The sequence below is a fragment of the Thermopirellula anaerolimosa genome, from assembly GCF_054657335.1.
In genome coordinates, this window is sequence record NZ_BAAHYX010000004.1 from 1,266,017 (window position 1) to 1,323,687 (window position 57,671).

A 57,671-nucleotide genomic window follows, 5' to 3' on the forward strand; every position below is an offset into this window, starting at 1 on the left:
GCGTTGATGCCGCGCTTTTCGTCTTCGGTCAGATTGCGGAAGATGTCGGGGATCTGGTCGTCGTCCTCGGGTCCGACCTCGGGCACGGTGAATTCCTCGGGGCGATGACGACCGCGATATTCCACGGGGAAATGAAACGGCGAGTGGGGTTCGTAGAAGCTGACCATGAGGAAGAAGGGCTGTTCACGCTTTTGGGCCAGGAATTCCGCCCCTTTTTGCGCGAAGAACGTCCCCGCCATGTCGCTGTCCCCGGCCGCGAAGGGGACGCACATGCTGTTCAACCAGACTCGGGCGGGGTCCTGAAAAGGTTTCCAGGGCGGCAAGACCTCCACGCCTTCGGGAAGGGGACGCCGGGGTTGCCGGCGTCGCCATTGCTGCCAATCCGGCATGTCCAATCGCTCGTCGAAACCGTGCTTCAAGGTGCTGTTGAAGTGCATCTTGCCGTAAGAGGCGGTGATATAACCGGCCTCTTTCAGCATCTCGGCCAGGGTTACCTCGCTTTGCGGCAGGGGACTCTTCAAAACGGTCACTCCAACCGTGCGGGGATAGCGCCCCGTGATGAACGATTGCCGCGACGCGGTGCAAATGGGGGCGTTGCAGAACGCTCGGGCGAATCGCACGCCTTCCGCCGCCAAACGGTCGATGTTGGGCGTACGGACGATCGTGTTGCCGTAGCACCCCGTCACGTAGGCCGCATGATCGTCCGAACAAATCCATAGCACGTTGGGCCGATCGGCGCCTTGAACGGGATTCCGAAACGAGCTTGCTGAAACGAACGCCGCCGCAAGCGCGAAACCGAGAATGAAGCCACGCACGCGATTGCCTCCCTTGTTGAGACGGAAACGATGGGGGAACGAAAATCGGCCGACCGAACGCCGCGAAAACGCTGAGCACCGGCCGCGACGGATTCGGCGAACCGCCCCGGAGTTTTACCGATCTGCCGCATAGTGTAACGGCGGCAGACGCAAGGTTCCACAATTGGCGGCCTCGGTCGTTTTCGCAACGTCACGCCCGGAGGTAGAGAGATCGCGATTGCGTCAGGCCGTCGGCCCCGAGTTACCGGGTGTTTTCCGTTCGCACCGTCCGCACGCCGAAGACGCCGCCCGCCCATTTGCCGGGATGGGCTTGAAAGCGGACCGTGACCTTGGATTTTCCTCGCGTCAAGGTTTGGGGAATGGGATAGACCGCGTCAAAAAACCGGTTGGGTGCATTGTTTTCCAGCTTCTGAGATGCGATCCGTACGCCGTCCACGAGAATGTCGAACTCGCGGTAACCGCCGCCGTCGCTTCCCCAGTAGGTGCACAAAAGTTCCACGGGATGCTCCGAATCCACACCCATGTCGAAGGAGAACCAACCGCCGTCCGTGGCGTGCCGCCACTTTCGGCCGAAGGCCTCCCCGGCGCCGGTTCGCTCGCCTTGCAGGTTGTGGTCGCGTTCGGGCTGCATTTCGCCGATCCGCAGTACGTCTACGGTTCGGGCGGCCAGCTCGGCCTCGCGCTTTTCCGCGGCGCGAATCTCGGCTTCCCTCTTCGCCCACTCATCCTCCGTGAACACGTCGAGATACACGGTGTAGCGACGATCGTGGAGGCTGAAGAACGGCGTCAAGGCGACGTCACACGGTCGGCCCACGCCTTCCGTGCGAAAAGTCAGTTCGGAGGACGAGACGGGTTTGACCCATTCGTCGATCGGTCGCCGATTCGTCACCAAGATGGGGACGAAACCGGGCTTGTCGGCATCCGGATTGTTGATCGGACCGAGATCGGCCGCCAGCAGCGTGGGGCCGTAGAAAATGCCGACGCGGTTGGGATTGTCGGGCATCGACTCGGTGCGGAGCGACATGGGAAACCGGATTTCCACGCGGTCGCCCGACCGCCAAAGTCGGGTGATTTCCAAGTAGCCGGGGGCGGCGTCGCCGTCTTGCTCGTACGTTTCGGCCGCTTCCGCGGCGTCGGCCGAGCGGACTCGCGCAGAGATCCCCTGTTGCGCCCAGTGCGGGTGGCGCAAACGCAACGTGAATTCCCGCGGTTCCGAACAGTCCATCGTCACAACGGCGCTGTCGCCGTACGGCCAATCGGTCTCCAATCGCACATCGACGCCGAGGTCGCGCCAATGCAGTTCGGAGGGGATGTACAGGTTCACCCACAGTCCCGCTTCGTCATGAAAGTAGATGAAATCGCCGTAACGGACGTGATTCTCCATGCCCGTCCCCATGCAGCACGTCCAGGCATCATGCAGCGGTTGGTACTCTTTGTAATGGCCGGGCTTGAGCGACAGATTGTAGATGACTCGCCCGTCGGGGTGTTGCGTCGATCGTATGTGGTTCAAGAGCGCGCGTTCGTAGAAATCGGCCGTCTTGGCGTCGGGATTCCAGCCGAACACGTAACGCGTGAGCTTGAGCATGTTGTAGACGTTGCAGGTCTCGGTGGTATTCGTGGTGAGACGATCGTTCAGGCGATCCGGCGGGCCGAAGTGCTCATGATCGCAGTGTCCGCCCGTGATGTAGCTGTGATGGTTGACGACGCGGTCCCAGAAGAAGTCGGCGCCCGACCGATCCTTGGGGTCGCCCGCCAGTTCATAGCGAGCGGCCAGACCGATCAGTTTGGGGATTTGCGTGTTGGCGTGTTTGCCGGGCAGGATGTCCACGCCCTCCGCCAGCGGTTCCAAGATCGCGCGGTGATGAAAGCTTCGCGACAACCGCAAATAGCGCTCATCGCCCGTGTCGGCGTAGAGATCAGCGAAGGTTTCGTTGATGCCGCCGTGTTCGCAGGCCAACACCTTCTGCATTTGCTCGTCGGATAGGTTCGCGAATATCCGTTCATACCAGTCGGCCAGTTTCCGCGCAACTTCCAGGGCCTGGGTATTGCCGGCCAAGCGGTAGGCATCGCGCAGTCCGGCGAAGAGCTTGTGCATCGTGTAGTTGGGAACCCACAAACCGTTAAGATCGAAACCGGAAGAGCGGATGTTTCCCGCCGCGATCTCCGCGAAGACCCGGCGTCCGTTGGGGAAGGCTGCGAGATAGCCGTCGCCGCCGGCCTTTTGGCATTCGGCCAACTCCGCCACCATGTAGTCCGCTCGCCGACGGAACTCCGGATTTCCCGTCGCCGCCCATGCGAGGGAACAGGCGCTCAGGTAATGCCCGGCGGAGTGACCGGATATCGTTTGGCTCTCCCAACCGCCGTAATGCGAGGCTCGCGGCGGCAGGCCTGCTTCCTTGCGAAAATTCGCCAGGAAGCGGTCCGGTTCTAAACTGAGCAACCAAGCGACGGCGATGTCTTGGCCCTGCTTGAACGGCCCGCCGATGATTCGAACGTCGTGCAAGGAAAAGGGTTTGGCTCGCAAGGGCGCGGCCGGTTGGACCTTCACGGGCATACGGCTTGCATCGGTCGGATCCGCGAGTGCGGCAACCACCCCGCTCAAGGCAAGCCCGAACGCCAACACCGTCGCTATTGCTCTCATGCTTCTCACCTTTGCGTCAAATCTTATCGGAATTGCATGCCGCGGCGCGAAGCGGCGTCCTCGGATGCCGGGCCGACCTCCCTTCGTGTACGCGGCAGCGCAGATCGGACATCTCGGCGGCGACCGCCTAGGACGTCGCAGTCGGATCTTGCGATCCGGGCCATCCGGAACACGGCACACACATCGGTCCTTCCGCCGACGGCAATGTCGGCGTCAGCCTCGAATAGGCGTCACAACGCCGAAATCGGCGACGATTCACGCGAACGGACGGTTCGCAAATACCGCTCGATTCAAGACGATCCCTGAGCTGACGACTCGGAGGATTCCGCCGGAGCGGGTTTTTCCTCGGTCGAATCGGCGGGCGGCGGAGTCTCGGCGGGAGGTTCCATGCTCGCCTCGCCCGATTGCTTCGCAGCGGGCGGCGTGGGGCTTTCGGTCGCCGACTCCGCGGGTTGCTCCGTCGCCTCTTCTTCACCGGCGGGGGCGGTCGCTTCGGGAGCGGCCTGCTCGGTCTTTTCTTCCGTGGCAGCGGCAGGTGCTTCTCCGGAGGACGGCGCCTCGTTCTGCGCTTCGCCTGCCTCCTCGTCGCCGTGCTCAGCGGCACCTTGGGATGCCGGTTCGGCCGTCTCGGCCAGTTTCGCACGGATCCCAAACTCGTGCACGAGGCGACCGCCCAAGTGTGCGGTGCCGGCAAGGTACAAGGCCCCTGCCGCGGAAAGGGCGACGAAAATCAATCCCAGCGGAATGCGGATCGCGGCCTTCGAGATGGGACTCCAAACCAACGTCAGAAAGACGAAGATCACGTAGGCCGCCGTAAGACCGGTGTAGACGTTGCGGGTCAATTCTCCCAACTCTTCGTGATGTTCCAATACATCCAGAGCATCGTCGGAAGCCTCCTCGATGACGTCTCGGGCGGTCTCTCCGGTGGAAACGGCCACCCAAGTCCCGGCCGTACCCAGGATCATGAGCAGAGCGGCGACTACGGCAAAGCCTTGCCATCTCGCAGCAACCAGGGCGCCCAGCAGAATGAAAAGCGGCGCCACCAGCAGCAAAGCGATGGGAAAGTGGATCAATAGAACGTGATAGCCCTCGGGCGGCGGGGGCGTCGGGGGAGCGGGGGGCAACCATCCGGCGACTGCGAACATGAGAAGACCTCCCTTTGCGAAAAACGGACTTCAAACTCGGGGCGAAGAAAACCACGAACCGTCTTGCTCGGCGGCATACGAGAGGCTGCCACACCGGTTGCGATCCTCGCCCCTCGTCAAACCGCCGGACGCGACGGGTTGCGCGCCGGACGGATACCAAGGCCTATTGGCTCGCCAACGGCGTCCGACTGGTAATCCACAGAAACGCTCGGCCGGCTTCGTCCAGCCGAATTTCGCCCCTTAGTTTGGCCTGAAAAAGCGTCTGTTTCAATAGACGATAATGCGTCGTCTTGGTTTGGGGTACATTCACCAGCGATTCTTCGGGGTGAAGCCCGAACCGCGCCAAGGCCACGTCATCCCACAGGTACGGCAAATCGATCCGCTGCGAGACCGCCTGAACCACTTCGGTGATGGGACTGTTCGAGATATTGACGGTCAGAAACTCCAAGAGCTTGGGATGCGATTCGGCCTCGGATCCCTCGGGCGGCCAGCCCACCGGCCAGACGCCCATGCCTTTGCGGGCCGGTGTCACGACCAGGGTCGTTGCCGCGGCATCGGCGCGGGGAACCAGCGCCAAACCTTTGGAACGCAAAATGTAAGCCGCGGCAGTGCCCAGGGCGAATCCTTGCAATTCCGCCGTCACGGGATCGTCCCCGATCTTGTTTCTGACGACCGGGTCGGCGATGACCGCGAATTTCGTCATCTTCGCCAAGGCCGAAAAGACGTCGCCGCGAGGCCGATTCAAGGTCGAAAAGTCCACCGGTCGAGCCAAGTCCTGGTGAACGGCCTGAAAGCGGATGATGTCGATGCCGAGCGGAGTCTGCTGCGGGCGCGAGTCCGGCGGGCCCTTTTCCAATAGCTCGTCGAGCCAAGTCTTGAGTTGCTCGGTTTCGGTGGCGCGGAATTTGGCGCCGGGGACCAGCAGTTCGTTCGTGGAATTGATAACGGCGCGAACCGCATAATCAGGGGGATCGCCGCCCAGAGCGCGGATCTCGGGTCGGTCGTCGGGCAAGCCCGTCCGAAGCCGTATCTTGTCGATCCCCGCCGCCGCCAAACGCCGCAGCCATTCCTGCTGCGTGGTGGGGGGTAATCGCGGGTCGACGGCCACCTCTAACTGAACCGTCGGCTGACGTTGGGCCATGACCGCGCGGACGCCGCAAACGGGGAACTCGCTCCCGCCGTAAAGAATCCAGGCGGCCAGCACCGCCGCCGCCCCGCGACGGATGCCACTCATCCGAAGTCCGCGTTTCGCTTCAGTCAACCATGCCATGGCAAGCCTCCTTTACGCTTGCGGAGACGGGGCATCTCCCGCCGATAGGTCACCGTTTGCCGCGGCCTTGCGGCTTCCGCGGAGTTTCTCCCGAATGACGCGAAGCCTGCCAGACAATTCCTGCTCGAAGCCTCGGTCGGTGGGGCGGTAATATTCCTTTTCCACGCCCAGGTAGTCTTGCGCGGCGACGCCGTCCGGGGCGTCGTGGGCGTACTGATACCCCTTGCCATACCCCAAGCGTCGGGCCCCCGCGTAATGCGCGTCGCGGAGGTGGACGGGCACCGGCGCGGTGCGGTCCTCCCGTACATCGGCGATGGCGGCGTCGACGGCGGCAATCACCGCGTTGGACTTGGGTGCGCAGGCCAAATAGATGACGGTTTGGGCCAGGTTGAGTCGGCACTCGGGCATGCCCACATATTCACAGGCCTGAGCGGTCGCCACGGCCAAGGGCAAGGCCGCGGGGTCGGCGTTGCCCACGTCCTCACTGGCCAGGATCACCAGTCGCCGCGCGATAAAGCGGATATCCTCGCCAGCCTCCAGCATCTTGGCCAGCCAATAGACTGCCGCATCGGGGTCGCTACCTCGAATGCTCTTGATCAAAGCACTGATCGTATCGTAATGGGCGTCGCCGGTCCGATCGTACACGGCTGCCTTCCGTTGCAGGGATTCCTCGGCCAATTCGCGTGTGAACTTCAAGGGGAAATGCTCGGCGGACAGCACGCCAACCTCTAGGGCGGACAGCGCACGGCGTGCGTCGCCGTCGCTGGCTCGTGCCAGGAAGTCGAGCGCCTCTTCGGAAATCTCCACCGGATACTTGCCCAACCCTCGTTCCTTGTCGGCCAAGGCCCGCAACAGAAGTGCACGAATATGGCTCGGCGCAAGCGGTTGGAATTGGAAAACTCGACTGCGACTGACCAGGGCGCTGGTCACGGTAAAGAAGGGGTTCTCGGTCGTAGCCCCAACCAGCACAATGACGCCCTCCTCCACGTGCGGCAGGAGGACCTCCTGCTGGGCCCGATTGAAGCGGTGGATTTCGTCGATGAACAGAAGCGTGCGCCGACCCTCCGTTTCGAGGCGGCGTTGCGCTTCGTCGATGACCTCTCGCAGTTCCTTAACCCCTCCGACGACGGCGCTGACTTGACGGAAAGCGCTTCGGGTCTCACCGGCCAAGATGCGAGCCAACGTGGTCTTGCCCGTACCCGGCGGACCGTAGAAGATCACCGACCCCAATCGGTCCGCTCGCAGTAACCGCCGGAGCGGCTTTCCTTCGCCCAAGAAGTGCTCTTGCCCCACGAATTCGGCCAAATTGCGAGGCCGCATGCGGGCGGCCAAGGGTTGCGCCGCTTGGCGATGAGCCTCCTCTTCCGCCTGGAATAGGGACATGGCAGGATTTCTTTTCTCGTCCTTCCGCGATCAGGTCACGCCCAATCCGCCGGGTCCGCGGGCCCGCCCTCCGGCAACAGGCCCTCCAGCGGGCAGCCTTGGCATTTCGGTCGGCGCTTGTTGCAATAATCCTTGCCCGCGCGGACCAGAAGGGCATGATATTCATTGTAGAGCGCCGCGTCGGATTCCAAACCGTCTTCGAACAGGCTTTTCAGTTCATGATAATCGGCGTCGGGTTCCACCCAGCGATGCCGGGCGAAGATGCGCAAGGTGTAGGCGTCCACCACGAAGGTCGGCAAGTTGCCCGCGTAAAGCAGAATCGAATCCGCCGTTTCCGGGCCGATGCCGTTGATCTCCAACAATTCCCGCCGTAGTTGATCGCGGGGCGTTTGAAACATGGCGTCGAGGGATCCGCCATGCCGCCGCAAGACGTAGGACAAGAGGTTCTTGAGGCGACGTCCCTTAATGCGGTAGTAGCCCACCGGACGAATCAACTCGTGGAGTTCCTCCTCGGCCAGGCGGTCCAACGCTGCGACGTCGCGGATGCCCTCCTCGCGGAGAATCGCCATTACCTTTTCCACGTTGCTCCAGGCCGTGTTTTGCACCAGGACCGCGCCGACGAGCACCTCGAAGGGCGTTTCGGCGGGCCACCAGTGCTGCGGTCCGAAATGTTCGAATAGCCGCCGATAAACCTCCATCAAGGGTGCGCTCATGGCCTTCCCGCTATTACACAATTACTCACGATGAGAAAATTCGAACCGGATCGCCCGCGGGCGCAGATCGGAGTCCGGGCGTCGGGCATCATCGCGCGACAAACCGCACCGCGATTCAACGCACGGCATCCACAAGTCGTCGCACCTCCGCCACGATGCGATCCTCGATATCCGATTGCCAACGCACGGCGGGCAATCCGTACACGGGGAACGCTCCCGCTTCGTATCCGCCTTCCTCCCTGACACGTCGCGAGGGGATGTAGGCCATCACGTCGTTGGTGTAGCCCGCGACCCAAATGTGGGGCGAGATTTCTTGCTCCAAACGATTGGCGTAATCGACGACGACCTCTCCACCCAAGGCGACCCAAATTTGATCGGCCCCCAATCGCCAGACCTGAATCGGATAGGGGTAGGCATCCGGCCAAGAGACGCCGGCGTCCCGCTCGGCCAAGAGGCGCTGCGCCCAGCGGGCCGTGTAGCCCGTCCCTTCGGCTGTTTGACGCAAGCTCGCCTCGTCCGGAAGTTCGTATTTCAGCTCCAGGGTAGAGAATGCCGTCTTCAAAACCGGATCCAATGTCCGCGTCGGCCCGGACATTGCTTCCATGACCGCTGCGGCCAAACGCTTGCCGTAACTTTGGCACAATTCCACGGACCGCCGAGGGATCGGGTTCTGATCGGCGCCGCAACCGGCGAAGAACATGGCGGTCAAGCCGGGATTCGCCGCCTCCAGTTCCAATTGAGCGAAGCCCGGGTAATCACCCGACCATTCATACCCGTCCAACACCGTGGCGTGGCAAGCGTAGCCGAAGACCGCCGCGATCGCCTTGCCCTGGGAATCGCGGACGATCATGCCCGGCACACGATGATTGACCGGACCGTGGAGCGGTTTTCCGCTGGCCCGCAAGGCCGGCACTTCCGCCTCGGAATTGTTGCGGCGGTTCACCGCGAAATCGGTCGAGCCTTCGAAGGCGGCGAGCGAACCGGGTTGAAGGGCTCGCAGCGCGCCGCCGACCGTCTCCGTCGCGATCGACTCCAACCGCCGCGTGTAGCGCGAAATCGCCGCCTTAAGCGTATCGTCCAACGGATAGATGTCGTACAGGGCGCCTTCCAGCACCGGGCCGCTGTGGGTATGACTGGCCGTTAGCATGATCTGATCTCGCCGCAGGCCATACTTCTTCTCAAGTTCCCCGCATATGCGGTCGGCCGAGGCGTGCGGAAACCCCAGGACATCGGCGGTGATCAAGACGGCTCGTTGGCCGTCGGCCGCTTCCAGGGCAAGAGCCTTGAGCCACAGATCGTGCATTTTTCCTTCGGCGGGGCGTTGCCGCGCTGCGTAGCCCGCCTGCCACAAGGTCTCATCCGGAGTGATGACCGCACGAGCGACGCCGACTTTCCAAGCGGGCGTCTGGGCCGATGCGCCGGGCGTCAGGATGCCGCCTGCCGTGCCTAGTGCAATCAGCCAAGCAAGGAAGCGAATGCGAGTCATGGGAAATCCTCCCTCACGAAATGTCGTCCACAGGTGTCGGCAGCGCTTCGCAGCCATCCCTTCCGCGGCGTCACTTCATCTCCCAAGCAACCACAGGAGCAATCCTCCCAGGATGATGACGGCCAAGCCGATAAGGACGCCGATTCCTACCACGTTCCCCCATTGCGACGGCATTTTGCCGACGATCTTGCCCGTCTGACCGTTCATGAGCAAGCGATACGGTTTCCCGCCGTATTGCAGGCGAATGAAATAGACGGGAACCAGAATCAAATCGGAGGTTTCATCGCGAAAGCGGGTCTGCACTTCCAGATTGCGGTGAACGTCCCCCGGCATGAACGCCCCGACGTCACGAAATTGGCGGGCGGCGAACTGCCGTTTGCACGACTCGAGAGCGGCGCCGGCGTCCACGGTGTATTCTTCGCACTCCCAACCCGCCAAATAGGTCGGCGAGTACCGCCGCACGGCGACCGTGTGGAAAGGTTGCAATTCGTCCAGCAAGTTTTGCGGAACACCGCGACTTCCGGATACGAGGTAGCCGCTCAAGTATTGGTGAAAGCGTCCCGCGAGCGGCCACCATTCGGTTTCTCGGACTTGCCGGGTCCGCGTCACGCTCTTGCCGTTTTCGATGGTGGTATACGTCTCGGTACGGTACCAATACTCGCCGATTACCGCGGACCATGCACTCTCGGCGAATACCGAAAAGGACCAGGCCGGCACGTAAACGCCCCGGATGTCGGCCGCTTGGATCGCCGTGCGAAGTTCATGCGGGCGAGATCTCGCTCGCTTGCGCAAACTCGCCGTCAGGAGACTCCGCGCTTGATCCGGCGCGACGGCGAAGGGAATGACGAACTCCGGTTCTTGGCGGCGCGATTGCTCGGGAGAGAATTCGACCACGTAAGTGGAGTCGCAGAACGGGCAAACGTAGCTGCGTTTGCCCGCCTCCACGCGAATTTCTGCGCCGCAACCGTCGCAGCGAAAACTCTGCGCGACCGGCGCGCGAGTAGGTTCCGCCTCGGGACGCCGCACGCCGCACGCCGGGCAGAAACGATCCGCGGCGTCCAGAGGCGTGCCGCAAGACGGGCACGGCGTGCCGACCGGGGGCATTGCGACCCGATCGAGAGTCGCGGCGGCTTGCCAAGCGGCGGACCCGCCGTCGGATCGGCTGCGGTCAGGCCGTTTTCTGCTTTTGGTAGATGGCATGAATCAAGGACTCGAAGTCGGGGTAGGACTTCTTCTCCGCCAAAGCCGTGTTGAGCAGTCGCCGTGCCTCGGCCTCGGAATGCCCGATTTTGACCAAGAAAGCGAACGTCTCTTCCACCACGTCGGGCGTCACCTCGGCGACCACTTCTTCCCGCGTCACCATCAGGGCGAATTTGGGCATCTTCCGCCGCAGCTTGGCGATGATCCGCTCGGCGGTCGCAGGCCCGATCCCCGGGAGGGCGGCGACCGATTTCACGTCTTGTTGTTCGATGGCCGCGGCGATTTCGTTGACGGGCCGACCCATGGCGCGGAGGGCTTTCTTGATGCCCATTCCGTCCACCGAACACAACAGCTCGAAGAACTCCCGCTCCACTTCGCTGGAAAAGCCGACCAATCGCGGCGTCAGGCGGCCTTGATTGGCCTGTCCCTCGAAAAACTGGATCGTGAACAATCGGATGGGTCGATCCAAATGGTGTTGAAGTTGCCTTCGCGTGTACTCCGGCACCAACACCTCGTATTCGAAATCCCCGCACTCGAGGTAGGCGGCCTCGCCTTGCAATCGGGACAACTTCCCTTGAACCCGCGTAATCACGTTTCGGTCGGCTCCTCCGTGTTCACCCTGCTTCGCAGCGACAACCGGGCGATCAGCCCAGGATTTTGCGCTTAAGTTCCTCGATCACGCGAACCGCCTGACCGATTTCGTCCTTTTGCCGTTGCGGTTCTTGGGGAATCTCCCGCTCGATGGTCAAGGGACCGTCGTAGCCGATCTCGGCCAGCGTTCGCAAAAACTGCTCGGCGTTGACGTCGCCGGTGCCGAAGGGCACTTCGGTTCCCCATTCCTCGCCCGGCCGGGCCGCCCATTTGGCATCCTTGCAGTGGACGCTCCGCACATAAGCGCCCACCTTTCGCAAGGCGGGCAGCGGTTCGCCCGAACCGTACAGAATCATGTTGGCCGGATCGAAATTGACGAACAGATTGTCGCGGTCCACGTCACGGAGAAATTGCAGCAAGGCGTCGGCCGACTCTTGCCCCGTCTCCAGATGAATCCGCTGGCCGTTGCCGCGGCAATGATCGCAGACTTCACGGACGGCGGCCAGCACCTCCTGATACGTCGATTCGGCAGGATCGTGCGGGATGAATCCCACGTGCAACCCCACGGCGTCCACCCCGAGCAGTTTGGCGAAATCCGCGATTTCCTTGAGTTCCTGCTTGCGCGCTTCGCGCGTCTCGGGCGGCACAAGGCCCACCGTTTTGGCAACGGTCGGAATATCCGCGTAGCTTTCGCCCTCGAAACCGGCGAAGACCACCGTGATTCGCAGGCCGAATTCCTTCAACTTGGCCGTAAACCGCTTCGCATTTTCCTCGGTCCGGGATGGCTTATGGGGCGTGTGCAGATGGACCGTCGGTACGCCCAACTCGCGTGCGACCTCCAGCTTCACCCCCAATCCGGCATCGATGCTGGCGAACACTCCCACCGGCCACTTTTCCACGATACACCTCCGTTTTCCGTTAGGCGAAACGCCGGCCTCTCGACCTTTCAACCGATGCGCCTTGCCGCCTTCATCGCCCCGATCCCCGCGGAGCCGACCTTCCGAAGCACGGATCGGCAACCGGATCGCGGGAATCCCCCTCCGGTTCGAAGCGCTGCGATTTCGAATCGCGGCGACACCTTCAGCGTTAAGACGGATTCAAGATAGCCGCGCCAAGCCCGGCGTTCAAGCGCCCGCGGTGCTCGGATCCTTTATCGGTTCACGTACCTCCAGTACCGGCCCCAATTGCCGTCCGGGTGGGATTGCCGCCCGCTACGACGGTTGGCGTGATCGGTCCGTCGGCCCGCAGAATGGGCGGTGGGGCTTTTCACGCCTCCGCATGCGATTACAATACCATAGTGTCACGTGCTTGTGATCGGCGGTGAGCCGAGTCGGCTTTATTGCAAACTCTCGCATCGGCTTGACGGCTTGACCACGATCCCATGACACCGGGTATACATATTCGAAGACACCGGTTATGGGCGATTAGCTCAGTTGGTTAGAGCACCAGCTCGACAAGCTGGGGGTCGCAGGTTCGAGTCCCGCATCGCCCATTTGGGATATTCATTGCCCCAACGGCTGACGGGCGGTCACTGAACGTACCAAGCCAGCAGGCGGGGGATTTGCCCCAAGCGATCCAGTGCCCTCAATCGGCGTTGATAGCCGCGCGAGCCTTGCGGGGCGTGGCCTTCTCCTCGGTCCAGGGCGATCACGGCGTCGATCACGTCATTCTCCGTGACGATCCGGTCGCGACTCGACCATCGAAGCATCCACATTCCCACCGCAAAGGATAGGCAGAGTGCCCGAATGCGGTCGGTGACGGGCCAACCACGCCTGCCGCGAACCGCGTAGCGGCGGGAGACCGCCATGCTCTCGAAATAGCGATCCAGCGGTCGGAACAGTTCACGATCGAGCGGCCCCAAGGGGTTTTCCAACTGCGCCAATTCGACCCATCCCGGATCTGCCTTATCTTGCGGCGTTTGTGGAACGTCGCCGGTTTCTCCGGTGAGTATCGGCTTCCAGGGTCGAAATGCTCGACCGGTGGCGGCGGCAGGAATACGTCCGCGTCCCCAACCCAGGCTCAGGCTGGTGGCAATCCAGCGCAGTCGGTGGCGCCAGGTGTTTTCCAGTGCAAAGCGAGGATGGAGACGCAGGTAATCGAGGATGGTCCGCCGCATGAGCAGTCGGGCGGTGGCGCCGGGCGGACGGCGCTCGCGAAAAAAGATGCCCGCCTCCTCCGGGATCGAACCTTCCAGCAGTCGCAACAACTCGCGCAGTTTGCTTTCGTCGGCCCAAATCTGCGGGCGGCAGCGATCCAGCATGTTGGCCAGCATAGCCGCGTGGACCAACCGGCGGACCATGGGAAAACGCTCGTCGCGAATCAGGCGTTCCACGGCATCGCACACCCGATGAAATCGCCGCCAACCTCCGCGAACCGAGACCGACAGCGGCGGAGGTGCGCTCGCGCGCGGGCGGAGGCGATCCTCTTCCGTCAAAGGTCGCCATTCGTCCGCTTGCTCTTCCAACGTGGGGCCGATTTCCTTCGCGGCGGTGGGGCAATTGCGCCGGACCGTCAGATAGGCGAAGCGCTCCAAGGGCACGATCTGGTACGGGAACATCCGGCAGACCAGAGGTTTGGCCTCTTCGCCGAACTCTTCGTGAATGCGGCATCGGCCTTGTGGGCTGAGGAAGACGCAATAGCCGTCCGCGCGTTGGGCCAGGCGGTACTTGCGTCGCAAGGGATGGACCCGCACGAAGAGCTTTCGACCGGTGAATTCCGGGCGCGACGACCAGCCTTGCTCGCGAATGCGGCGATATTCCTCGTCGCTCAACGGGATGATGACGCCGCGACAACAGATGCCGCAACCTTGGCAGCGCCAACGGTCCTGGCAGGGAGCGATTCGCAGGGGTAAGTCCATGGGAAAGATAAGCCCCCGGTGGTCGGCGGTCCCGGGAATCTCCGCCGCTCGCGCGATCGCAGCAAGCAGCGTCCCGGTCGTATCAGCAGATGCGAGGCATTTGCTCTCCGGAGAGGAAGTCCAGCACGCGCGATCCGCCGAAGGCGTTGCGGAGTTCAACGACGCCGGGCGATGCCGCGGTCACTTCGCCGATGATTCGCGGGTCGGCGGCAGCAGGATGGGCCTGCATGATTTTGAGCAACGAATCGGCGGCATCCCGCGACACGATTGCGATCATCCGTCCTTCGTTGGCGACGTATAGCGGATCCAGCCCCAACAATTCGCAGGCCGCCGCGACGGAAGGTTGCACGGGGATTTGGGTTTCCTCGACGACGATGCCGGTGCCGGACTCGCGGGCCAGTTCGCATAGGGCGGTGGCCAGCCCACCGCGCGTCAGGTCTCGGAGGCAGTGCAGAGCCTGGGGAGCCTGCTTTGCCATCGCCCGCACCAGCCCATTCAACGGGGCGCAGTCGCTGGGCAAGGCGCCTTCGAATTGCAAGTTCTCCCGGACCGAGAGGATGGCGGTGCCGTGACGTCCCACGTCGCCGGAGAGCAAAATCTTGTCGCCTACCTGAATTCTGGCCGGACTGATGCTGACGTCCTCCGGGATCAAACCGATGCCGGTCGTGGTGATGAAGACGCCGTCGCCCTTGCCGCGATCGACCACCTTGGTGTCGCCGGTGATGATGCGTACGGCGGCGGCGTCCGCGGCGGACCGCATGGAGTTTACGACGGCTTTCAGCGCATCCAGGGGAAACCCTTCTTCGATGATGAAGGCGGCGCTGAGCCACAACGGCTTGGCCCCGGCCATCGCAAGGTCATTGACCGTTCCGTACACCGCCAGCGAACCGATGTCGCCGCCGGGGAAGAAGAGCGGTCGAACCACGAAAGAATCGGTCGTGAAGGCCAGGCGCGTACCGTCGCCAGTCCGGATCACCGCGCTGTCGTGCGGCGGATCGCTGAGGGGATCGCGACCGGTCTCGCCTTGCCTGCGAAAGCCGGGGAGGAATACGTCTTGAATCAGGTGCCACATCAGTCGGCCGCCGCCCCCGTGGGCCATGCGGACGGTGTCGGACGACTCTTGCGGGACGGGACAAGCCAATTGCGAGGGATCCAAGTCCGGGGAATCCATGATGAGCCTCCAAACATGACGGCGTAACTGCGGCCTTATTATACGGGTCGGATGGGGGCGATCGAAAGACCCGCGCAACCTCGACCGATTTGCGGCAGCGTCGTGATCATCCGCCGTAACGGTTGAACCAGGCCCGTCGCTCGAGGGGGAGTTTTTCTCTCTGCTTACCCAGTTCCGCGGGGACACCCAACGGCAAGACCACGCGGACTTGGCGATCCGGCGGAACGCCGAGCATCTCTGCGATGCGTTCCGCCAGTCGATGGTAGCGAAGGACTCCGTCGAGCCAGACCGTGGCGTAGCCCAGGGCGGTGATTGCCAAGAGCATGTTTTCCACCGCGGCCGCGCAGTCTTCGACGTGAAAGGAGACGTCGCCCATCACCGGACGGGGGTCCGTAACGCAGACGATCATCGCGCGGGCGGTTTCGCAGCAGGGTTTATCGAACAGCGCGGCCAGACGTTTGAGGAGGGCAGGATCGTCCACGATCACGAAGGTCGTGGTTTGGGCGTTCTTGCCGGATGGGGCCGCGATTCCGGCCCGAACGATACGCTCCAGATGCTCTCGCGGAATCGCCTCCGGGGTGAACCGCCCGCGATAACTGTACCGCGTTTCAATGGCCTCGAAGACGTCCATGCGACGTTGGAGCCTATCTTTCGGTTCTCTAAGCGGTTATTTCTTTGACACGTACCCGATGCCTGGCACGAAGGCGACCGCCACTTGTCTCGAGAGCGGTATTGGCCGCAATAGGCCGGGAGCGCGGCGTGCCGAGGGGCCGATCACTCCACGACGGCCAGGATTTCACTTTCCCGCAGTACGAGCACCTCGTCATCGCCGATCCGGATTTCCCGGGCCGCATAGGGACTGAAGATGATGCGGTCGCCCTCGGCGACTTGAGGCTCAGCCCGGGTACCGTCGGGCAGGTGCCGCCCGTCTCCAACGGCTACCACGCGCCCCTGCTGCGGTTTTTCCCGAGCAGTGTCGGGAAGAACGATACCGCCGGCGGTGCGCTCCTCCGGTTGCATGCGTCGCACAATAACATACTCCCCCAGAGGTATCAGTTTCATCGCGGCTCCCTCGACGGTTTCGGAAAAGGGACATTGTGCGCCCGAACGGTCGCAACCTCAAGACCCTTTGGTATCTCTATCAGAATTTCGGAGTAGAAAAACACCACCCAACAGATGGGTTCACAAGGGTTCGGAAATTGTTATCTTAGATATTTATTGTTCGCTAGACGATGCTGCCGCAGTGTCGGTCGAACGAATGCGGCAGCGGTGACGTAATGCTTCTGCGTCATCACATTGATTTCGTCAACCTGGGTGGTGCTGTCGAGCGGCAGGTTTGCAGGGCGGCTATACGTCTTTAATTTCGTGTAGGCCTACCGTAATCGGGATTTTATTCCCCCTTCTCCAGCGATTTTCCCGGCGAAGTGGGAAAGCCTGATAGGATTTTGCCGTTCAGGCATAGAAGGAAGTTTTTCATTTTCGCAGAGTAGTCATATCGACTGCGCAGCGATTCATTGCGGCTTTGGCCCGCCCGGCCATTATGCGCGATGGAAGTGGTGTCAAAGAGGGTTCTCTTATCCTACAAGTTAGGTCCGGGAAAAACTTTCCGGGCCGCACACATGTACTTGAATTAGACGGCAGAGCAGGACGCGATTCGCGGCGAAACAATCGCAAAGGGTTGTGAGTCTCGCGAAAGGGATTTGGAATTGTAGTAAGGAGTCGTGGAAAGCGAAGATGTGCATTCTAGCTCTTCAATTTCAAGTAGCGCGTGACGCCCCGGTTCTGTTGGCCTATAACCGCGAGGAAGATGTTGAGCGACCGAGTTCGCCGCCGCGGATTCAGTCCGGACGCCCTCGTGTGGTTTGCGGCGTCGATCGCAAAGCCAACGGTACGTGGTTGGGGGTCAATCAGCACGGTTTGTGTGTGGCGGTGTCCAACCGTCCCAAACGCGTGGTTCCGCCGGAACCGATTTCCCGGGGTCTGCTCTGTCGCAGACTATTGGGGACGACGAATGCCCGAGATGCCGCCCGACTGGCCGTGGACGAATTGTCCACGGGGAGCTATGCGGGCGCGAATTATCTGTGTGCCGATGCGAATTACGCCGCAGTCGTCTATGGGGGAGACTCCATTCGCTTGGTGGAACTGCCGCCGGGTTTGCATCTTTTGACCAACGGCGACGTGAACGATCCGAACGATCCCCGTCAGGCCTTCGCGCGGCGACTGTTGACGCTGCAAAAGCTCGATTCGGCGGTGGCCTTTTTGGCTGTGGTCAGCCGGACGTTCGCTCGCCGCGCAGATGCCGAAGGGCGTTGGGGAGTGGTCATCGGAAACGGCAAGATTCGAACCGTGTCCTCGACGTTGCTTTCGCTGACGAAGCGACCGCACAATTCGATTCTGCAATATGCGGGAGGGCCGCCCGATACGACTGCGTACGAAGATTACTCGGCCTTGCTGCGGCAGGTTTTGGCCAGCGATCGTTCGGCCGCGCGGGCCGCTGCCGCCATGGCTAGGGGATGATTCCGACGGAGTCAGCCTCCTGACGGTCGCCGGTTCACGTCTAACCAGAAGTCTTGAAAGCCCAAAGTGTCCGCCGTACGACCTCGCGGGGTTTTGCGGCGGACTTGCCGTTTCTTGTGGGAGTGTTCCGCCTGAAATCTTCGGGAAGGCCGATTTTCCCGGCATTCATTCATCAACAGGGGCGATCTTGCCGCCGCGCGGCCCCCTCCACGGCGGTGGGCATGATTGACTCTTGCGGAGCCGACGCATAATTTTCTGTAACATCCTTCCTGCGATTCGTCGAGAATCATCGCCGCGTTCCTTTCGGTTGGTTCGCCCCAAGTGCGACGATAACATGAAGATTCGTCGCCCGGCACCGGACGGCGGTGATGTTGAAGGTTACGGGTTTCTGTCACTTTCCGGAGGTTGAAGTCATGGGTGTGTTGGTTACCAAAGAGGCGCCGGATTTCAAGGCCAAGGCCGTCATGCCGGACGGTTCGTTCCAGGATATCTCCCTGAGCGACTACCGCGGCAAGTATGTGCTGCTGTTTTTCTATCCGTTGGACTTCACGTTCGTCTGCCCCACCGAGATCATAGCGTTCTCGGATCGGATCGCCGAATTTGAGAAGTTGAACGTGCAGGTGCTGGGATGCTCGGTGGATAGCCACTACACGCACTTGGCATGGCGGAACACGCCGCGAACGCAGGGCGGTTTGGGCGACATCCGCTATCCTCTGATCGCCGATTTGGATAAGAGAATCTCGGCCGACTACGACGTGCTGCTTCCCGGCGGTATCGCCTTGCGAGGCCTGTTCCTGATCGACAAGGCCGGGATCGTACGGCATCAGGTGGTGAACGATTTGCCGCTCGGACGGAGCGTGGACGAGGCCCTGCGGGTGGTTCAGGCTTTGCAGTATTTCGAAAAGCACGGCGAAGTCTGCCCGGCCAACTGGCACGAGGGCGAACCGACCATCAAGCCGGACCCCAAGGCCAGCACGGAGTTCTTCTCCAAGGTCTACAAGGATTGAGCCCTCGCGGCACGAATCCGGTCCGCCGATCTCCGCGTAAAGAGCGAAAGCGGCGGCCTGTTCGAGTCTAATCCGTGAACGGCCCCCAAATGCCTCGGGGGCCGTTCTTTTTGGCCCGTCTTCTTGACCGAAGACGATCCGGATAAAAAAGAAGGACTGCTCGATTGGTGCTCGCGAGGCGGTGGGATTCTCTGATGAGTCTCGGCATTCGCGAGTGTGGCGGGATGGGAAGATTGATCCGAGGACAAGATGGCTCTCCGAAACCCCACGGAAGAACAGCAGGGCTTCGGCTGCATATTCGACATGGACGGGGTGCTGATCGATTCGTACCGCGCCCACTTCGAAAGTTGGCGGCAAATCGCGGCGGAAGAGGGACTGCACATCACGGAACCGCAGTTCGCCAAGACTTTCGGCCGGACCAGTCGCGAGATCATTGCCGCACTCTGGGGAGACAAGACCTGCGACGAGGCAAAGATTCAAGATTTGGATCGCCGCAAGGAAGCCGCCTTCCGTGATTTGATCCGGGATGACTTTCCCATCATGCCGGGCGCCCGGGAACTATTGGACGAACTCCACGCGAACGGTTTTCTGCTGGCGATCGGATCGTCGGGACCGCCGGAAAACGTAGCCTTGACGCTGGAGCGACTGGGACGGCAGTCGTTATTCTCTGCGGTGGTCACCGGCATGGATGTGACACGCGGTAAACCGGATCCCCAAGTGTTTCTGCTGGCGGCCGAGCGCTTGGGCTTGCCGCCCGACCGGTGCGTCGTGGTGGAGGATGCTCCGGCGGGAATCGAGGCCGCTCATGCGGCGGGCGCCAAGGCGGTGGGCTTGGCAAGCACGGGCCGAACGCATCAAGATTTGGCGGCAGCCGACCTGGTGGTCGACCATTTGCACGAACTGTCGCCCGCCTTGCTTCGCACGCTCATCGCACCGCGATTGGATTCGTGAGCACCCGCGGCGTCGTCCGGAGGCCGGCACGCCGGTTCGGCGCACGGCGTCGGTCGCGGTTATCTGCGACTCCAAAAGCCCGGCATGAAAAGCACCAAGATCGGGAAAAGCTCGATCCGGCCCAAGAGCATCAACAGCGACAGGATGATCTTGGAGATCGGTTGCAGCGATCCGAAATTCGCGGTCGGTCCGAACATTCCCAAGCCCGGGCCGACGCCGTTGATCGTCGCGGCGACGGCGGAGAAGCAATCCAGCAGTTTGTCGCCCGAGTGAGCCGTCCACGTCGTAAGCGGTTCGAAGACCAGCAGGGCCAACCATGCGGCCACGGACACCCAGGCGATTAGCAGAAGATAGACCAGGACGTCTTGGAGGATCTCCGAATCGGTGATCGGGACGCCGCCCAAACGGATATGTTTCACCATGCTGGGGCGGAAGGAGCGTTGCAGTTCAAGAGAAACGATCTTGCCCAAAAAGACGTATCGGATGACCTTGACGCTGCACGAAGTGCTGCCTGCGCAACCCCCGATGTACATCAAAACCAGCAGCAGCCCCTTGCAAAAGGGCGGCCAACGGTCGAAATCGGCCGTGGCGAAACCGGTGTTGGTTTGAATGGAAACGCATTGGAATAGGGCCATGCGCAGGCTCTCCAAGGGGCCTGCCTGATGATGCCGGATCAGTGCCGCCGTCATGAAGAGCACGGCGACCGCGACGATCGAGAGATAGACCCGAAACTCCAGGTCCGAAAATAGGCGCCGAATATTGCCCTTGGCCGCAAAGTAAAGCAGGGCGAAATTCGTACAGCCCAACAGCATGAACAGGACGATCGTCAACTCGACGGCGGGACTGCGATAATAGCCTACGCTGGCGTTGTGCGTGCTGAACCCGCCCGTGGCAATCGTACCGAAGGCGTGACACAGGGCGTCGTACAGGGAAAGGCCCTGCAAAACCAGCAGCAGCGTCAGAATAGCGTTCAGCATCAGAAAAACGGCGCCGAAGGCCATGGCCGCGCGCCGCGTCTGCTCGTGCGTGGAGGTCTGGGACGGTGCCGCCACCTCGACGCGAAGCAATGCCTTGCTGGCGGAACCTAAACCCAGAAGGGCAACGAAGAGCACGATGATTCCCAACCCGCCCAGGAAATGCATCTGGGATCGCCAGAAGAGAACGGCGGGCGAGATCAGGCGGCGGTCCTCCACGTCGGAAAGCACGCTGGCGCCCGTGCCGCTGAACCCCGAGGCCGATTCGAACAAGGCGTCCGCGAATCCCATCCGAACGATTTTGCCGTCGGGCGAGTAGCCCCTGCCGGTACCGGAGAGCAGGAACGGGCACGCGCCCAACACGCTGGCCGCCAACCACGATAATCCGACCACGGCGATGGCTTCGCGATGCAGCAGGCGTTGCGCGACTTCCTTGCGTCCCACGTACCAAAGGCATCCTCCCACCGCGCCGCAAATCGCCATGGATCCGAGCAGACCGAAAAAGCCCCGGGCATCGAAGACCTCGGTCTGTCCGCAGATGGGCAACGACCAGGGCAGGCTGATCGCCATGCTCCCGCCTACGATTAGGGCGATCATTCCCAAGATACGACAGATCAACCGGATATTCATGGCGATCTTCAGAATACGGACTCATCATCGGCGGCGGCCTGCAACGCCGCGACGACCTGTTCCGGAGACACGGAGTCGATCAATTCGACGTGACCGATTTCCGTAGGCAATACGAATCGCAACCGCCCGTCCCGCACCTTCTTGTCGTGCATCATGCAGGCCGTGACATCCTGCGGGGAAAGCTCTGGAGGACGAGTCGGCAGTTCCAATCGCCGCAACAGTTCGGCTTGCCGTGCGACGACTTCCGGTTCCAGCAGCCCCAAACGCGCGGCCAGGACCGCCGCGCAGTGCATCCCCGCCGCCACCGCCTCGCCATGCAACCAGACGCCGTAACCGGTGAGAGTCTCGAAGGCATGGGCGAAGGTGTGACCGTAGTTCAGTACGGCCCGCAAGCCCGATTCCTCTCGCTCGTCCTTCTCCACGATGTCGGCTTTGAGACGGCAGCAACGCGCCACGACGGGCCCCAAGACATCTGCGTCTTGGCGAAGCAAGGCCTCGGTCTCCGCTTCCAACAGCGAGAAGAACGGGGCATCCAAGATCATGCCGTACTTGACGACCTCACCCAACCCGGAGACGTACTCGCGCCGCGGCAGCGTCCGTAGGGAACCCACGTCGGCGACGACTCCCATGGGCTGATGGAAGGCGCCGACCATGTTCTTGGCTTGCGGTAAGTTGATGCCGGCCTTGCCGCCCACCGAACTATCGACTTGAGCAAGGAGGCTGGTGGGAATTTGAAAGAATCGCAGACCGCGGGCATAGGTGGCGGCTAGGAATCCGCCCAAGTCGCCAACCACGCCGCCGCCCAAGGCTGCCACGACGGTCCCGCGATCCGCGCGGGCATCGAGAAGGCTTTGCCATCCCGCCGCCGCCGTCTCCACAGACTTGCTCGGCTCACCGGCGGGAACGATCCACGTGTCTGTGCGCAGCCCGTGCTCCTTCAAGGAATTGCATACTTCGGAAAGGTAAAGGGGCGCAACATGTTCGTCCGTGACGACCCAAACGTGTGAGGTGCGCCCCAGATCGCCGATGATGCGCCCGACTTGGGCCAGCAAGTCCGTGCCCACCAGAATGTCGTAGCTTCGCGGTCCGAGTTCGACGCGGACGGATGTGGAGGAGCGTTCGGACATGGAAAACTCTTAGGGTGGAAACTTGGACGGGTACGATGCGTTCAGCCTTCCGCGGGCGAACCGCCGGGCGTCGGGGCAGGCCCGCTTCCCGCGTCGGTGTTCGGCCTTGCGGTCTCGCCGCTTGGCGATTCCGAACCGGACGACGCCGCTTTCTCGGACGCGACCGCTATGCCCAGGATTCGTTCCACGTCCGCCGCGGCAACCCGGACCTCACGACGAAATCCGGTCGGAAGTCGGACGTATTCCAGATCGGAGGCCTGCGACGCTTGTTCGTGCAAGGCGCGCTCCACCCGGCGACGCGAGTCTTCTTCCAAGCCGAAAGTACCGTTCGGCCAGAGAGTCGTCTCCTCGACGACCAAGGCATCTCGATACGGGTCAAACGCTTCGGCCATAATCTTTTCCGGATGTATGTTTCGACAGAAAAACTAACGAATCCAGGAGAAAAACGAACGAATCGGCACGGCGACGATCGGTCGCGTCGCGGTCACCGCGCGACCGCGAATTCGCCGCCGCGAGACACGGTGCGAGCGCCGCCCCGCCGTTAGGCTCGCAATTCGACCATGATAGTCGCGATGGCTTCGCTAAGCCAGTGGCGATTTGAAGGGTCTGTCGGGAGTTTCTCTGACGTAGCGGGGGACGGCGTAGCCCGGAAGCTTGGCACGCAACTCCTCCATGAGCCTTTTTCCCTTGTCAACCGGCACCTCGAAATGGGCCGCGCCCTCGACCCGATCCAACTGATGAAGATAATACGGGATCACACGCAGGTCCGACAAACGTTCGCACAGTTCCGCGAGGACCTCCGCCGAGTCGTTGATACCCGCCAAAAGTACGCTTTGAGACAGCACCGGTATTCCCGCGTCGATGAACCGCCCGATAGCTGCTGCCGTGGCGTCATCCAGCTCCTGCGGATGATTGACATGGATGACCACGATCGGCGTCAATCGCGAGAACTTGAGGGTCGCCAACAAGCCGTCGGTCACTCGCTGGGGTATCACGACCGGCATCCGTGTGTGGATGCGAATGCGGGTAAGATGAGCGATTTGCGAGACCCTGAGAATCAGGGCCGACAGCTTGTCATCGTCCAACAGGAGGGGTTCGCCGCCGCTGAGGATGATTTCCCTGCAATCGGTTCGAGACTCCAAGTACCGCAATGTTTCGGGGGGCAAGAGCGGCGAGGCGATTTCATGGGACGGCGCTTTCGAAACGGAATCTCGGGATGTGACGCCGGGTCGCATCAGCTTGTCGTAGGGCAAATGTCGCCGAAAGCAGTAGCGGCAATGGACGGGGCAACCCCCAATCGTTAACATGAGTAGTCGGCTTGCATACTTGGCGAGGACTCGTGGAGCGGGCGAGGCCGAACGTTCGGCCAAGGGATCGGACGAGAATCCGTTCGGACGATCCAGTTCCTCGGAGGTGGGGAAAAACTGCCGCAAGACCGGATCGTGTGGATTTCCCGGCTGAATCCGCGACAGAACCGTCCGCGGCACGAGTAGCGGGAAAGACCGCCCGGCGCTCCGCGCCAACTCGGCGCACCGGTCGGGAAGCCCGAGGATGCGGCAAAGCTCCTTAGGGTCCGTAATTGCTTCAGCGACCACCTGCTGCCACGATTTGGCGGCCTCGTGCCGCGGGGAAAATTCCGGCGCCCGGCAAAGTCGTGGAGCGGCATCCGGAAACGTCGTGCCGTCGGCCGACCGATCGGGTAGTTCGGGAAGCGGTATTCGTTGTGGTTCAACAGGCTGGGGCATCGAGGATATTCGGATTTCAAACCGTTACGCCGTTTCGGCTCGTTCAGTTCTGCATTCGCGATTCCGGTAAATATCATCCTAAGATAGGCGAAAACCTCAGCGGAGGGAACGGTTTCCCGGCGACGTCGGCGATCACGCTGCTCGCTTGAGCAAAGTCGGCGGCGTTACCGTGGATCGGCGGGATGAAGGGTCCGAGTGCGATTTGGTATTCAAGGCATTCCAGGTAAAAGGACGTGTTCGTGGCCACCTACAACACCAGCGAATTCAAAAAGGGTCTCAAGGTTCAGATCGACGGCGAACCCTATCTGATGATCGAGTGCAATTTCGTGAAGCCGGGCAAAGGGCAAGCTCTATACAAGTGCCGCCTCAAGAACCTCATCCGAAACACGGTTCTCGACCGCACCTACAAGAGCGGCGATTCGATTGAGGCCGCGGACGTCGAGGAAATCCAGACGCAGTATCTTTACCGCCAGGGTGATCAGTTCGTGTTCATGGACAACAACACCTACGAACAATACGAACTGAGCAAGGAACAAGTGGACGACGCTTGGAAATACCTCAAGGAGGGCATGAACTGCGCCATGGTCCTGTTCAACGGTCGGCCCATCTCGGTCACGCCGCCCAATCACGTGGTCCTGCGCGTGGAGTACTGCGAACCGGGAGCCAGAGGCAACACCGCCACGAACGTGACCAAGCCTTGCACCGTGGAAACCGGAGCGGAAATGAGCGTGCCGGCCTTCGTGGAGATGGGCGACTTGATCAAGGTGGACACGCGGACCGGCGAGTATATCGAGCGAGTCAAGGAATAATTCGAGGCTCCGCATGCCGAAAACCTCCCCGCAACGCGACGGCTTTCATCCCGCGGCTTCGTGGGAGGTCTTGCAACTTCGAGCCAAGCTCCTTCGTCGTATCCGCGACTTTTTCGATGAGCGGGGCTTTCTGGAGGTCGAGACGCCCTTACTCTCGGCCGATACGGTGGTCGATCGGCATCTCGACCCGTTTCGCGTGGATATCGGCGGCGGGAACGGTGCGGCCGACTCGGCTTCGCAACCGCGCTGGCTGCAAACGTCGCCCGAGTTCGCCATGAAGCGTCTCCTCGCCTCGGGCGCGGAGGCGATCTATCAAATCACGCGAGCATTTCGCCAAGGCGAGTTGGGGCCGCTCCACAACCCGGAATTCACCATCGTCGAATGGTATCGGGTGGGGGACAACATGGCGAGCGGAATCGACCTGCTGGGCGAGCTGGCCGTGAAACTGTTGGAGTGCCCGCCGCCCCGGTTGGTCACCTACCGCGACGTCTTCCTGGAACATGTGTCGCTCGATCCGCTGACGGCGGAGACCGCGGAGTTAGAGCAGGCCGCCCGAAGTCGTTTGCCTGCCGTGCCGGAATCCTTCGCTTTGGATGATCGGGACGGTTGGCTCGATTTGCTCCTCAGCGAGTGCATTCAACCGCGGCTGGGAAGAGGTCGCCCCGTCGTTGTTTGCGATTACCCGGTCAGTCAGGCCGCTTTGGCGATGGTTCGGCCCACCGATCCACCCGTCGCCGCCCGATTCGAGCTATTCGCCGAAGGCTTGGAATTGGCCAACGGCTATTTGGAACTCTTGGATGCCGCGGTCTTGAGGGACCGCATGAAATCGGCCAATCAGTGGCGAGTACGGGACGGCAAAGCGATGCTGCCGGAGACGAACCGCTTGCTGGCGGCGATGGAGGCGGGCCTTCCGCGCTGCGTGGGGGTCGCCCTGGGATTCGACCGCGTCGTCATGCTGCGCGCCGGGGAAAGCGAAATCCGCCGCGTGATGGCATTCCCCTTCGATATCGCGTAAACTGGGGCAGAGGATCGCGCCGAGAGGTGCGAGCCGGGGAGGTGGTTAAGCAAAGGGGGGCGGACCATGGGTGTTTCCCAGGCGGAATTGGACGCGTGGCATATGGCCCGCGCGCTGGAAATCGCCGGCCAAGGTCGGGGAAAAGTGGAACCCAACCCCATGGTCGGTTGTGTGATCGCGCGGGGAGCCGAGATCATCGGCGAAGGTTACCATCAGCGCTATGGCGGCCCTCATGCCGAGATCGAAGCCCTCCGCGTGGCCGGATCCCGGGCCGAAGGCGCCGTGATGTACGTCACGCTGGAACCGTGCTGCCATCATGGCAAGACGCCGCCTTGCACGGAGGCGGTCATCGCGGCGGGCATCTCCAGAGTCGTGGTCGCCATGCAAGACCCCTTCGCCGAAGTGGCGGGAAAGGGGTTGGAAGCCTTGCGACAGGCAGGCATCGAGGTGTCCTGCGGACTGATGGAGGCGGAGGCCCGCGAGCTGAACGCCCCATATCTCAAACTTCTCGCCGTCGCCCGACCTTGGGTCATTGCCAAGTGGGCAATGACGCTCGACGGCAAGATCGCCACGGTCGCCCGCGAGAGTCGCTGGATATCCGGTCCCGCCTCCCGCGCCCGCGCCCATGCTCTCCGCGGTCGCGTCGACGCCGTCTTGGTCGGTAGCGGGACGGTCTTGGCCGACGATCCGCTCCTCACCGTTCGTCCGCCGGGGGATCGTACTCCGCTCCGGGTGGTTTTGGACGGTCGAGCGCGAATCCCCCTGGAATCTCGATTGGTTCGCACGGCGAGAGAAACGCCCGTCCTCGTCGCCGTCAAGGAGTCGGCGGACGCGGACGCCTGCAAGGCCTTGGAGGCGGCGGGTTGCGAGGTCCTGGTGTGCCCCGGCGAGGATTGCACGGCGCGTCTGGATTCCTTGTTGGTCGAATTGGGCAAACGCCGCATGACCAACGTCTTGATCGAGGGCGGCAGTCGCTTGCTGGGCGCCGTTTTCGATGCCGGTATGGTCGACGAGGTGCACGTCTTTGCGGCGCCGAAACTGTTTGGCGGTCAATCCGCCCCCTCCCCCATTGCCGGTGAGGGAATCCCATGCATCGACGCCGCCAAGGAAGTCCGCATCATGGCGGTGGAGCGACTGGATACGGACATCTACATTCAAGGGCGACTGACGCGCCCGTAGAATCGCCGTGGAATCGCGGCGAAGCGAGGCCGATCAACCGCACTCGCGGCCCCACCACCGGCGATCGTTAGCTGCCTGCTCGAGAACGGTCACCAGCACGTTGAGGTCGAACGGTTTGGCCAAGAAGAATTGCCCGCCCACTGCTCGGCAGCGCTGTACGATGTCGCGGTCGTCCACGGCGCTCAGGATGATGATGGGCAGGTCCGACGTGCGATAATCTTCCGTCAAGGTGCGGCAGACATGCAGGCCGTCCACGTCCGGCAGGCAGATATCCAAGATGACCGCGTCGAGCGACTCTTCCCGTGCGAGTCGCAAGGCCTCTCTTCCCAAGGCTGCCGCGAGAACCCGGTAGCCCAGATTCTCCAACCGCCATGAGAGCGATTCCCGGATCGTTTCGTCATCATCGACCAACAAGACCGTGGGCGCCGACGGTTTTTCGACGACCTCGCCCTCCGGTTGTGCCGCGTATTTCGGATCCATGGGTAATTCCGATTTTGCCCCTGGGAAATCGACGTCCCCGGATCATAAGAAGCGGTCTGCTTGACAACTCTAACTTGCGGAGGAGTTTCCGGCAAAAGAGTTTGGCCGAAAATCGAAAAGAGTAACGGCCCAAGCGGCGGATCGTAAGGACTGTGCCGGTTGTGCGGTCCGACGAAATTGGGCGCCCGCCCCCAACATCCAATCAGCACCGTTACGAGATGCTCCCGATAGGCACGGTTGCGATGATCTGATGAAGATGAATCGATGAGTCGCGGACCGCAAACCCGCGGAAAAGGTGGAGTCGGGAAAAACTCCCAGTCCGGTAGACGTATTGAGCGGAGAGGACAGGATTCGAACCTGCGAGGGGTGGAACACCCCTACGGATTTAGCAAACCCGCGCCTTAGACCACTCGGCCACCTCTCCGAATCGGCGAAAACTCTTCGTATACTCTAGCAACCGGATCGCCGTCCGGCAATGCGGGGTTAAACCTGACCTGTTACCCATGAATAGAAATGTCCCGTGATTCTCACGAGTTGCCGAATACTTCCCCCTTGATTTGAGAAAGGTTCTGTGATGATGCGAGATTGGTTGACACACCGTGGCGATACCGCGAGGCCGGCACGGAAGCGGTCTCGGGGATCGGGCATGCAACACCGGCGACGGGAATCGCCCTTCAACGGACTCGCGGCCGGCGCGGCGAAGATCGTTCTGGCCGTTCCGATTTTGATTTCCTTGGGAGTCGGCGTGGCAAGCGCCGAAGAACCCTCGGCGGACGCTGCTCGCGTGATCCGTCGCTCCGATGTGGTCTTCATGTACGACAACCCGGCCCTCTACGAGACCTACGGTTGCACGGTGATGGGCTGGGCCGGTCGCGCCGATCGAGAGCACATCGCCGAAGCCCATAAGAAGGGAGTTCGCGTCTTCGCCTCAAGCGTGGGGTTTCGCACGGAATTCGCCGGGATGATCGACTTTTCGCCGCGATTCGCGGAGGCCCGGTGCGTCAATTTCGCGGGGGAACCCTTCATCGTACCGTGGCTTTGGGATCACAAGCACAAGGGGGAGCCGGCGTGGTGGTTTTGCACCAACAGCCCCTTGTACCGCTCTTACCTTCGACAGCGCTTGGAGCGGGTCGTCGCCTCCGGGGCCGACGCCTTGCATATCGACGATTACACGGGGACCGCCGGCGCCGTGACTTGGTTGGACGCCTGCTTCTGCCCCAACTGCATGGAGGGTTTTCGGGAATATCTCCGCGTGCACGCCGACGAAGCCGAACTCCGCGAGTTGGGCATCAACGATCTCGATCGGTTCGACTACGGCGAGTTCTTGCGGAAGCAAGGGATCACGCCGGAACGCTATCACCGCGAACGCGCGAAACTGCCGCTTGCCGCTGCCTTTCTCGATTTTCACGTCAAGGCCGTCACCGAGTTCGTGGCCGAGTTTCGCCGCGAAGGCGAACAATCGAAGGGCGGACCGCTGCCGCTGGCGGTCAATTCCAGCCTCAGCGGACCGATGAATCTGGCGATCACGCCGCATCTCGGCTATTTCTGCTGCGAATTGGATCATCGCGCGGAATCGAGGGAAGTCCCGCTCCAACCCGTTTACGCCTACAAACTGGCGGACGGTTTGAATCGCCCCGTGACCTCCACGGCAAGCGGCGGGGATTGGGCCTACATCAACGAGCACCAATTGCCGGGCTTGGTGCGAACCTGGGCGGCACTTTCCTATGCCTTCGGCCACAACTTGATGGTGCCTCACCGCATGTGGTGTTACACCAAGGAAAAGGGGACGCATTGGTACTCCGGTCCCACGGAGGAATATGCCTGGCTGTATCGCTTCGTCCATGAGCATGCCGATCTGTTCGATGGGTTTGAAGCCGTCGCACCGATTGCGGTCCTTTACGACAATCACTCCCAGCGTCAGGGCAAGGGGAGTATTCAGAGCATCGTGCGGAGTTTGGCCGACGCGAATGTGCCGTTCGCCGTGGTCGTGCAGGGCGACGATTGGTTGCCGGGCTATCGCGTCACCAAAGAGATGCTCGACCCATACCGGTTGTTGATCGTGCCGGGCGATTTGGAACCCGACGCCGACCTGGCCGCCCTGTTGCAGGCGGAAAAAGATCGTGGCCGCGTGCTCACCTGGTCCGACGTCGCCGCGATTCACGCCCGACTGGGCGAAATGGTGAGCGTCCAAGGAACGGACCGGGTGCTGGTGGTGCCCCGCGTCCGCAAGGGGCGGGACGGTTCGATCGTAGCGGTCCACCTCGTGAACCGCGCGTATCGTAAGGAGGACGACGGCATGGACCCTCGACCGCCTTTCCAAGTGACATTGAGCGCGGACCTCTTGGGGCGACCGGCCAACGCTTTCCGCGAGGCGACGCTGTATACGCCCCGGGCCGAACCCGTGCGGGTAAACGTCCAGGCCGTCGAGCGGGGATTGCGAATCGACGTGCCGGGTCTTGACTTTTGGGGCATCGTGGAGTTGCAATAGGGGGGCGATTCGATCGCATGATTTTGCCGGATTTCGGGGAGGCTCCGACGACGGCGATCAGCGCGCGGCGGTCTATCTTTCGGCCGCGACGAACTCGGCGGCCTTGTCGTTATCTCGGTCGGCAGGGCGGGGCCGCGGATTCCACGATCGTTTGCCGTCCGACCCTCAGTGGAGATTGAATCATGTCGCAACCTCGAAAAATGAACCGACGGAAATTCTTCGACCGATCGGCAACCGGCGCGGCGGGCGTGGCCGTGCCCCTGGTCTTGGCTCAAGGCGTCTTGGGGCAGGACGGGGCCGCCGGGGCCAACGACAAGCTCCGCGTTGCCTTGATCGGTTGCGGCGGGATGGGACAGGCCAATCTTGCCAACACCGCCCAGCATCCCGACGTCGCCGTAGCGGCGGCCTGCGACGTTTGGGATGAACGCGCGGCGGCAGTGGTGAAGAAGTACGAAGGCGCCCGCGCCTACAAAGATTATCGCGAGGTCCTCGATCAGAAGGATATCGACGCCGTGATCGTGGCCACGCCTCCCCACTGGCATACGTTGATCGCGATTGCCGCGTGCGAGGCCGGCAAGGACATGTACCTGCAAAAGCCCATGACCCTGCACCTGGGCGAAAGCCTGGCCGTTCGCAACGCCGTGCGGCGACACCAACGCATCGTTCAAATCGGCACCCAAATCCATGCCTCGGAGAACTATCGCAGGGTGGTGGAGAAGATTCGGGCGGGCTTCATCGGCCCGGTAGGTTGCGTGCGGACCTTCAACGTCATGAACCAAGGGCCGGAAGGCGTGGGCCACGATCCCAACACGACGCCTCCGCCCGGCTTGGATTGGGATATGTGGCTCGGTCCCGCCCCGCAGCGTCCTTTCAACGCCATCCTCGCCGCCAACTCCTACAATCACGGATCATGGATGGATATCAGCGGCGGTTGGACTCCCAACATGGCGCCCCACATCATCGACCTGCCCATTTGGGCCTTGGACCTCGGCTTGCCGACGCGGGTCCATTGCTCGGGCGGACGGTACGTCATCCGCGACGACGGCGACGCCCCCGACGTCCAGGAGATGCTCTTCCAGTATCCCAATTTGACCATGACCTGGATGTCCAGTTTGATTAACAGCTACGGTTTCGATCTCCACGGCGAACCCGTGCCCAAACGCCGACTGGGCATCTATTTCCACGGCGTGGACGGCACGATGTATTGCAACTACTCGATGCACGAAATCGTGCCCGAGGGAGACCGCATGAAGGACCGCACGCCGCCGGAGCCTTCCATTCCGCCGTCGCCGGGCCACGAGATCGAATGGGTGAATTGCGTAAAGACGCGGGAGCAACCGTCCTGCAACGTGGAGTATCACATCAAGATCGATATTCCCATCGTGCTGGGAAATCTCGCCTATCGCCTGGGGCGTTCGGTGCAGTTCGACCCCGCCACGGAGTCCATCGTGGGCGACGAAGAGGCGGCCCGACTGGCTGTGCCGGAATATCGCAAGCCGTGGAAATTCCCCGCGGAATACCTCAAGTCCTGAGCGGCGTTACGTACACCCGGCTTGCATATCCTCCCGCTTCCGCCGCCGGATCGCGCGGCGGAGGCGGGGTTGAGTTCGTCGGTGATTGACGGCGTCTTGTCGCTCGACGGTTGCGGTCAGTCGTACTGCAACTGCGCCGTGGCGCGACAGTCTTTGTCGCAACGAAGCCGCAACCAGTGGGCTTGGTAGCCCTTGGGAAAGGCGTACGAAACGCTCCGGCCTGGGGGAACGGCGATTGCCTGCCAATCGTGGAAGCCTTGGTGATCGAAGTTGATTTCCAGGGTGAAGGTCACGGTTTCGGGTTGATCGTGGGCAAGCGTCAGGGTCTTCCGATCGAAGCCCGTCATGAGGTAAGGGTCGGACGGTTTGCCTGCCGATACGGCGGTTTCACGCCACGGTCCGCCCTGTCCACGGGGCTTGCCGAGTTTCCATAGGTCGTCCAACGCTCCAAACCACAGTCCGGGGCCGCCATCGGCGCGGAACACATGCCCGTCCGGGATCGCGCCCTCGCGCACGCCGGCCAAGACCAACAGTCCGCGCCACGAGCAAAAGTCGAGGATGCGGCGATCGTGCGAGGCGACGGGCTTCATCCGTTCCCAGTCGGGCTTGCCATTACCGCCTCGGGGTACCTCATAGAACGTGCCGTGAATATGGGCCAAGAATCGCTCGGAAGCGCACTCGCGGACACCCCGGGCCCGACCGACCAGCGCGTCGAACGCCGTCGCGCCTTTTGGCAGTCGGAAGGTCTTGCCGTCGGCGTTGCGGACGATCACGGAAGCATCATCCACCGCGTAGTCGGATACGATTTTTCCCACCGCCACGACCTCTGCGGTACGATCCTCGTCGGGACGCAAGACGGTCGGTTCACCCCGCGGCGTGATGTCCACCTCGCGGTAGACTCGGGCCGTCCCGTCCGGACCGGCGTGCTCATCCGTAACCCATTGCAGATTGCGGTTGTGCGCTGCCGGGCGAATGATGCCGCCGTAGACGGGCGCCGGCTCCGTGACGCGAGCCAATCCCGCGAATAGTTCGTCCTCGCCCGGCGAGTCCGGGCGAGGCGAGGCAACGTGAAAATACGCGGTCGCGCGGCAGTCGGCGGAGGCAATCACGCGGATCCATTCGCCGGGAGCGTCCTCCGGCAGCACCTCACACGCATAGCCGCCGGAAGGAACCTCGAGGGTACGGATCGTCCGCCATTCCGCCGTAGGATTGTCGCTCGTTTGCAGAACGAATTGCACGGGTACCGACGCGTCGTGGACGATGTGGACCGTTCGCTCGCGGTATCCGGCGAACAGAAACGGTTCCGAAGGTTCATCCCCACGGACTGCGTCGTCAAGCCATACACCGCCCCAACCCGACGCCGGGCCGAACGTCCGCAATTGGTCCGCCGTTCCGAACCATAGGTTGGATTGGGCCTGGCCGCACATCGGGTTCTGCATCATCGAGGCGTCGTCGGCACCGAGGATCACCTGATCGTTCCAATTGCAAAAATCGGGGATGTACCGCAGGTGCGTGCAGATCGGGCGAATTCCATTGGCGGATCGTGAGGCGAAATTCGGGGGGAATTCGAACATCTGCCCGTGCATGCAGAGCATCAGGCGTCCGGGGGCGATTTCGCGGATGCGCGGCCACTCCGTGTACCAACCATGCCGCGGATCGAAGGTATGCGAACCCTTGGGCAATCGGAACGTGGACCATGTGCCGCCGTCGAGCAGTTTCAGGATCACGGACCGCTTGTCCCAGCCCACGGCCCAAAGCGGGGCGAGGTCGTCGGGCGAACCCCACAGTCCGCCGGGGCCGGTGACATCGCAGAATTGCTTACGTTCCACGATCCGCCAGGTTTCGCCGTCCCACTCGGCCAGGACGCCGGCCTCGTCCCCGACCGCCGGTCCGCCCACCAACAGCTTGCGGTAGGCGTCGGCAGGCCCGACCTCTCCGTTGTTGGCGATGACGACGCGTCTCTGGGCCGTATAGCCGCCCTTGCCGTGCCAACCCGGCACGGGCTTGTCGAACAGCTTGACCGCTTTCAAGGAATGGACGTCGACTTCGTAGATCGCCCCTTCCATGTCGAAGAAATAGACCTTGTCGGCAGGTTCGCGGAGGTGCCGCATCACGGCGGTCATGCGGCCCCGCAGTTCGTTCAAATCGGCCGCCCGAACGACGCCCCGAGCGTCGATGAAATACGGTCCCAAAATCAACTGATTCGACTCTCGATGATACATCCGTCCGGCGTGCGTCCCACCCACGCTTTCGGGCCGAATGCGGACGTTCATCGCCGCGTCCAATTCGTAGAGCTTGTCGTTGCTGCCCGTCGTCTTGTGCTGCGGGTAGGTGAGATACCACAGGCGATCCTGCCACACGGCGATGGCGCCGATGCCGCACTCGCCGTGGTTGGGTCGGTCGGCAGGGTCTTGGGGCTGATTGAAGACCGCCAGGTGCGGATAAATCCCCGAGATGCGGCAATAGTCCGGGCCGCGGGGAGTCGCCTGCTCGCTTTCCAAAGCCCACGCCGGCGGTCCCGGTAGCCAGGCCAAGAGCAAAACCGCGGTCCAACAGCCGGCAAATGCGCGTACGATCGGGGAATGAGCCATGGGTGCGTCTCCAAGGAAACCGGTTTGCGGCGTCACACAACGGGGCGGACGCTTTCGCGGCGATTCCGAGAGGAGCTTTACTCAACTCGGGAACCGCGGATGTGCGACGGCGGCACGCTCGGTCGGCGCCGCGGTCAGCGGACGCTGGAAGCCTTCTCGCGACTGCCGATCATGGGAACGTCGTCCCGAGATGCCGCCCTTCTCAGTAGAACCAAATCGGTCCCTTCCAAAAAGTAGGGGACGCGATCCACGACTTGGACGTCGTCGGGCAAGTCGGGAGCCAGGCGCCGGTAATCCTCTTCCGTGGTGATGACGTAGCCGGAAGGGGAGTTGACCAGGAACTCGCGAAGCGAGGCCGTGTCCGGCGGAGCGAACCACCGGACCTTACGACCGGTGTAAAAGACCCAGCTCGGTTCGAGACAGTTGAAGGCGGCCAGCGCGGCGTCGGGTTCCCGGCGGAGAATCTCAGCCAGGCGCGCGAACTTTTGGTGGCGCGACACCCGCTCGGCGGCAATTCCGAAGGCCGCCGCGGCGAACAGCACGGCGGAGACGGCAAAGGCGGTCACGGCGGCCCAACGGCGTTCCCTTCGCAAAGCCGCCAGAGCAACGATTCCCCCGCAGGCAAGGATGAGGCCCAGCAGTCCCAGGCTCTCCTCGCCCGGCAGGAATCGCGAAGCGGCGGGCGGCAGGGCGGCGGCGATTCCCAGTCCTGCGATCGCGGTAATCACAAATGCCGCGGTCAGCCAACCGCGCCGCATGGCCGATTCGCCGGTCAATCGCGTGTCCAAAAACCAACCGGTGATCAGAGCGAACGCCGGTAGGCTGGGCGTGATGTAGCTGGGCAGTTTCGTCCCCGCTAGGGAGAAGAAGCCCACGTAAACCAGTCCCCAGGAAGCGAAGAATGTCACGGCCCGCGCATGCGGACCGCGCGCGAGCCATTCTCGCGTCGCATGCATCACGGCCGGGATCAAAAGCAGCGACCACGGGAAAAAGGTCAACAGAAGGATGGCCGGATAATAGAAGATCGGCCCGCCGTGCCCTTCCATCGGTTCGATGAAGCGGCTCACGTTGTGGGTCCAATAGAAGCCGCGAAGCCAGGCGCCGTCGGTCCGCAAGCCTACCCAAAGGTGCCAGGGACCTGCGACAAGGAGCACGGCAATAACAGCCCAAAGCGGTCGCATGGCCAGGATGGTCCGCCCGACGGCCTCAGGCGAAAACATCCGCGTCGCCGTTTGCAGAATGCGACGGAACCCGCCGCCTGCGAATTGCTCGCGAACGTAAATGCCCTGCCAAAGCATGAACAGCCCGATGATGGCGGCAGGCAACAGGAATCCGATCGGTCCCTTGGCCAGGACCGCGAGGCCCATCAGCCCGTAGATGCCGCCGACGGCGAGCGACTGCGTTGGGAACCACGCGCGGGGATCGCCGGTCGTTCGGTCCGCCGAGTCGGCCTGTTTCGCCGAAGGTCCGGAGGGCAGGATCGCCGCGGCGTAACACCACAGCGCGGCCGTGGTGAAAAAGATCAGGACGGAATCGGGGGTGGCCGCTCGCGCGGCGACGGGGAACATCATGCACGACGCCAACATGATGCCCGCCCAAAGGCCCGCCCGCGGGGACACCCATCGCCGGCCCAGATCGAACGTCAGGGCCACGGTGCCCACCGCCAACAAGGCGGACCAGAATCGCGCGGCGAACTCGTTCACCCCGAACACCGCGTAGGCCGACATCATGAACCAGTACAACAGGACCGGCTTGTGGTCGCGGATTTCCCCGTTGAAATAGGGTGTGACCCAATCGCCCCGTTGGATCATCTCCCAAGCGCAACCGGCGTTACGCGGTTCGTCGCGGTCCCAAAGCCGCGGTCCGCCGAGATTGAAGAAAAACACCACCGCCGCCGTCAAGACGGCGGGCAGGCCGAACTTCACCCAGTCGCGCATGGTCCCCTCCGTGGAGCCTCGGTTGACGATCGCCGCGCACTACGGCGTGGATGGATTCTAGGCGCTCCGCCGAGATGCCACAATACGGCTTTGCGGGGCACCACCGCGGATTCCAGCGTCTTTGTGTAGGAGCCGTGACCGTCATGTCCGAACCCTGGGACATCCCGCAGCTACCCGATTTGGAGGGCGATCTTCGCCTTTTGATCGCGGCGGTTCCGCCGGGCAGGGTGACGACCTGCGGAGCGCTGGCCGAACGGTTAGGCGATCGATCCGCCGCGGTTTGGATCGGTCGTTGGCTCCTGGATCATTTCCATGCGGACGCGTGCCATTGCCACCGCGTGGTTCGAGCGGGGGGAATGGTCGGGGGGCACGTCGGCGGTGAAAAGGCGAAAAGGTCTCGGCTGCAAGCCGAGGGATCGTTGTTGCCCGACGGTTCCTGGGACCCTAAGGCCCTGCTATCCGCCGATGACCTGCGTTCGGTCCTTCCGTCTCCACCGCTGGAACGATTGCGAGAACGACAAGAGGAGGTTCGCAGGGCGGTCGTTTTGCGGCCGTTGGAATCTCCGCCGGAGTACATGGGCGGCGTGGACGCCAGTTACGGTCCCAACGGCGAGGCCGTCGCCGTGTATTGTCACATCCGCCGTTGCGACGGACGGCTGATGGAGTGGGTCGTGGTTCGGCGGGAGTGCCGCTTTCCCTACATATCGGGCTACTTGGCTTTTCGGGAGTTGCCCGTCATGGGCGAGGCGGTCGCAGAGGCACGGAAGGCGGGGCTTCGACCGGACCTTCTGTTCGTGGATGGGGCGGGCATCTTGCATCCGCGCGGAGCGGGTTTGGCATCGCACTTAGGGGTAACCGCGGGAGTGCCCACCGTGGGAGTTACCAAGACCTTGCTGTGCGGCAGTCTGCCGGAGGGCGAACCGCAACGACCCGGCACGGGGACGCCCATCGTCTTGCACGGAGAAACGGTCGGCATGTGCGTCCGCTCACCGTCGGGGCATGCGCGATGCGTTTACGTGGCGCCGGGCCACCTCATCGATGCAACGGGTGCCGCTCGCCGGACGATCGAATGCTTCCATCGGCGGTTGCCCGATCCGATCTATTGGGCGGATCGCTTGAGCAGGCAGGAAAGCCGCCGCGAGAAGTGACGCACCGATCGCCGCCGGAATCTCGCTTGCGTCCGAGCGGACGCGATGGTTTCCGCTTTGCCGGCGCCTAATCGAGAAACTCCGGTGAATCGAGCTTTCCCGTCCGAAGATCGCTGGAAGAAACGTCCTCGCGAAATTGCTCGCGGGGAACACCTTGGCAAACGGCCCGCAAGGCGGGTGGAAGCTCTAAGTCGTCAAGCTCCAGGCAACGCCCTTCGACGCAGCGGGCAAAGACCAAGAACCGGCAACCGCGGTCGATGATTCGGGCGATGGCGGCGTCGCGGGCGGCGATGTCGTTTCGGTAATAGCGTGGGTCGGCAATCCGCCGGATCGTGTCCGCTCCCACGACGAAAACCGCGCCGGGAAACCGGCGTGATTTCTCTTCGAACGTGGGCGCCCGGGTCAACCAGACGCTTTCCTCGACCGAGAATTGGGCGGAGCGGCGCCGCAGTTCCGCGTAGTCCAGCGGCGGCTTATCGACGTTCAGAATGGAGATTTCGAACTCGACGGGCACGCCCAAAATCTTTTCCGCGATCTCGGCCATCTTCTGGTGACCGGCGTGCAGGGGATTGAACGCACCGGGGAAAATGGCGGGCGGGGCGGAAGCGGTCCAGTCGGCGGGCACTCCCAGTCGTACGGCATCCGTTTCCCCCAGCAAGAGTTGTCTCCAAGCGGGCGGCGCCTCGGCTCGGTGTGTCATTACGGCCTCGCCGGGGAGTAACGGCAGCGGGAACTCCACCGACGTGTCCTTAACTTCGGCAATCGCGTTCAGGATCATGTGGGCCGCGATCTCCTCTTCCTCCGCGCGCGAACGCTTGCCTTTGGTCAGCTCCAGGGACCAACTCACGGTGGCGCCGGCGCTTTGGGCGGCCACATGAACCCGGTGAGGCCCACGCTTGGGGCGATCCGTGGCCAGCGACGCCGTGCATGACACACCCGCAACCGGGATGTCGTTTTCCGCGGCGGGAGACTCGGTCTCGGCCTCCTCGCGGTGCAAGTCCAGCGCGCGGAAAAAAGCGGCCATGGCCAGCGAGCGGGCGGTCGGTTCAGCGCAGAACCGGTCGGGCGGGGCTCCCAAATAGCGTATTACCGCCCGGCGGCAATATGGAACGACGGCTTCCAGGACGGTCCGCGAGCCTCCCGGTACGGAGAAGAGCATGGCAAGGGACTGAACCCCTCCACCGGTGCATACCAAACCCACCCGAACCGGTCCGGAGTGAAGGCGTTGGATCGGAGATTCCGGAGATTCACTCATGTTTCTGACGCTGCGATCGTAATGAACCACATCTTCGCAGGGGCATCATCCCCCTTATGGAATGTATTCGCGACGGCGAGAAAATTGGTTTTTCAACTCATGGTTTCCAAATATCCGGTTGCGGGCGGCGAATGACTTAGCGAGGTCGGGTTCCCGCGGGCAACGAATCGGCGAGAGCAAGCCGGGAAAGCGACCTCTCCAGTTTATGTCGCGGTCAAGGGTCAAGTCCATCGGCGCCCCAGTGTGGAGGAAAGAGTCATGTTGAAGAAGATTTTGATTGGGTCGGGAGTGTTGTTGCTGACGGGAACGTTTTTCTTCGGTCGAGATCTGATCAGCTATGTTCGGACCTCGGCGGGATTGGCTCAAGAAGCGGTGGTCGATGCCGTTCCGCTGGAATTCCAGATCCGCCGTGCCCGAACGATGATCGACGGTTTGATTCCTGAGATCCGCAGCAACATGCATGCGATCGCTCGGGAGGAGGTGGAAGTCGAGCGCCTGGATCGGCAAATCGCACAAATGCGGGAGAGTTTGGCGTCGGAGAAGGCCGCCATCGCCCGTTTGCGGGACGATGCAGCATCCGGCAAGGCCAAGGTGGTCTACGCAGGGCGGGAATACACGGCGGATCAAGTCCGAGCCGACTTGACCGCCCGATTCGAGCGATTCAAGGTCAACGAGGCCACGCTGGCCGGCATGGAGCAGATTCACGCGGCGCGGACTCGCACCTTGCAGGCCGCTCGGGAGAAAATGGAAGGGATGCTGGCCGCCAAGCGCCAATTGGAAGTGGAGGTCGCCAACTTGACGGCGCGGTTGCAGATGATCGAGGCCGCCCAAACCGCCTCCTCATTGCAAATCGACGGCAGTCGGTTGGGTCGGGTTCGCGAGCTGATCTCCGATTTGCGAGCGAAGCTGGACGTGGCCGAACGCATGGTGGCGGCGGAATCGCAATACCGTGGGGAAATCCCCGTGGAGCAGGCCGACAAACCGGGTATCGTGGAGGAGGTGACCCGGTACTTCGGCGGTGAGCAGGAGACCGAAACCGCCGCGGCGGAGGGCGAAGACGCGCCGCAAGGCGACGTGGCTCAAATGCGCTGATGAGGAGGAACGAGAGGAGCGGTGCTTCTCCGACAGGCACCCTTCGCCTCGGCGCCCGACCGCGGGAGACCCGACATGTGGTTGTTCGGCGAAAAGGACCGCGTTGTCATGCCGACCCTGAACTGCTCGAATTGGGAACGTTTCCTGCTTTGGGTGGACGGGGTCGGCGGCTATTTGGTCTGCCTCAAGTCCTCGGTGACCTTGGGCCGAGCGGAGCCGAAAGGTGGGGCCGACGTACCCCTGATCGCCGACCTCTCGGTCAAGCACGCTCGCATCATCCGGGAGGATGAGGGCTACTTCATCGAGGCGTTTCGGCCGACGTGGCTGGACGGACGCCTGGTGGAAAGAACGACCCTCGTGCCGGATTCTTGCGAAATCCGGCTAGGGACGGCGGCGCGGTTGCGGTTTCGGCGTTCTCATGCCCTGAGTGCATCGGCCCGACTGGAATACCTCAGCGGTCACCGCACACTGCCCACGACCGACGGCACGCTCTTGATGGCCGATCACTTGCTGCTGGGTGCCAAGTCGCGGTGCCACGTGTTTTGTCGCGACTGGACGCAAGAGGTGGTGCTGTTTCGCGACGGCGGTCGCCTCTATTGCAAGAGTCGCCGACGCTTTGCCGTGGACGGAAAACCGGTGGACGATCGCGCGCCGCTTGGGATCACATCTCATGTGCAGGGCGAGGATTGGTCGTTCACCCTGGAACCGCTGCCGGGCTGACATGCGGTAGCGATGCGCGAGGCCGCGCGATCCGGAAAAACCGATCAAGAAGTTTGGCCCCGCGGCGAATCACGTTAGAATGAAGGGGCGACGCGGGGGCAATGCCCCGCCAAGGCGGGGGGACGGAGGATTCTGATGTTGGAGACACAATTCGCCGTGGAACACCGTTCACCCAACCCTCCCGGCAGTTCCCCTCCGCCCGACGCCTCTCCCGCCGGTCGTCGGTTTTTCTATGCCGGCGGAGCGCGACCGCTGGAAGGGTACACGATCAAGCGGGGCATCGGGCACGGCGGATTCGGCGAAGTCTATTACGCCGTCGCCGATTCAGGAAAAGACGTCGCCCTCAAACTCATCCGCCGCAATTTGGAGGTCGAGCTGCGGGGGATCGCGCATTGCTTGAACCTCAAGCATCCCAATTTGCTGGCGATCTATAACGTCTTGCAAGATGCGGACGAGAACTACTGGGTGGTGATGGAGTACGTCGCCGGGAAGTCGCTCCAGGAGGTCTTGGCCGAGCACCCCCAAGGATTGCCCGTCTCGGAGGCCTTGGCCTGGTTCCACGGTTTGGCGGCGGGGGTCGGCCACCTGCACAAGCACGGGATCGTGCATCGCGACCTCAAGCCGGGCAACATCTTTTGCGAGGAAGGCGTAGTCAAGGTCGGCGACTACGGGCTTTCCAAATTCATCGCGTGCAGTCGCCGAAGCGGCCAGACGGAGAGCGTCGGCACGGTCCACTATATGGCCCCGGAGATCGCCAACGGGCGCTACGGCAAGGAAATCGACATTTATGCCTTGGGCGTGATGTTGTACGAGATGCTGACGGGCCGACTGCCCTTCGAGGGAGAGACGGTCGGCGAGATCCTGATGAAGCACCTCACGGCGTCACCCGACTTGAGCGGCGTGCCCGCCGAATTTCGCGAGGTGGTGGCTCGCGCTCTGGAAAAGGATCCCGACAAGCGGTTCCATGACATCGCAGAGATGTTGGCGCTGTTGCCTGCGCCTCCGCCGGGAGGCTACTGCGGTCCGACGGTCGGGGCTGCGGCGGTCGAAAAAGAGCCGGATCGGCCGCGCCACGATCAAGCACGGGAAGCGGAAACCGCCTACGTCCAAGCCGAACTGGCGGACCCGCCCGACGAAGAACCGATCTATCGCGGCCTGAAACGCGGTGTCCGTCGTGTGCGGGAAGTGTGGGAATCCCGAGAGATGACCACTCCCGTCAAGGTCCTCGTCCTGGCGGGCTTGGTGGTGCTGGTGTTCTTTAATGCCGGGTTCATTTTCCCCGCCGTGATGGGTCTGTTGATGCTCTACGCCTGCTACTGGGTCGTGCGCGCATTGGTCGTGAAACCGCGATCCGGCGCCGCACGGACGCCCCAGGCCGGCCGACCGTTCGCCCCGGGATCGGCGGGGCTGGGAGCGGGAGAACGAGAGACGATCGTCCACCGATACTACAGCGCGGGGACGCGGCGCCGCATGTTAAGAGCGGAATTGAGTCGGCGACCGATGCGACAACGTGTCACGGAACTGCTGGGTTCGCTGCTGGCGTCCAGCGCCGTCGCCGCCATCGCCGTGCTGATGCTGGCCTTGCTGCGAAGCTTTCAACAAGAGGTTCCCTCCCTACCCCAAGGAGCGTGGGTATACTTCATGACGGTGGCCGCTTCGTGGAGTATCTTGATCGCGGGCAAGTTCTGGGAATCCGGCGAGGGCGATACCGCCTTGCGGCGCTTCATCATGCTGGTGGTCGGGTTGCTGTTGGGATTGCTCGGCTTCGCCCTGATGAAGTTCTTCCTGGCCGACCTGCCTTTCGATCCCCGCGGCTTTCGTATGATGAGCGGTAATTTCCGATTGCCGTGGAGCGTGCCGTCGGGCTTCTACGACGGCGGTGAACCGATGCTACCCGCCATGATCGCCGTCTTCGGAACGCTGTTCTTGATTCTCCGTTGGTGGCGTCTGTGCGATCCCATGCGGTCTCAACGATTGACGGTAGGCTCGATCATCGTCGCCGCCTTGGCCTCGGCGCTCGTCGCCACGGCATGGGAGTTTCCGTTGCACTGGCTGATGATGCCCGCCGTGGCGACCAGCCTTACGGTTCAGATGTCCGCACCGTGGTTTACGCCTCTCCTCAAAAGCGAATCTCAGCCCCGCTGGGACGAATAAGTAAGCATGGCGGGCGCGATCGGGCGTAAACCCGTCGTTGGCAGGTGTGCCGGCCTCGCCCGAAAGGGTCGGGCCACCCAAGTCCGCGGAATCAATGCGAAAGGCACAGAGCGATGTCCTGGAGCGAAATCGTCATCGTTTTGGCCGTCTTGATGTTTATGACGGCATTACTCAAGACGATCAACAAGACTGCCGCGAAGGGATCGCGCGGAATCGCCGTGGTTCTCGCCGCGGTATTTGGGATTGCCTGTCTGCTCTTGATCGGACTAATCGGAACCGCGGCGATCTTTTGGTTCCAAACAAGGTCGGTCGTGCGGAGCCCGGTGACGGGCATCGCCTGCGGACCGCCGGCAGCAATCTCCGGGGAAGTGGTACGTGTGCCTGATCCGCCCGATGCGCCGGTCCCGCCCGCCCCTCCGTCGACCGACGGGAAAACGCCCGAGGCTCCCTCGCCCTCCGGTTCGGATACCCAAACAGAGGGTGGCGATGCGACGGATCGCGCCGCATCTTCGCAGTCGGCCGCGCCTATCCGTAGTCCCACCCCGATCCAAACCGCACAGAATCCCGCCGCTCCGCCCTGGGTGGACGGTCGAGCCGAACGGGTGGACGGGGAATATCATTTCCCGATTCGCGTCGGCCCCTATACGACGCCCTTGGAATGCGAACAAGGCTTGCTTGCCGCCGTGAATCAAGCCGTGGATGAATACGTCGCCTTGTATTTGGGCGAGAGTGCGCGGGGACGCGTGCGTTTGCCGCGGGCGTTCATCGAAGAGCGTTTGATCCGCGAGCGATGGTACGAGAACCGCCCCATTCTCGTCACCAACACCGAGCAGGCCGACATGACCGTCCTCCACGCGCTCTTGGTCTTCGACTCATCGACCAACGACTATCTCAAGTCGCTTTGGCGGTCGCTCTTAAGCCTGTATCGGGTGGGCATCTTCGTGGCCGGGTTTGCGGGGGTCTTGTGGTTGCTCACCGTGGCTTGGTCGTACCTCAAGCTCGATCAGTTATCGGCGGGGCGGTATCGCGGTCGCTTGCGGGCGGCGGCGGTGATCGCGGTGATCCTGCCCCCGCTATTGCTGGCGCTCTTGCTGGGCTTCGGCGAGATGCCGGCCCTTTCGTTCGCCGCCGGGGTGTGAATGCGAGCGAGCGGGGCGTCTCCACGGCAAACCGCCGCTCCTTGCCCGCCGCGGATGGCCGCCGCTCGGCGTTGCTGCGAGTTCCGTGAACGCTGCGGAGAGCTTTCGCCTCAGGCACACGCCGGCAGTGCCGCGACGCCCTGACACAGGCGCCCTCCCGACGCTCCGCGCGACGGCGACTGAGTCGATCGCCGATCCGACGGAGAGTCGCCTACGCGAACGTCGCCAGCAATTTCTCCTTGAGTTCCCAGACCTCCTCACCTTGGAAGCAGTATTGCATTTCCAAGAAGCGTCCGCGGAATTGGGCCACGGCGTCGGCGACGTCCCGATTTCGCAGAATGACGTCCGCCATCAACTCCGCCAGTTCGCCGAAGTCCTTTTCCTTCATGCCGAATCGGGTCATCTCGGCCACGCCCAACCGCAGGCCGGAACTGACCGTAAAGTTGGCGTCGTGCGGCAGGGCCTGGTAGTTGACGATGATGTGATTCTTCTCCAATCGCTCGGCGACCTCTTGCCCTTTGCCTTCGCCGACGTGGACGAGCACTTGGTGGGTCTCGGTGAAGCCCAGGGCGGAATCGCCTTCCACGCCGACGCCGGACTCGTGCAGGGCCTGGGCCAAGGCCTTGGCGTTCGCGACGACTTGCTTTTGATAGGCGTCGCGGAAGGCGTTCATTTCCACGGCGGCCATCAGTTGGCCGAGGAGCGTGCCCAGGTGATGATTGCTGAGAAAGCCGGGAAACGCCCGACGGCGGACCGTTTGCCACAACTCGTTCCAGGGCGAATTCTCATCGAGCGACGCGCCGATGATGCCGCGCTGCGTGCCGAAGAACGTTTTATGCGTGGAACCGGTCACGAGGTCTGCGCCCTCGGCGATGGGGTCTTGGAAATGCGGTCCCAGGATGCCTAGCACGTGCGCCGCGTCGAACATGAAGAGCGGACGCTCGGCCCGATCCGCAAACAGTTTGCGGACCTCGGCCACCGGTTCCCGTTCGATGAACATGCTCTTACCGAAGATCACCAGTTCGGGCGTCTTGTCGGCGACGAGATCCGCCAAAGCCCGGACGTCCACGCGGTACGGGTTGCCCTTGCACACCGGGAAATGGACCACGGCGAATTTTCCCGTGGCGGGATCCTTGGCCACGTAGTCCCGCATCGGTCCCATGGGTTGCGCGCTCAGGTGACCGCCCAAGCCCAGGTGATGGTTCAAAACCAACCGGATCCGCTCCACCTCCCGACCGGAGTCGTGCCGATTCCGATAGGCCACCAACGCACTGAAGACCGCCATGTTGGCGGTCTGTCCGCTGATCAATCGCGGTTCGACCTGCCGGCAGTGAAGATAGTCGGCCATCTCTTGGATTAAACGTTCCTCGACCCAAGCGATGAAGTCGGTACCTTGATAGTAGTAGACCTCGCGATTGACGCTGGAGAGAAAATTGTGCTCCGCGTATCGGCCCACCGGGTCGGTGACCTGCAACAGTCGAACCAAGGGCGACGGGGTCATTTCCGAGGGGATCAGGTTGATGCACTGGCGCTGCCGCCACTCGTGATTGCGCACCGCCCGATCGAGGATTTCAAGGGCCTTTTGCTGGTAGGACTGCATGGTTCGGTTCTCGTCGCGTCAAAATACAATCGAATCTCGAAATGCCCCGGTGACTGCTTGCCCGCCGCCGGGATCTCCGGTTTGTCCGCCGGCATTACTGAAGCATGTCGGTCGTCCGCCCCTTCCGCAAGCGTGCCGGTTCGCCGGCGGCTTCGTTCATGCCGTCGGCACGATGGGTCGGAAAAACGGCGGAACGTCGCTTCGCCCGTGCCGGGATACCCATGCCGCGCGAAGGCGTCTGCCCCGACTGAGGACCTCCGGCGCGCGGCTTTCATCCAGTCGAACGTCCACATAAGCCAAGGCGATGGGCCTTTTTCCCGTGTGGGCCAAGGCTTCGCGCTCTTCCCAGCCTTCGCAGGAAATCGGGTTTTCGGCGGAGCTGGGGGGCTCTTCGTGCGTCGAAAGGACGGCCCAACTCCAGTACGGGGCCACGCTCCCGCTGGTGATCCAGCCCACCGCTTGATCGCCGACCGCAACCGTATCTCCGTGCCGGGCCACGCCGGGATCCAAGACGGCCAGCGGGCGTACCCGACGCGGCAGGGCCGCATCGTCACCGCCGCCCTCGCGGATGGCCTGCAAAGCCGCCGCCTGCCGGGCCAGGGCCGAGCCTCCCAAAAAATCTCGTCCGGGGTCGGTCCAACTCACGCCGAAACGGGAGGAGGGAACCGCCAGGATTGGCATCGGGCGGCCCTCCGGATCGAGTCCCCCTTCATGTCCGAAGAGCGGGAGCGCCGCCTCCAATCGAAGCGTATCGCGAGCGCCCAAGCCGATCGGTCCCAACCCCAGGGGTCGGCCGACCTCCATCAACCGCGTCCAAATCGCCTCGGCCTTGTCGGCGGGCAGGAAAATCTCGAAGCCGATCGGTTCACCCGTGTAGCCCGTCCGCGAAATGACGCATTCCGCTTGCGCAAGCTCCAGCCTCAGCGAGCGATTCCGACTCGGCATCGCCTCGGGAAGCGCGGGCGCCGCGCGGCGGAGAATCTCCCAGGATGTCGGACCCTGAAGAGCAAACATGGCCGCCCGGGATGTCCGGTCGTCGATCTCCACGTCGAAATCTCTTGCCAAGGCCTGGAGATGCGCGGCATCCGCCGGGGCGTTGGCGGCGTTGACAACCAGCACGTATTCGCCGGAGTCGAACCGGTAGAGAAAGGCGTCGTCCAACGCGGATCCGTCTTCTTTGGCGAGCAGCGTGTATTGAGCCTGCCCGGCCTTCAGCGTGGCGGCGTCGTTGCTGAGGGCGAACCGCAGGAAATCCAACGTGCGTCGCCCCCGGAACCCGAAGCGGCCCATGTGGCTGACGTCGAACAGTCCGGCCCAAGCCCGCGTTCGCAGGTGTTCCTTCAAGATTCCCGCGGGATAAAACAGCGGCATGTTCCAACCGCCGAACTCCGTCATCCGCGCACCGTGTTCCCGGTGCCAAGGAGCCAGCGGCGTTTCTTTGAAGGAGTGATCGGTCATGATCGAATTGGAATGGTCCGCCGGCGTGCCGAACGAACACGGCGCGGCGCAAAGCGCTCTTTCCGGCGTCGCCGATCAGCGCGAGACCGACGGCGCTTGACGAAACCTTGATCTTGACGGTTTTGGCCGGCAATGACCAGACCCACCGAGCGGAAAGCGCCCGGTCCGTCTACCTTTTCCCGGGCGGAGGCAGCCGGCGGATTGCCACTGATCGGGGCGCAAAGACGACGCTTTGCCCAAGAAAGAGCCTGGAGCTTGGGGGGACCTGAGCGAGGTTTCTCGCTATGCCGTAAGGTTGATGAGCGGTTTTGCAACGTTTCGCTCGACCATCTCGCAAATCCCGACAAGCGCGTCACTCGCATCGAGGACGGCGAGTCGGGTGCCGGGCGGCAGAGGGAGGTCGGTCGCGATCGTTCCGCCATGGCGGAGTCGCCGCAAATCGTCCTCGCAAGGACGCAGCGACGGCAAGTGCCGCACCGCGTCGAGAGCAGGCCGTACCCAGGCCTGCCAGTTGTCGCGATCGAGTGCCCGGGGATCGACGGCGTCTTCCACGCGGAAGTGGCCGATGGCGGTGCGGAGCAGATAGGCCATCACGGCCCGCGTCCCCAAGGCAATCGCCAAATCGCGTCCCAATGCCCGGATGTACGTCCCCGATCCGCACTCGATACAAAGCTCCAGTTCCGGATACTCGTATCGAATTAGGTCGATGCGGTAGACCTCGACGTATCGAGGGGCCGGTTCCACCGTCTTCCCGCGACGAGCCAAGTCATAGGCTCGGCGACCGCCGATCTTCACCGCGGAAAAGTCCGGCGGGCGTTGCCGAATGCGACCGACGAACTGCGGCAGTACCGCCGACACCGCTTCGGGCTTGGGGATGGAACCGCCTTCGAAGTGCGTCACTTCGGCCTCCAGGTCATCCGTGGGGCTGGAACGTCCCAGGAGGAATTGCGCCAGGTACGTCTTGGGAAGTTCCTGAATCAAGGAGATCAGCCGGGTCGCTTGACCCACGCAGACGACAAGCACGCCTTGCGCGGCCGGGTCCAAAGTCCCCGCGTGTCCTACTTTATGAGGCCGGGCGAGTCGCTGCACCATGTTGACGGCGTCACGTGAGGTGATGCCCGGCGGTTTGTTCAGACACAAGATTCCTAGCGGGACCATGGAGTCTCCGTCGTATCGGTAGGAGGGTGCCGCGCCTCACCGCGGGGCTCGTGCCGCATGAACATGACGTCGGTGCCGGGAGGTTGCGCCCTTGCGGCGAATCGAATGCCTGCTCCCGTGTTGGAACGAATCACCGTCCCGCGGCGGACGCCGAAGGGGCACGGGGTCGCTCGGCCCGGACCGGTTCCGGATGCCGCGCCAAAACGGCCCGAAGTTGGGTTACCACCTCGGGTAATTCAGCGGCCAGGTTTTTCGTTTCCAACGGGTCGGTTTGATAGTCGTACAGTTCGAACTCGGCGGTTTCGGCGGGCTGATCGATGCCCCGCCATTCCACCAAGCGATAGCGTTCCGTGCGAACGGCGCGGCCGAGTTTGGCGTGGGGAAAGATGTGATAAGCGTGGTCGCGGACCCGCGCATTCGGATCGCGGAGGACGGGCGCCAGGCTCACGCCGTCGATCGACTGCGGAAGTTCGGGCGGCGGCAGACCGGCCAAGTCGCAGAGAGTGGGAAAAATGTCCACACCTTCCGCGAGTTGTCGCGTTGCGCTCCCCGGCAAAGTCACCCCCGGCGCCGCGATAATGAGCGGCACGCGCGCCGCCTGCTCATAGTTGGTATGCTTGGTCCACAGACCGTGGTCGCCCAAGTGAAATCCGTTGTCGCCCCACAGGATAACGATGGTGTCGTCTTCCAAACCCAGTTCGTCCAGCGCGGTCAAGACCTTGCCGACCTGGGCGTCCATGTACGAGACCGCGGCATAGTAGCCGTGGATGAGCCTGCGTTTGAGGGCGTCGTCGGAGACCCAACCGTCATTGGGGACCGGCGCATAGTTGGCCAACTCACCGTTCGTCTTGAGCGCCACCCGGGGCGCGTTTCGAGGCGGACTCTCCCATTCGGGAAGCGGCAGAAGGGCGGGATCATACATGTCCCAAAACCGCTTGGGAACGCTGAAGGGCAGGTGCGGTCGCGCAAAGCCCACCGCAAGGAAGAACGGCGTCCCCTGCGTTTCCCGCCGCGTCTTGGCGGCCCGCAATCTTCGGACGGCCTCCTCCGCCACGCGACCGTCGGCGTAGGCCGCATCTTCCACGTCGGGCGACTCGAAGGCCGCTCCGCGCGGAAGTTCCCGAATGCGATCCAATTGTTGGTTCGTAAAATAGGCCTCCTCGCGCGTCAGCTTGCCGCCCTGCGTACTCGCCGGATCGACGTATTCGATGACTTTGTCTTCGAAAGGCGGCACCGACCACGAACTCGGGTCGCCGCGGTTGCCGTGGCCGACGTGGAAGACCTTGCCCAGCGACTCGGTCCGATAGCCGAATCGGGCGAAGTATTGCGGCATGGTAACGGCATCCGGGAGGACCTTTCGTAAGGAACTTCCCAAGCCGTACAATCCCGTGGAGGTGGGCCTTGAACCGAGCAGCATGGCGAATCGCGACGGGGCGCACACCGCCTGATTGCAGTAGGAAAGTTCGAACCGCATCCCGCGTGCGGCCAGCGAGTCGATGTGCGGCGTGATCGCCGTCGCGTCGCCGTAGCAACCGAGCGTCGGCTTGAGGTCGTCGGCCAGTATGAGCAGCACGTTGGGCTTGTCGCCGTAGGCCGAGGCCGCCGCCGCGATCAAGATTCCCGCGGCCATCATCGGAATCCACGTTTTCATTCCGTCAAATCCTCCAAAAGCCCCCTCGTCTCGGCGGAATTCGTTCAAGACCGCCCACCGGCGTCCAGCGGTTGCGCCGAATCTTTCGCTCCGACTTCACGGAGACGCCTGGAACCGCACCGCGAAGTCCCTCCCCGGCGCGATGCTCCACACGTGCTCTTGCCCGCGGTCGATCGGGCCGGGTGCCTGTGTGCCGCTATCCGGCAAACTTTCGGCCCGCCAATTGCGTTGAGGCAGAATCAGGCGTAGCGGCTGATCCAAGGTGCCTTGCGAACGTATCTCGATGCGGTCTCGACTCGCGGTGATTTGCAGCAAGACATCCTGGTAGCGAATGCGGTCGATCGTCAATTCGGGCCAATCGTCGGGCAACCGCGGTTCCAGGGCAAACCCGTCTCCCCGGGGATGGAAGCCGAGGAATCCGTACAACATGATCTGCGGGACCAGCACGCTTTCGAAGAACTCGCGGTCCAAGCCCAGTCCGCCCGCCGTTCCCCCGCCTTGCAACGAACCCTCGCGCGTGCCGTCGTAGTACGCGCGATAGCCGCCGGCGGCTTGGACCTCCTCGAACCAACGGATGATCTCCTTGAGCCGATTCCAGGCATTGTTCGGACCCAGCACGCGGAGCCGCGCCGAGAGGTCGTGATACGAGAACCCCAATACCGCGCCGCCGTCCTGGACCTGTCCGCCGAAGGGGATCGATTCCGGGTTGCTCCAAGCCCAAAAATACCAGTCGATATTGCGGAGCGTGGTGGCGCGAGGAGCGAAACGCCAGTGGTAGATGTCTTCGCCCTGGGATGTGTCGCCCTCGATGGTCCGCTTGCCGTCGATCCACGATAGGACGGCCTCGGCGTGTTCGGGCGTTGCGAAGTCGTAGTACACCGCCTCGAGGTTGAGAAAGGTGAAGCCGTAATCGTGCGTCTTTCCCTCGGCATCGACGCAGGCGACGAATCGTCCCGCGGTCGGATTCCAAAACAAGGTGTTGCCCGTCTCTTTCACCTCCGCCGCGTGCCGCTCCAGTTCGTCGGGCGAGAAGGCGAGGAATCCACGGGGTATATTCCATTCGGGATGGGCCAGGATTTCGCGCTCCACTTCGGCCATCGTCCGCACGGCGTCGTAGTACTGCACGGTGGCGTAGCAATCCTTTCCGCCGAACGGCAACAGGTCCCAATAATTGTTGCCGATGCCGCGTCCCGTCAGAATCTCCTTTCCTTGAGCAGTGCGTCGAATGCCGGAGAGGCCGTCATGCCCGACCCAGTCGGTCACCACGACCTTCGCCTCTAAAGTACGGTGTTCGTGCATGAGGTAGCGGAGGGCGGTCCGCATCCGCTGGATATTCGCCCTTAAGAAGGTGAGGTCTCCCGTCCAGAAAAAGTATTTCGCGCATCCCCGGATGAAGTTTTGCCCGTTGATGTTGTGGCGGGTATCGTACTGCGAAAAGAAGGCCTGGATGACGACCTTGCCCGGTTGGGTGTTACCCAGGCCGATGCGCAGTTGCCGCACTTCTCCCGACCAAGCCGGGTGGCGATACATGGGAATCATGGCGTATTCGATGTCAGCGCCTCCGGGCGGGTCGAAGTACATTCTCCGCCCGGAGTCCTCTCTTTCGTCGTCGGGCGAGGTCCACGCGATGTACGGCCTCGTTTTTCCCAACCCCTCCGCGCGCCAACGCAGTTGAAGGAAAGGAACTTCGAAGGTGTCGCAGAGCCAGGCGGGCGCTACGATCACGGCATCGGGTTCCCGGACCTCGAGCATCCAACCGTCCTCGCCCAGACCGCCGTCCGCAGCCCCGCGCAACTCCCAACCGTCGGTCGTACTCAGGTTGTTGGGACGCCATCCTGCGCCGATCGTGTTCTTGAAGGAAAAATGCCAACCGCAACCGCGCCGGCCTTGGTTCCAGAATGGAAAGGGCCAACCCAATTGGTGCGCGATGCTGGCGTGCTGATGCGTGGCGACGTAGCCCTCGGGATCGAGGATTCGCTTGGAAAGGGCCGCACTCCAGTTGCGACGCATGTTCGCCGCCGCGTCGCCGGAGTCCACGGCGGGCCACAACGCGGCGTCCGGCAACCATTCGTCCCACAGCGTCGCCTTGGGGCCGGAACTCGGATAGTGCAACCAAAAGAGGTCGCGAAGGGCGGCCATCTCCTGCTCGGCGCCGGGTACGACGAAGCGAGGAAAATCGGGAGGCGGTCCGCCCGACTCTGCGCCCAACACGGACCCCAATAGTAGCAAGATTGCGTAAGTGTTTGTCATAGGGCATGCTCCCAACAGGAAAGGCAGGTCCGCAACTCGAGGATTCGGTAGGCGGCAAATGGGGCAACCTTGGAACAGAATCGGCGACTTGGGCCTCATTATGGCCGGAACACCGCAAGCGTGCCAGTGGCGAACACGTGAGACGCGATGCAACGCACCGTTTCCGCGCGGGGGTTCCTCGGCGGTTGCATTCTCGCCGTCCGCCACCCGACTTGATATCGCGCGGAAAGGGCGATGGCCGTCCTGAAGGATTTGCTACGGGGTCTTGGGTGGTTCCGTGCCAACTCCGTCCGGCAACCGCAAGAATCCTTCGCCGACGAAAGGCTCTCCAGACCATTGCGGGTACCGCAACTTAAGATACTCCGCATAGACCGAACCGACTCCGGCGGACTGGAGTTCTTGCAGCGCGGCGAGTTCCAGAAAATCCGGTTCCACCGCAACCGGCTTGCCAAGTTCGGGCAGCAGCACGCGATACGCGGCGGCAATGTCGGTGTAGAGTAACGCGGCTTCGAGATGGCGTTTTTCCTTGTGGCGCTGCTCCGCCTCGTCTTGGGCTCTGTGCAGGGAAGCCAAGATTTCTAAACGTACACGATTCGGGTCCGGCGCCGGCCGTTGAAAGAAAATCTTGTAAACCTCCAAGCCAAGTAACGTATAGATGCCCAAGACAATCGCCACGAGGACGAGAGTGGGCCCGTGCGAAGGCGCTTGAGACGGTGCTGGAATGTGTTCGGGAACTCCCTTGGCAGCGTCCGCTTGTACGTCTCGGGCACCAGGCGGATGGAGTGACTCGCTCATGTTATCACCCCGAATCGGCGACGCGATTCATTCTAAACCGCGACTTATTGTAAATCGGCCCCAACCGGCGGGGCAACCGCCGAATCACCGCCGTGTTACCCGTGAATAGAAATGTCCCCTGCTGCTCACGAATAGAAAAGTCCCTTGCCAGGAGTTGAGAGAACTACCAAATCGGAAGGCGAGAGCTTTACGCTCCGCTCGGTTGCCCGGCGCGTAGAGAGTTATGTCGTTGAAACGGAGGACGCTACGGCAGATCGCGAGGTCGACCGCTTGCCAGCCCAAGGGCGCTCTGGAGCAGGTCGACGGGTTACTGCCCCGAGGCCGCGCCGGAATCCGGTGCGAAAAAGGCCGTCAGAATCTTGGCAAGCACCTGTTCGCCGTATTCGTTGGCGTGGACCGCGTCCCGGTAGAAGAGGTGGGGATGCAGGCCCGACGATCGGAGGTACTCGGCCCAGGGGGTGGTCATGTCCAGGAATGCGCACTGCTCTTCCACCGCCAATTGCTTCAAGGCTTGGCCGTACGGACCGGTGCCGGAATGCGGGGCCTTGGCCAGGGCCTCGGGGTCGCGGGGATCGGCCGTACCGAAGACGCCCGTCATCAATAAAACCTCCACTTCCGGCAAGGCAGCGCGGAGTTGATGGATCACCTCTCGAATATCGTCGATGCTCTTCTGGCTGATCCCGCCGATGATCACCAGATCCGGGTGCAGGGGCACCACGACCTTGCCGATGCGTCCCTCTTCCCGATAATGCTGGCATCCGCCCCCGCCGCGGACGTAAACCTTCGCCTGGATATCCGCCTTGGGATAGGCCTCACGCAGGAGGGCCACCCAACCGGAGCGCATGGTGTCGTTGACGATGCTGTCCCCGACGGCAACGATGTTCAGCCGCCCCCCTTCGGTCAGCAGTCGCCGCGTCCGCCGCAGATGGGTCCAGTCGGGTTGGGGCGGAGTGAACTTGCCGGGCGGCATCTCGGCTTGAATCCTGCGGATTTGCTCCAGGGACCGCTCCGGCGTGCTGAACAGGTAATAGTCCGGTTCGGGCGACGTATGGTCGCGGGAAGGGCGATCCGGCGGATATTTGGCCGGCAACGCTCCCTGCTTGGGAAACGTCACAGGAGAGTCGGCGGCCATGTCGGCGGATTGGGCGGTGGGCATCGCGGCACCGATCAGCAGGCATCCGAGACCCAATCCCATCCACCGCCGACGTTCCAAGCACTTGACGTCACGATTCATGGCGTGCCTCCCGAGAATTTTTCTGCCGTTTTGAAAACCGGGCCGAATTTTCGAAGGTGTTGCGCAAGCGCCGCTCTTCCGCGAAGGTTGGCAGCTTTGCCTAGATTACCCCAATCAGACGCGCATTTCGATAGGCTGGGTATCCTGGGGGTAGGCAAGAATGCCATTTTGCCCCGAACCGTGAAAGTGTCTAAAATGCACATTTAGAAATGACGATAGGGAGTGCAGCCCGGAAGCCTTTCGGGAACCTGGTAAGGTATTGATAAAACCTGAAGCAGGCGGTGCGCGGTGTTTCGTTGGGTGGTAACTTGGGCCTTGGTGATTACCGTGTCGTGGCACACGGTCGTCGGATGTTGCGCCCACCACCGGCACGAATCGCCGGGCCGACTTGCCTTCGGTGGGCACGAACAGGCGCCAGCCGGGTGTGCGGGCAACGCTTGTTCGGGTGAAACTGCAACGCATCATCGGGTATCCGGGGCGGCGGCAGGCGGCGTTGCTTGGCAAGGCTCGGACGTCGCGCATGCGGTTCCGGCCTGGCAGGCCCGCGGCGGATTTCAGCCCTGTACCGAAGGCTCGTGCTCGTTCGCCGAATCTCCTCAGATCCGCATCGAGGCGGCGAAGGAGTTGCGAGGGTCGTTGGATATCGCCCCCGCTGCCGTGCGAAAGTGCTCGATCCTCGGCGCGGGCGGCACCGCAGCGGCACGTAAAGCCCGGGGGACGGGCGCTTCATGGGCTGGACGTTTCCCAGGGGAATCTCTGCGCACTCATCTTCTTCTTGGCGTGCTGACTCTTTGACGCCGGCATTCTTTACGCTTTGGCCGCGGTCGGCCGCGCGCTTCCTGCCCTAACGACATGGCGACGGAAGACTGATCGGCCGACGGCATTCCGTGCAGCGTCATCTTCGGACCGGCGAGTTTTCCGTCGCATCCTTTTCCGGCGACTTCGGCGCGGAGGATTTCTAATGGTCTTAGGTATCAAAAGTGTCTTACCCGGTCGTTGGGCGGTTCTGATCATCGGGGCGATTGCGATCGCGGTCATTACTGCGCTGCTGCTCCTTTCCGGGTCCGCCGGGCGGTCCGTCGTCGCATTCCTAGGGGAATGGTCGGAACGCATCTCGGGCGGGCATACCGAAGAAGACTCGCACGAGCATTTAGCGGGAGACCCCGAATCGGCGGACCATGCCGCGGTACCGCAGGCGGCCCGAAACTCGCCGGAGGCGGGGCACGACGAGGACGGGCACGCCGGTCACGATGACCACGGTGACGCCATTGAGCTGAGCGAGCAGGCGTTGAAAAACATCGCCTTCGAACCGTACACCGTTCGGCTGTCCGCATTTGTGCGGTCGATCAGCATGCCCGGCATGATCGTGGAACGACCCGGCAGGTCGCAGATACAGGTCGCCGCTCCCATGACGGGGATCGTGACCAAGATCAACGTCATGGAAGGCGCGGCGGTGGAGCCGGGTACGCCGCTGTTCGAGTTGCGACTCATGCACGAGGAATTGGTGACCGTGCAGGCCGATTTCGTTCGCGCCGCCGAAACGCTGGAGGTCGTGCGGAGCGAACTGCGACGTCTTCAGTCCGCGGAGGAGGGCGTCATCGCCGGGCGGAGAATCCTAGAACAACAGTACGAAGAGCGCAAGCTGGAGGCCGAACTACGGGCGGGGCGCCAGGCCCTGCTGCTGCACGGCCTCACGCCGGATCAAATCGACCAAATCCTGACCCAAGGGAAGCTCTTCCAGGTTCAGACCGTCTTCGCTCCCGCCCATGAACACGATCGGGAAGACTGCCGGACCGATCACCTCTTCCACGTGCAGTCGTTGCCGGTGAAGATCGGGCAGTTGGTGGAGGTCGGGCAGGTACTCTGTGCCTTGGCCGACCATTGCGAACTGTACGTTGAAGGCCGCGCCTTCGAGGACGATCTCGCGGCGCTGCGTCGGGCCGTGGACAACGATTGGGATGTTTCGGCCACCGTCACCGGCGGGGAGAGCGGCGGGGCCCGTATCGACGGTTTGAAGGTGCTGTACTTGGCCGACCGCGTGGACGAACCGTCGCGGACCTTCCGATTCTATCTTCGGCTTCCCAATCGGATCGAGCGCGAGCGTCGGACCGAGACCGGATTGCGATTCATCGATTGGCGGTATAAGCCGGGGCAGCGCGTGGAGTTGGACGTTCCGGCGGAGCGATGGGAGGAGCGGATCGTTTTGCCGGCCCAGGCCGTGGTCCGGGAAGGCGCGGAGTGCTACGTGTACCGGCAGGAGGGCGTGCATTTCGAACGCGTTCCCGTGCACGTGGAATACCAGGATCGGCGATCGGCGGTGATTGCGGCGGACGGCGCCGTAGCGCCGGGCGACGTGATTGCCGCCGCGGGGGCCTTCCAAATTCATTTGGCGCTGAAGAATCGCTCCGGCGCGGGAATCGATCCCCACGCCGGACATAACCACTGACGGACGGACGCGCGGCACACGCTCTTTGACCGGGACGCTTCGGCCCATGTTGAACGAACTGATTCGCTTTTCCCTACGGCAGCGACTCTTGGTGACGGCGGCGGCCGTCTTCCTGTCGGTTTACGGCCTGTGGCAGATACTGCGGTTGCCGATCGACGTCTTTCCGGACCTCAATCGTCCACGGGTGGTGATTCTGACGGAGGCGCCGGGTTTGGCTCCGGAAGAAGTCGAAACGCTGGTCACCTTTCCCTTGGAGGCGGCCTTGAACGGGGCGGCGGGCGTGCAAGTCGTCCGCAGTTCCTCCAGCGTCGGTCTCTCGGTGATCTACGTGGAGTTCGATTGGGGTACGGACCCCTATCGCGATCGGCAAATCGTGAACGAACGCCTCGGCCAAGCGGCGGATCAACTTCCGCCGGGGATCCAACCGCAGATGGCCCCCATTTCCTCGATCATGGGCCAGATTCAAATCATCGGCATGTATAGCCGCGGCGAAAAGACGTCGCCCATGGAACTGCGGACCTTGGCCGACTGGGTGGTGCGGCAGCGTCTGCGGGCCGTGTCGGGAGTATCGCAGGTGATCGTGATGGGCGGCGACCGCAAGCAGTTTCAAGTCCTGCTCAACCCTCACGAAATGCGGCGATACGGAATCTCCCTCCGCGAGATCGAGCAGGCTTTGTCGGAAAGCAATCAAGACACGGCGGGGGGATATTTGGACGCCGAGGGGGTGCGGGAGTACGTCGTCCGGTCGCTGGGCCGGGTGCGGTCCGCGGACGACATCGCTCGTATCATCGTCGCCCGGCGGGAGGGCCGATCCGTACGGCTGTCGCAGGTCGCGCGGATCGTGGAGGGGGCCGAGGTCAAGCGAGGCGACAGCGCGGCCTTTGTCCGGGGGGAAGACGGGCGGTTCGAGGGCGGGCCGGCCGTCGTCCTGACCGTCAACAAGCAACCGGGCGCCGACACACGCCGCGTGACGCAAGGCGTCCGTCAGGCCCTGCGCGAAATGGAGGCTTCGCTGCCGGACGATGTCCGTTTGGTGCCCCTCTACGAGCAGAAGGCGTTCATCGATCAAGCTGTGGAAAACGTGGCGGGAGCCTTGCGCGACGGTTCCGTGCTCGTCGTGATCGTCTTGATCCTGTTCCTCATGAACGTGCGGACCACGATCATCAGCCTGACTGCCATTCCGCTCTCCCTGGTCGTCACGGCCATCGTCTTCCACCTCTTGGGGCTTTCCATCAATACGATGACGCTGGGCGGGCTTGCCGTGGCGGTTGGAGAACTGGTGGACGACGCCATCGTGGACGTGGAGAACATCTACCG

44 protein-coding genes and 2 tRNA genes (2 of these 46 running past the window's edge) are annotated in these 57,671 nt (G+C 62.6%); 16 read left to right on the top strand and 30 right to left on the bottom strand.

Going from position 1 to position 57,671, the window contains the following annotated elements:
* From ACYQ6J_RS05305 to ACYQ6J_RS05350, 10 genes are all read right to left on the bottom strand, one after another.
* A protein-coding gene (locus tag ACYQ6J_RS05305; RefSeq protein ID WP_460183156.1) for a sulfatase family protein crosses the window boundary here: on the bottom strand, positions 1-815 show its 5' portion. Its footprint begins 703 nt before the window's first position; only the first 815 of its 1,518 coding nucleotides appear in the window; it begins with the start codon at positions 813-815; its stop codon lies off the left edge, out of view.
* Between the two features lie 241 nt (positions 816-1,056).
* The gene (locus ACYQ6J_RS05310) at positions 1,057-3,456 is read right to left on the bottom strand and encodes a beta-L-arabinofuranosidase domain-containing protein (protein WP_460183157.1); all 2,400 of its coding nucleotides are present in this window, start codon (positions 3,454-3,456) and stop codon (positions 1,057-1,059) included.
* 290 nt (positions 3,457-3,746) lie between these two features.
* Complete coding sequence (locus ACYQ6J_RS05315) at positions 3,747-4,601, bottom strand: DUF2231 domain-containing protein (RefSeq protein WP_460183158.1); 855 nt, start codon at positions 4,599-4,601, stop codon at positions 3,747-3,749.
* 163 nt (positions 4,602-4,764) lie between these two features.
* A complete protein-coding gene (locus ACYQ6J_RS05320) occupies positions 4,765-5,871 on the bottom strand; it encodes a hypothetical protein (RefSeq protein ID WP_460183159.1) in 1,107 nt (368 codons plus the stop codon).
* 12 nt (positions 5,872-5,883) lie between these two features.
* Positions 5,884-7,254: a replication-associated recombination protein A gene (locus ACYQ6J_RS05325; RefSeq protein WP_460183160.1), complete on the bottom strand. Its 1,371-nt coding sequence runs from the start codon at positions 7,252-7,254 to the stop codon at positions 5,884-5,886.
* A 35-nt stretch (positions 7,255-7,289) separates the two neighbouring features.
* Positions 7,290-7,967: an endonuclease III domain-containing protein gene (locus tag ACYQ6J_RS05330; RefSeq protein WP_460183161.1), complete on the bottom strand. Its 678-nt coding sequence runs from the start codon at positions 7,965-7,967 to the stop codon at positions 7,290-7,292.
* Between the two features lie 115 nt (positions 7,968-8,082).
* Entirely contained in the window at positions 8,083-9,453 is a 1,371-nt protein-coding gene (locus ACYQ6J_RS05335; RefSeq protein ID WP_460183162.1) for a neutral/alkaline non-lysosomal ceramidase N-terminal domain-containing protein, read from the bottom strand.
* 75 nt (positions 9,454-9,528) lie between these two features.
* Positions 9,529-10,653 (bottom strand): zinc ribbon domain-containing protein, encoded by a 1,125-nt coding sequence (locus tag ACYQ6J_RS05340; RefSeq protein ID WP_460183163.1) that lies wholly within the window; start codon positions 10,651-10,653, stop codon positions 9,529-9,531.
* Positions 10,622-11,245 carry a Holliday junction branch migration protein RuvA gene (gene ruvA, locus ACYQ6J_RS05345; protein WP_460183164.1) on the bottom strand — a complete coding sequence of 208 codons (624 nt, stop codon included), beginning with the start codon at positions 11,243-11,245 and terminating at the stop codon, positions 10,622-10,624. The genes ACYQ6J_RS05340 and ruvA overlap by 32 nt, the downstream gene beginning before the upstream one ends.
* Before the next feature lie 52 nt (positions 11,246-11,297).
* Positions 11,298-12,143, bottom strand: coding sequence for a sugar phosphate isomerase/epimerase family protein (locus tag ACYQ6J_RS05350; RefSeq protein WP_460183165.1), 846 nt, complete (start codon positions 12,141-12,143; stop codon positions 11,298-11,300).
* Positions 12,144-12,662: 519 nt separating this feature from the next.
* On the opposite strand from ACYQ6J_RS05350, the gene ACYQ6J_RS05355 reads away from it, so the two are divergent.
* Positions 12,663-12,736: transfer RNA gene (locus ACYQ6J_RS05355), tRNA-Val, on the top strand.
* A 36-nt stretch (positions 12,737-12,772) separates the two neighbouring features.
* Here ACYQ6J_RS05355 and ACYQ6J_RS05360 read toward each other — a convergent pair.
* The 4 genes from ACYQ6J_RS05360 to ACYQ6J_RS05375 form a co-directional block, all read right to left on the bottom strand.
* On the bottom strand, positions 12,773-14,101 hold the full coding sequence (locus tag ACYQ6J_RS05360) for a YkgJ family cysteine cluster protein (protein WP_460183166.1): 1,329 nt from the start codon (positions 14,099-14,101) through the stop codon (positions 12,773-12,775).
* Positions 14,102-14,183: 82 nt separating this feature from the next.
* Positions 14,184-15,272, bottom strand: a complete 1,089-nt coding sequence (gene hypE, locus ACYQ6J_RS05365) for a hydrogenase expression/formation protein HypE (RefSeq protein WP_460183167.1) — start codon at positions 15,270-15,272, stop codon at positions 14,184-14,186.
* A 106-nt stretch (positions 15,273-15,378) separates the two neighbouring features.
* Positions 15,379-15,903 carry a nitroreductase family protein gene (locus ACYQ6J_RS05370; RefSeq protein ID WP_460183168.1) on the bottom strand — a complete coding sequence of 175 codons (525 nt, stop codon included), beginning with the start codon at positions 15,901-15,903 and terminating at the stop codon, positions 15,379-15,381.
* 143 nt (positions 15,904-16,046) lie between these two features.
* Positions 16,047-16,334, bottom strand: coding sequence for a co-chaperone GroES (locus ACYQ6J_RS05375; protein ID WP_460183169.1), 288 nt, complete (start codon positions 16,332-16,334; stop codon positions 16,047-16,049).
* Between the two features lie 672 nt (positions 16,335-17,006).
* Here ACYQ6J_RS05375 and ACYQ6J_RS05380 point away from each other — a divergent pair.
* The 3 genes from ACYQ6J_RS05380 to ACYQ6J_RS05390 all read left to right on the top strand — a co-directional run bounded on the left by ACYQ6J_RS05380 (position 17,007) and on the right by ACYQ6J_RS05390 (position 19,747).
* Entirely contained in the window at positions 17,007-17,789 is a 783-nt protein-coding gene (locus ACYQ6J_RS05380; RefSeq protein WP_460183170.1) for an NRDE family protein, read from the top strand.
* A gap of 413 nt (positions 17,790-18,202) precedes the next feature.
* Complete coding sequence (locus tag ACYQ6J_RS05385) at positions 18,203-18,796, top strand: peroxiredoxin (RefSeq protein WP_460183171.1); 594 nt, start codon at positions 18,203-18,205, stop codon at positions 18,794-18,796.
* A gap of 249 nt (positions 18,797-19,045) precedes the next feature.
* Positions 19,046-19,747 carry an HAD family hydrolase gene (locus tag ACYQ6J_RS05390; RefSeq protein ID WP_460183172.1) on the top strand — a complete coding sequence of 234 codons (702 nt, stop codon included), beginning with the start codon at positions 19,046-19,048 and terminating at the stop codon, positions 19,745-19,747.
* 59 nt (positions 19,748-19,806) lie between these two features.
* Here ACYQ6J_RS05390 and ACYQ6J_RS05395 read toward each other — a convergent pair whose 3' ends face one another.
* The 4 genes from ACYQ6J_RS05395 to epmB all read right to left on the bottom strand — a co-directional run bounded on the left by ACYQ6J_RS05395 (position 19,807) and on the right by epmB (position 24,223).
* Positions 19,807-21,351 (bottom strand): TrkH family potassium uptake protein, encoded by a 1,545-nt coding sequence (locus ACYQ6J_RS05395; RefSeq protein ID WP_460183173.1) that lies wholly within the window; start codon positions 21,349-21,351, stop codon positions 19,807-19,809.
* A gap of 8 nt (positions 21,352-21,359) precedes the next feature.
* A complete protein-coding gene (gene aroB / locus ACYQ6J_RS05400) occupies positions 21,360-22,478 on the bottom strand; it encodes a 3-dehydroquinate synthase (protein ID WP_460183174.1) in 1,119 nt (372 codons plus the stop codon).
* Between the two features lie 41 nt (positions 22,479-22,519).
* Positions 22,520-22,870 (bottom strand): hypothetical protein, encoded by a 351-nt coding sequence (locus tag ACYQ6J_RS05405; protein WP_460183175.1) that lies wholly within the window; start codon positions 22,868-22,870, stop codon positions 22,520-22,522.
* A 189-nt stretch (positions 22,871-23,059) separates the two neighbouring features.
* Positions 23,060-24,223 carry an EF-P beta-lysylation protein EpmB gene (gene epmB, locus ACYQ6J_RS05410; protein ID WP_460183176.1) on the bottom strand — a complete coding sequence of 388 codons (1,164 nt, stop codon included), beginning with the start codon at positions 24,221-24,223 and terminating at the stop codon, positions 23,060-23,062.
* Between the two features lie 239 nt (positions 24,224-24,462).
* Here epmB and efp point away from each other — a divergent pair, with 239 nt between their 5' ends.
* The 3 genes from efp (at position 24,463) to ribD (ending at position 27,226) form a co-directional block, all read left to right on the top strand.
* Positions 24,463-25,032: an elongation factor P gene (gene efp / locus ACYQ6J_RS05415; RefSeq protein ID WP_460183177.1), complete on the top strand. Its 570-nt coding sequence runs from the start codon at positions 24,463-24,465 to the stop codon at positions 25,030-25,032.
* Between the two features lie 13 nt (positions 25,033-25,045).
* Complete coding sequence (gene epmA / locus ACYQ6J_RS05420; RefSeq protein WP_460183178.1) at positions 25,046-26,047, top strand: EF-P lysine aminoacylase EpmA; 1,002 nt, start codon at positions 25,046-25,048, stop codon at positions 26,045-26,047.
* Between the two features lie 66 nt (positions 26,048-26,113).
* Positions 26,114-27,226, top strand: coding sequence for a bifunctional diaminohydroxyphosphoribosylaminopyrimidine deaminase/5-amino-6-(5-phosphoribosylamino)uracil reductase RibD (ribD, locus tag ACYQ6J_RS05425; RefSeq protein ID WP_460183179.1), 1,113 nt, complete (start codon positions 26,114-26,116; stop codon positions 27,224-27,226).
* A gap of 33 nt (positions 27,227-27,259) precedes the next feature.
* Here ribD and ACYQ6J_RS05430 read toward each other — a convergent pair whose 3' ends face one another.
* Together ACYQ6J_RS05430 and ACYQ6J_RS05435 are read right to left on the bottom strand one after the other, a co-directional pair.
* On the bottom strand, positions 27,260-27,706 hold the full coding sequence (locus ACYQ6J_RS05430) for a response regulator (RefSeq protein ID WP_460183180.1): 447 nt from the start codon (positions 27,704-27,706) through the stop codon (positions 27,260-27,262).
* Between the two features lie 336 nt (positions 27,707-28,042).
* Positions 28,043-28,130 (bottom strand) — tRNA-Ser (locus ACYQ6J_RS05435).
* Between the two features lie 222 nt (positions 28,131-28,352).
* On the opposite strand from ACYQ6J_RS05435, the gene ACYQ6J_RS05440 reads away from it, so the two are divergent.
* Positions 28,353-30,194: a hypothetical protein gene (locus ACYQ6J_RS05440; RefSeq protein WP_460183181.1), complete on the top strand. Its 1,842-nt coding sequence runs from the start codon at positions 28,353-28,355 to the stop codon at positions 30,192-30,194.
* A 182-nt stretch (positions 30,195-30,376) separates the two neighbouring features.
* Entirely contained in the window at positions 30,377-31,726 is a 1,350-nt protein-coding gene (locus tag ACYQ6J_RS05445; protein WP_460183182.1) for a Gfo/Idh/MocA family protein, read from the top strand.
* Between the two features lie 116 nt (positions 31,727-31,842).
* Here the strand turns inward: ACYQ6J_RS05445 and ACYQ6J_RS05450 are convergent, their stop codons facing one another.
* Together ACYQ6J_RS05450 and ACYQ6J_RS05455 are read right to left on the bottom strand one after the other, a co-directional pair.
* The gene (locus ACYQ6J_RS05450; protein WP_460183183.1) at positions 31,843-34,317 is read right to left on the bottom strand and encodes a hypothetical protein; all 2,475 of its coding nucleotides are present in this window, start codon (positions 34,315-34,317) and stop codon (positions 31,843-31,845) included.
* A 134-nt stretch (positions 34,318-34,451) separates the two neighbouring features.
* Positions 34,452-36,254, bottom strand: a complete 1,803-nt coding sequence (locus ACYQ6J_RS05455; RefSeq protein ID WP_460183184.1) for an ArnT family glycosyltransferase — start codon at positions 36,252-36,254, stop codon at positions 34,452-34,454.
* 143 nt (positions 36,255-36,397) lie between these two features.
* On the opposite strand from ACYQ6J_RS05455, the gene ACYQ6J_RS05460 reads away from it, so the two are divergent.
* A complete protein-coding gene (locus tag ACYQ6J_RS05460) occupies positions 36,398-37,402 on the top strand; it encodes an endonuclease V (protein WP_460183185.1) in 1,005 nt (334 codons plus the stop codon).
* 67 nt (positions 37,403-37,469) lie between these two features.
* Here the strand turns inward: ACYQ6J_RS05460 and ACYQ6J_RS05465 are convergent, their stop codons facing one another.
* Positions 37,470-38,561 carry a nucleotidyl transferase family protein gene (locus ACYQ6J_RS05465; protein WP_460183186.1) on the bottom strand — a complete coding sequence of 364 codons (1,092 nt, stop codon included), beginning with the start codon at positions 38,559-38,561 and terminating at the stop codon, positions 37,470-37,472.
* A 354-nt stretch (positions 38,562-38,915) separates the two neighbouring features.
* Between ACYQ6J_RS05465 and ACYQ6J_RS05470 the strand changes: the two genes are divergently transcribed.
* From ACYQ6J_RS05470 to ACYQ6J_RS05485, 4 genes are all read left to right on the top strand, one after another.
* Positions 38,916-39,749, top strand: coding sequence for a hypothetical protein (locus ACYQ6J_RS05470; protein WP_460183187.1), 834 nt, complete (start codon positions 38,916-38,918; stop codon positions 39,747-39,749).
* A gap of 75 nt (positions 39,750-39,824) precedes the next feature.
* A complete protein-coding gene (locus ACYQ6J_RS05475) occupies positions 39,825-40,469 on the top strand; it encodes an FHA domain-containing protein (protein ID WP_460183188.1) in 645 nt (214 codons plus the stop codon).
* 135 nt (positions 40,470-40,604) lie between these two features.
* On the top strand, positions 40,605-42,623 hold the full coding sequence (locus ACYQ6J_RS05480) for a serine/threonine-protein kinase (RefSeq protein ID WP_460183189.1): 2,019 nt from the start codon (positions 40,605-40,607) through the stop codon (positions 42,621-42,623).
* Between the two features lie 113 nt (positions 42,624-42,736).
* The gene (locus ACYQ6J_RS05485) at positions 42,737-43,762 is read left to right on the top strand and encodes a hypothetical protein (RefSeq protein ID WP_460183190.1); all 1,026 of its coding nucleotides are present in this window, start codon (positions 42,737-42,739) and stop codon (positions 43,760-43,762) included.
* A gap of 211 nt (positions 43,763-43,973) precedes the next feature.
* On the opposite strand, the gene ACYQ6J_RS05490 is transcribed toward ACYQ6J_RS05485, so the two are convergent.
* The 7 genes from ACYQ6J_RS05490 to ACYQ6J_RS05520 form a co-directional block, all read right to left on the bottom strand.
* On the bottom strand, positions 43,974-45,362 hold the full coding sequence (locus tag ACYQ6J_RS05490; RefSeq protein WP_460183191.1) for a serine hydroxymethyltransferase: 1,389 nt from the start codon (positions 45,360-45,362) through the stop codon (positions 43,974-43,976).
* Positions 45,363-45,518: 156 nt separating this feature from the next.
* Entirely contained in the window at positions 45,519-46,820 is a 1,302-nt protein-coding gene (locus ACYQ6J_RS05495; RefSeq protein WP_460183192.1) for an aminomethyltransferase family protein, read from the bottom strand.
* A 282-nt stretch (positions 46,821-47,102) separates the two neighbouring features.
* Positions 47,103-47,978, bottom strand: coding sequence for a tRNA pseudouridine(55) synthase TruB (truB, locus tag ACYQ6J_RS05500; RefSeq protein WP_460183193.1), 876 nt, complete (start codon positions 47,976-47,978; stop codon positions 47,103-47,105).
* Between the two features lie 130 nt (positions 47,979-48,108).
* The gene (locus tag ACYQ6J_RS05505; RefSeq protein ID WP_460183194.1) at positions 48,109-49,629 is read right to left on the bottom strand and encodes a sulfatase; all 1,521 of its coding nucleotides are present in this window, start codon (positions 49,627-49,629) and stop codon (positions 48,109-48,111) included.
* Between the two features lie 96 nt (positions 49,630-49,725).
* Complete coding sequence (locus ACYQ6J_RS05510) at positions 49,726-51,879, bottom strand: glycosyl hydrolase family 65 domain-containing protein (RefSeq protein WP_460183195.1); 2,154 nt, start codon at positions 51,877-51,879, stop codon at positions 49,726-49,728.
* Positions 51,880-52,134: 255 nt separating this feature from the next.
* Positions 52,135-52,674, bottom strand: coding sequence for a hypothetical protein (locus tag ACYQ6J_RS05515; protein ID WP_460183196.1), 540 nt, complete (start codon positions 52,672-52,674; stop codon positions 52,135-52,137).
* Positions 52,675-52,981: 307 nt separating this feature from the next.
* Positions 52,982-53,908 (bottom strand): SGNH/GDSL hydrolase family protein, encoded by a 927-nt coding sequence (locus tag ACYQ6J_RS05520; protein WP_460183197.1) that lies wholly within the window; start codon positions 53,906-53,908, stop codon positions 52,982-52,984.
* 961 nt (positions 53,909-54,869) lie between these two features.
* Between ACYQ6J_RS05520 and ACYQ6J_RS05525 the strand changes: the two genes are divergently transcribed.
* Both ACYQ6J_RS05525 and ACYQ6J_RS05530 read left to right on the top strand, forming a co-directional pair.
* Positions 54,870-56,354: an efflux RND transporter periplasmic adaptor subunit gene (locus ACYQ6J_RS05525; RefSeq protein ID WP_460183198.1), complete on the top strand. Its 1,485-nt coding sequence runs from the start codon at positions 54,870-54,872 to the stop codon at positions 56,352-56,354.
* A gap of 46 nt (positions 56,355-56,400) precedes the next feature.
* Positions 56,401-57,671 carry the 5' portion of an efflux RND transporter permease subunit gene (locus tag ACYQ6J_RS05530; protein WP_460183199.1) on the top strand. The gene runs 1,942 nt beyond the window's last position, so only the first 1,271 of its 3,213 coding nucleotides appear in the window; the start codon lies at positions 56,401-56,403; its stop codon lies off the right edge, out of view.

Coding starts and splice junctions, on each gene's coding strand:
- ACYQ6J_RS05450 (WP_460183183.1), bottom strand. CDS start 34,317: ATGGCTCATTCCCCGATCGTACGCGCATTTGCCGGCTGTTGGACCGCG.
- hypE (WP_460183167.1), bottom strand. CDS start 15,272: ATGGATTCCCCGGACTTGGATCCCTCGCAATTGGCTTGTCCCGTCCCG.
- ACYQ6J_RS05380 (WP_460183170.1), top strand. CDS start 17,007: ATGTGCATTCTAGCTCTTCAATTTCAAGTAGCGCGTGACGCCCCGGTT.
- ACYQ6J_RS05335 (WP_460183162.1), bottom strand. CDS start 9,453: ATGACTCGCATTCGCTTCCTTGCTTGGCTGATTGCACTAGGCACGGCA.
- aroB (WP_460183174.1), bottom strand. CDS start 22,478: ATGTCCGAACGCTCCTCCACATCCGTCCGCGTCGAACTCGGACCGCGA.
- ACYQ6J_RS05340 (WP_460183163.1), bottom strand. CDS start 10,653: ATGCCATCTACCAAAAGCAGAAAACGGCCTGACCGCAGCCGATCCGAC.
- ACYQ6J_RS05490 (WP_460183191.1), bottom strand. CDS start 45,362: ATGCAGTCCTACCAGCAAAAGGCCCTTGAAATCCTCGATCGGGCGGTG.
- ACYQ6J_RS05360 (WP_460183166.1), bottom strand. CDS start 14,101: ATGGACTTACCCCTGCGAATCGCTCCCTGCCAGGACCGTTGGCGCTGC.
- ACYQ6J_RS05440 (WP_460183181.1), top strand. CDS start 28,353: ATGCAACACCGGCGACGGGAATCGCCCTTCAACGGACTCGCGGCCGGC.
- epmA (WP_460183178.1), top strand. CDS start 25,046: ATGCCGAAAACCTCCCCGCAACGCGACGGCTTTCATCCCGCGGCTTCG.
- ACYQ6J_RS05430 (WP_460183180.1), bottom strand. CDS start 27,706: ATGGATCCGAAATACGCGGCACAACCGGAGGGCGAGGTCGTCGAAAAA.
- ACYQ6J_RS05330 (WP_460183161.1), bottom strand. CDS start 7,967: ATGAGCGCACCCTTGATGGAGGTTTATCGGCGGCTATTCGAACATTTC.
- ACYQ6J_RS05480 (WP_460183189.1), top strand. CDS start 40,605: ATGTTGGAGACACAATTCGCCGTGGAACACCGTTCACCCAACCCTCCC.
- ACYQ6J_RS05320 (WP_460183159.1), bottom strand. CDS start 5,871: ATGGCATGGTTGACTGAAGCGAAACGCGGACTTCGGATGAGTGGCATC.
- ACYQ6J_RS05515 (WP_460183196.1), bottom strand. CDS start 52,674: ATGAGCGAGTCACTCCATCCGCCTGGTGCCCGAGACGTACAAGCGGAC.
- ACYQ6J_RS05525 (WP_460183198.1), top strand. CDS start 54,870: ATGGTCTTAGGTATCAAAAGTGTCTTACCCGGTCGTTGGGCGGTTCTG.
- ACYQ6J_RS05385 (WP_460183171.1), top strand. CDS start 18,203: ATGGGTGTGTTGGTTACCAAAGAGGCGCCGGATTTCAAGGCCAAGGCC.
- ACYQ6J_RS05460 (WP_460183185.1), top strand. CDS start 36,398: ATGTCCGAACCCTGGGACATCCCGCAGCTACCCGATTTGGAGGGCGAT.
- ACYQ6J_RS05495 (WP_460183192.1), bottom strand. CDS start 46,820: ATGACCGATCACTCCTTCAAAGAAACGCCGCTGGCTCCTTGGCACCGG.
- ACYQ6J_RS05395 (WP_460183173.1), bottom strand. CDS start 21,351: ATGAATATCCGGTTGATCTGTCGTATCTTGGGAATGATCGCCCTAATC.
- ACYQ6J_RS05485 (WP_460183190.1), top strand. CDS start 42,737: ATGTCCTGGAGCGAAATCGTCATCGTTTTGGCCGTCTTGATGTTTATG.
- ACYQ6J_RS05390 (WP_460183172.1), top strand. CDS start 19,046: ATGGCTCTCCGAAACCCCACGGAAGAACAGCAGGGCTTCGGCTGCATA.
- ACYQ6J_RS05475 (WP_460183188.1), top strand. CDS start 39,825: ATGTGGTTGTTCGGCGAAAAGGACCGCGTTGTCATGCCGACCCTGAAC.
- ACYQ6J_RS05370 (WP_460183168.1), bottom strand. CDS start 15,903: ATGGACGTCTTCGAGGCCATTGAAACGCGGTACAGTTATCGCGGGCGG.
- ACYQ6J_RS05310 (WP_460183157.1), bottom strand. CDS start 3,456: ATGAGAGCAATAGCGACGGTGTTGGCGTTCGGGCTTGCCTTGAGCGGG.
- ACYQ6J_RS05375 (WP_460183169.1), bottom strand. CDS start 16,334: ATGAAACTGATACCTCTGGGGGAGTATGTTATTGTGCGACGCATGCAA.
- ACYQ6J_RS05510 (WP_460183195.1), bottom strand. CDS start 51,879: ATGACAAACACTTACGCAATCTTGCTACTATTGGGGTCCGTGTTGGGC.
- ACYQ6J_RS05445 (WP_460183182.1), top strand. CDS start 30,377: ATGTCGCAACCTCGAAAAATGAACCGACGGAAATTCTTCGACCGATCG.
- ACYQ6J_RS05315 (WP_460183158.1), bottom strand. CDS start 4,601: ATGTTCGCAGTCGCCGGATGGTTGCCCCCCGCTCCCCCGACGCCCCCG.
- ACYQ6J_RS05465 (WP_460183186.1), bottom strand. CDS start 38,561: ATGCTCTTCTCCGTACCGGGAGGCTCGCGGACCGTCCTGGAAGCCGTC.
- epmB (WP_460183176.1), bottom strand. CDS start 24,223: ATGCCCCAGCCTGTTGAACCACAACGAATACCGCTTCCCGAACTACCC.
- ACYQ6J_RS05405 (WP_460183175.1), bottom strand. CDS start 22,870: ATGGCCGAAGCGTTTGACCCGTATCGAGATGCCTTGGTCGTCGAGGAG.
- ACYQ6J_RS05325 (WP_460183160.1), bottom strand. CDS start 7,254: ATGTCCCTATTCCAGGCGGAAGAGGAGGCTCATCGCCAAGCGGCGCAA.
- ribD (WP_460183179.1), top strand. CDS start 26,114: ATGGGTGTTTCCCAGGCGGAATTGGACGCGTGGCATATGGCCCGCGCG.
- ACYQ6J_RS05505 (WP_460183194.1), bottom strand. CDS start 49,629: ATGAAAACGTGGATTCCGATGATGGCCGCGGGAATCTTGATCGCGGCG.
- ACYQ6J_RS05455 (WP_460183184.1), bottom strand. CDS start 36,254: ATGCGCGACTGGGTGAAGTTCGGCCTGCCCGCCGTCTTGACGGCGGCG.
- ACYQ6J_RS05470 (WP_460183187.1), top strand. CDS start 38,916: ATGTTGAAGAAGATTTTGATTGGGTCGGGAGTGTTGTTGCTGACGGGA.
- truB (WP_460183193.1), bottom strand. CDS start 47,978: ATGGTCCCGCTAGGAATCTTGTGTCTGAACAAACCGCCGGGCATCACC.
- ACYQ6J_RS05520 (WP_460183197.1), bottom strand. CDS start 53,908: ATGAATCGTGACGTCAAGTGCTTGGAACGTCGGCGGTGGATGGGATTG.